Below are 54767 nucleotides of genomic sequence, written 5' to 3'. Positions count from 1 at the left end.
GCGGGCTGAGCGAGCCCATGACCACCGCCGCCCCGCCGCGCTGGCGGCGGATCAGTTCGGCGATGGCGTAGACCTGCTCGGTGGAGAAGGCGACGATGGCGCTGCGCCGCGGCAGCCGGGTCAGCTTCTTCGATCCGGCGTAGCTGAGCGTCGACAGCCGGTCGCGGGCCACGATCTCCGCGTCCGGCACGAGGGCGCGGACCAGCGGCGCCATGGTCCCGGCCCCGAGGAACATCGTCTCCGCCCGGCCGCGCGCGTGCAGCAGGCGCTGGGTGAAGACGTGGCCCCGCTCCGGGTCGGCCACCAGCTGGATCTCGTCGACGGCGACGAACTCCACCGACCGCTCCAGCGGCATGGCCTCGACGGTGCACACGAAATAGTGCGGCCGCGGCGGGACGATCTTCTCCTCGCCGGTGATCAGGGCGACCGCCGCCGCCCCGCGCTGGCGCACGACCCGGTCATAGATCTCGCGCGCCAGCAGCCGCAGCGGCAGGCCGATCATGCCCGAGGCGTGGCCGAGCATCCGCTCGACCGCGAGGTGGGTCTTGCCGGTGTTGGTGGGCCCCAGGATCGCGGCGACCCGCGACGGGGCCTGTCCTGCGCCTCGGTCACTCATGCCGGTGAAAGGTGGCGTGTCCCGCCCGGTTCCTCAAGCGCCGCCGGACGCGGAGGGCCGCCGTAAACGCCGACAGGCCCCGCGGCGGAACAGGGGCGAAACGAATCAGGACCGAATCGCTGACTCGGCCCGATTCGGGGTTTGTTCCCTACAAGGTATTGTAGCTTAAGGCGGATTAACCACAACCGCTCAACGCCGTCCGCTGGCCGCGCCATCGTCGTCGCGGTCGAGCGCGGGGCGTTGGGCCGGGGAACCCCCGGCGGCCCCCGCCGGTCCCGTCCGCGGAAATTGCCGCAGACGCTTTCCCCGCGCCGCGCAAGCCGCTAGGTCAGCCGCTGCGTGGCCCCGTAGCTCAGCTGCATAGAGCAAGGCTTTCCTAAAGCCGAGGTCGGAGGTTGGAGTCCTCCCGGGGTCGCCAGCGCCTTGTGGAACCTCCCGGGGCTGGCTCAAGAGCTGTCAGATGCAGCCTGATCTGAGAGCTCGGGGTGGCCGCGGCCGAGCCGGCGTCGCACGGGGAGGGTCGTGGCGCCGAGCCGATCGCGCCGACCGCTCACGCTTCGGGAACCTCTGTCGCCCTGGCCTCCAACGCCGCGATCGCCGCTTCGAGCAAGATGTCTCGCCCGGCCCGCACGGCGGCGAGGATCGAGATCGCGTCCACGTCCGGGCGCACTCCAACACCCTCGAGGCGACGGCCGTCGGGGGCCACGAACTCGGACACTGCCAGGCTCAACGTCCCGCCGTCCGGAAGGGAGAACAGCCGCGAAGTCATGACGGACCCGGCGGTGGTCTTCCCCACGAGAATCGCCCGCCGGTGGTGCTGAAGGGCCGCCGCGAACACCTCGGCGGAGCTCGCCGACTCCGGCCCGACCAGCACCGCCAGCGGCTGGCGGTAGGATGCGCCCCATCGGGTCGTTCGCCGCACCGAGCGGCGTCCATGCTTCAGATCTGTCCCGATCAGCGAGCTGGCCGGGAGCAGCTCGCCCAACATCCACCTGGTCGATCGCTCGGTCCCGCCGGCGTTGTGACGCAGGTCGATGATCGCCCCGCGCGGCGCGTTGTGGAGCTGTTCCCTGAACCACTCGACGTTCTCACGGTTGAACTCGTCGAACCGGATAACGCGATAGCCGGCCGGCACGTCAAAGGCCTCGCGAGGCGCATCCGCCTTCATCGGCGAGAACTCAAACCGGTAGGTGCGGGCGGCCCCGTCGGCGCCCGTGGTTTCGAGTTCGGCGCGTCCGCCGCGGTCCGTCGGCGAAATCTTCAGCCGCTCGACGCGCAAGCCAGGCTCCACCCCGGCCAGATCGGCGCCGGAGCCGCGGCGAACGTCAAAGACATAGTCGGCCTCGTCGGGACGCGAGAGCCACCCGATGGAGAGGCCGAGGCCCGCCTGCAGGTTGGCCGCTGATGTCGCAGCAGGGACGGGTGGTCTCGGTCCCTGTGTCGACGCCCCCTCGGACGCGCCGGGCGGACTTGCGAAGTTGTGGGACTCGCCCAGGCTGTCGAGCATTGGCGTCAGAATGCTGAAATACAGATCGAACGAGGTCGTATTGGCGCCAACCTGTGATCTGTATTTACTGATAATGGCTTCAATCTCTTGCGTCCGACTCTCATAGCCATAGTACTTTGAGCGGATCTTGTTCTCGACAGCGGCAAAAGTTGACTCCGGCGTCGGTGGCGTGACCGCGGGGGCGCAGGACGGCCCGGTGAGCTGGAGGCCGGCGGCGACGATCAGCGCCGGGAGCAGGTGGCGCGTGATGGAGATCAACCTGCTGCGGCTGGAGCGGGAAGCGGACCCGGAGGGGCCGTGGGGGCGAGCTGCTCCGGAGCGCGGCGGCCGGGCCGCCCGCGGCTCCTTCAGCGATCCTCCGTCATGCTGCAACAACACGCGCCCCCCCGAGCATGGCCGATAGTGGGAAGCCACGCCGGGCGTGCAGTCAAGGAGCTGCGCAGGGAGCGGGCGCGGCCGGATCGGCGCCCGCCGCACGATCATCAGCGCCTGTCGCGGCGCTCGTGCGTTGAGCCGGCGCCCGACACGCCCGCTCAGACCGTGCGCGGCTCCAGGGCGCAGAAGACGGCGTGCGTGGCGCCGGCGGCCTGGGCGCCGAGGGCCCGTTCCGGCCGCAGGTTGAGCAGCAGGATCTGGGCGCAGGCGGCGCGCGCGGCGGCGATCAGGTCGACCGCCGCCTGCCAGTCCCGGGCGCCCTGGTGGGCGACGCCGGCGAAGTCGATGGCGAGGCAGCTCAGCCGCGCCCCGCGCAGGCCCAGCGCCGTGTCCACGTCCGGGGCGATGTGCAGGATCAGTCCGCGCGACGCCAGGGCGAAGCGGTCCGCCATGTCGTTGACCGCCTCCGGGCGGACGTGTTCCGGCCCGCCCACCACCTCCACCAGCAGGCTGTCGGGGCGGAGGCTGTGCTGCGCCTCGGCGCAGAGCAGGGCGTAGGCGTTGCGGCCCTCCGTCAGGGAGCGCCAGAAGGCCGGCAGCACGCCGGAGTCGCCCGGGCCCAGCCGGAGCAGGTCCAGCCCGTGCTGCAGGGTGAGGGCGTCGATCCGCGTCAGATCCTCCAGTCCGAGGGTCTTGCGCTCGAACGGCGACCGGTCGCCGGTGCGGCGGATCGACCGGCGCAGGCGCCGGCTCACCGGCGTGGAGCTCGACAGCTCGAACACCGGCTGCGACGCTAGGGTGATGCTGAGATCCGCCCCGTGGGTGGCCGTGGAGAAGGTCACGCTTTCGTAGGCCGTTCCGAAAGCCTGTCGCGGCGGGGCGGAGCCGAGGCCGCGCGGCCCCGTCCCGTCGTACCCCGTTCCGGTCCCCTGCTGTTCCGCCATCTTGTCCCCCGCGGGCCAGATCCGGAGCGCAGGATGAACGATGTTCCTTTATCGTGAGATTGACGGAGGCGGTTAAGGGGGTTGGTTACCTCAGTAATCATCTGAGGTCAGCATGCATTCATAACTGTGATGAAGAAGCGAGGCTGCACAGCTTGTGCATCTGTGTCGAATCCGCTGGTAAGCAGTTTGAGTTAATGGCGGCGAATAGTATTGGTCAGTTTTGCTGCTCGTCTGAACAAATCAGAGGGGCGGCCGCCCTGTTCGTCAGAGCGACAGTATAATCTGCGATTTGGGAGGCGAGTCGGCCGATGCGGGGCGGATTGAACCTTCGCTCCGGCCTGACGGGGCTCAGGACTGTCCCGGTCCGTCGCCATGGCGGCCGACGCTCTCGAACTCCGCCTCCGAGGCGGCGCGCACGAATTGTTCGGCCACCAGCCAGCCCTTCAGCGGCCGCAGCACGCCGAGGCAGCCGATCACCAGCAGCGGCATGGTCACCACCATGTGCACCCAGACCGGCGGGTGGACGGTGAATTCGAACCACATGAACAGGCCCATGCCGACCAGTCCCACCAGGCTCATGCCGAAGAAGGCCGGGCCGTCCGCCGGGTCGGCGAAGCCGTACGACAGGCCGCAGGCGGGGCAGCCCTCCCGCAACGACAGATAGCCCTTGAAAAGCGGACCGCGCCCGCAGCGCGGGCACCGCGCGCGCAGACCCGTCGACAGGGGGCTGAGGCGCGGGGAAACGGGGTCTGTCATGGCGGCTCCGGAGGTGGCTGGGGTGGATGTCGTTCGCCGGGCGGCCCGACGCAACCCGCCGCGGTGTCGCGGGAACAGCCACCCGCGCGCCGCCGTTCCCATCCGGACATGACCGAGACGCTCAGCCCGGCCCTTCCCGAAGACATCGAGACCCTCGTCGAGGCGGTGCTCGGCCCCGCCTGCGACCGCGGCGTGACGCTGGCGACGGCGGAGAGCTGCACCGGCGGCCTCGTGGCTTCCGTGCTCACCGACGTCGAGGGCCGTTCGCACGCCTTCGAGCGGGGCTATGTGGTCTACACCGACGAGGCCAAGGCCGCAGAGCTGGGCGTGCCGCCGCGGCTGATCGCGCAGAACGGGGCGGTGTCGGAGCCGGTGGCCCGCGCCATGGCCGAAGGCGCCCTGCGCGCCTCCGGCGCCGGCGTCGCCGTGGCGATCACCGGCTTCGCGGGGCGCGGCGGCCCGGACGACGAACCGGGGCTCGTGCATTTCGCCATGGCCGCCGCGGGCGCGCCGACCGTTCACGAGGAGCACCATTTCGGGGACGTGGGCCGCGGCCAGGTGCGGCTGGAGTGCCTGCGCGTGGCGCTGCGCCTGCTGCGCCGGGGCGTCGCCTGATGCGTCCCGCCGTCCTCCTCGCGGTCGTCGCCGCCGCCGTGCTGGTCTCCGTCGCCGTCTGGTACGCGACCGGCGGCCATTTCGTCTTCTTCTTCCTGCCCCTGCTGTTCGCCCTGCCCCTGTTCCGCAGGCGGCGGCCCCCACCGCCGCCGCTGCGCGGCCCCGATCGGAGATAGACGATGGAAGGCTTTCCCTGGCTGCTGGTGCTCGTCGGCGGCCCGCTGATCCTGGGCGTGCTGTTCGCCTGGGCCAAGATCCGCAACAGCGGCGTCAATCGCCGCAACGACCCGGACACCCCGTCGGACGATCCGTCGAAGGGCATGCCCGGCCACGACTGACGGCGCCGCGGTCATCAACCGTTAACTGCGTTGAAAGGGCTCGCGCGCGAGGGTGCGCGCGTATGTCCGGGGCCCGTTCGACCAAGCGCATCCTGAAGTCGACCGTGGCCGCCGCCGCGGCCGGCGCGGTCGCGTTCGCCCCGCTGGCCCCGCTGGCCCAGGAGGGCGGGGCGGCGCTGGACCCCGTCACCATCCGCGTCGGCGCCAACGGAGCCTTCACCCGCGTCGAATTCGCCGGCGTGGTCGGTTCGCGGGCGCAGGTGCGGCGGGAAGGGCGCGACGTGGTGGTGCGCATCGGCGCCACCGCCGCCCCCGACGTCTCCCGGCTGCGCGTCGATCCCCCGCCGGGCGTCGAGAAGGTCGAGACCCGCGCGGTGCGCGGCGCCACCGAACTGGTGCTGACCCTCGCCGAGGGCGCGGGCGTCCGCAACGGCGTGGCCGACGGCGCGGTCTGGCTCAACCTGTACGCGGAAGCCCCCGCCGCCCCGGCCGCGCCGGCCGGCGCCCCCTCCACCGTGCCGGTGGTCTCGCGGGCCGCGGCGGACCGGGTGACGCTGGAGTTCCGCTGGGATCAGCCGGTCGGCGCCGCCGTCTTCCGCCGCGGCGAGGCGGTGTGGGTGGTGTTCGACACGCCGGCCCGGCTCGACCTCGCGGGCGCGGCCGCCCTCGGTCCCGCCGCTTCGGCCCACTGGACGGCCGGCGCGGACCATGTCGCCCTGCGGATCGCCGCGCCCGCCGCCCTGCCGGTCTCCGCCGAGGCCGAGGGGGCGGTGTGGCGGGTGACGGTCGGCGGGCCGCCGACCGCCGCCGGCGGGATCACGGTCGAGCGCGACGACAGCGGCCAGCCCGCGCTGGTGGCGCGCATGGCCGGCGCCACCCGGGCGGTGTGGCTCACCGACCCGCTCGCCGGCGACCGCTTCGCCGCCGTCACCGCCCGCGCCCCGGGCAAGGGCTTCGGCGACCTTCGCCGCACCGTCGACCTCGCCCTGCTGCCGACCGCCCACGGCCTGGCGGTCGAGACCCCGGTCGCCGACCTCGCCATCCGGGCCGAGGGCGACCTCGTCACCCTGCAGCGGCCCGGCGGCGTCCTGCTTTCGCCGCCCTCGGCGGCGCTGGAGCCGGCGGAGACCGGGCCCGGCGCGCCGGCGAAGGCCCGCCACGCGGGTCTGATCCTCGCCGAGTGGGGCGACGCCGGACACGCCGGCTTCCCCGCCCGCTACCGCGAGCTGCAGGACGCCGCCGGGGCCGAGGCCGTAGCCGCCGGGGACGATCCGCGCGCGCCCATCGAGGCGCGGCTGGCCCTGGCCCGCTTCCTCGCCGGCTCCGGCCTCGGCTACGAGGCCGTCGGCGTCCTCAACGCCATCGTCGCCCAGGCCCCCGGCATGGCCGGCGAGCCCGAACTGCGCGGCCTGCGCGGCGCGGCGCGGGCCTCCATCGGCCGCTTCGAGGAGGCCCAGGCCGACTTCGCCTCGGCGGTGGTCGCCGGCGACCCGGCCGTCGCCGTCTGGCGCGGCTACATCGCCTCGCGCCAGGGCGACTGGGCCGGCGCCCGCCAGGCCTTCGCCGCCGGCGCCGCGGCCGTCGACGAGTTTCCGCCCCTGTGGCGGGCCCGGTTCGGGGCGGCCCATGCGGAGGCGGCGCTGCAGACCGGCGACCTTCCGGCCGCCCGGGCCCTGCTCGCCTACGCCTTCAGCCAGGACGTCCCCGCCGCCGACCAGCTCGCCGCCCGCCTGGTGCAGGCGCAGCTGTTCGAGCGCGAGGGCATCGCCGACCGCGCCCTCGCCGTCTACGCCGCCGTCGGCCGCGCGCCCCTCGACAAGGTCGCGGTCCCGGCCCGCCTCGGCGTGGTGCGGCTGTCGCTCGCCAAGGGGACCATGAAGGCCGACGCCGCGGCCAGGGAGCTGGAGGCCTTGCGCTGGCGCTGGCGCGGCGACGCGGTGGAGCTGGCGGTGATCCGCGAGCTCGGCCGCCTCTACCTGTCCCAGGGTCTGTACCGGGAGGCGCTCACCGCGCTGAAGGGCGCCGGCTCGCGCCTCGCCCGCCTGCCCGCCGCGGCCGAGCTCCAGACCGACCTGTCGGCGGCCTTCCGCATGCTGTTTCTCGAGGGCGGGGCCGACGGCATGCAGCCTGTCCAGGCGCTGGGCCTGTTCTACGACTTCCGCGACCTGACCCCGATCGGCGCCGACGGCGACGAGATGGTCCGCCGCCTCGCCCGCCGGCTGGTGGACGTCGACCTCCTCGACCAGGCCGCCGAACTGCTCAAGCACCAGGTCGACGAGCGGCTGGAGGGCGTGGCCAAGGCGCAGGTCGCCACCGACCTCGCCCGCATCTATCTGATGGACCGCCAGCCCGAGGCGGCCCTGCAGGCGATCTGGACCTCGCGCACCACCCTGCTGCCGACGGCGCTGAACGCCGAGCGGCGGGCGCTCGAGGCCCGCGCCCTCGCCAGCCTCGGCCGCTACGACCACGCGCTCGAGGTGCTGGGCGCCGACGCCTCGCCCGACGCCCGCGACGTGCGCGCGGAGATTTCGTGGAAGCAGGAGAAGTGGGCCGAGGCCGCGGCGCTGTACGAGGCCCGCCTCGGCGACCGCTACAAGGATCCGGCCGCCCTGTCGGCCGACGAGGAGGCCCGGCTGATCCGCGCCGGCGTCGGTTACTCGCTCGCCCGGGACGCGGCGGGCCTCGCCCGCCTCTCCGGCCGTTACCGCGGCTACGTCGAGGGCGCGCGCTCGAAGACCGCCCTCTCCATCGCGTTGGCCGGCCTCGACGGGACGCAGACCTCGGCGGCGGACTTCGCCGCCCTGACCGCCTCCGCCGACACCTTCGCCGGCTGGGTGGCGGAAATGAAGGACGAGCTCAGACGCAAGACGGGCGGAGATCGCCCCGCGACCCCCGCCCGTCCGCAACCAGCGGCGGCGCAGCCTGCCCGGCCGGCCGCCTGATCCGCCTTACTTGTTGACGGCGTCCTTCAGCGGCTTGGAGACGCGGAAGCGCACGGCCTTGGAGGCGGCGATCTTGATGGTCTGGCCGGTGGCCGGGTTGCGGCCCTCGCGGGCGGCGCGCTCGGCGGTGTCGAACACGCCGAGGTTCGAGATGCGCACGTCCTGGCCCGAGGTCAGCGACTTGTGGATGTTCTTCACGACGGCGTCGAGAACGCGGCCGGCGTCGGCTTGGCTGACGCCCGCGTCCTTGGCGACGGCGGCGATGAGTTCGGCTTGAGTGGTCATTGTGGGTCGTTTCCCGATTGAAGCTCGCCCCCCGATTCCGGGGCGATGACCGGGGGATCAACGCCGCTTTTTCGCCCCGTGGCAAGCGGCTTTGCCGCTGAAAGCCTTGCAGACTGGGGATTTACCCTGTTCCCGCCCCCCGCTGGAAGCTCTCCACCAGGCTTCCGGCGACCAGTCTCCAGCCGTCCACGAGGACGAAGAAGATCAGCTTGAAGGGCAGGGAGACGACCACCGGCGGCAGCATCATCATGCCCATCGACATCAGCACGCTGGCCACCACCAGATCGATCACAAGAAACGGAACGAAAAGGAGAAATCCGATCTCGAAGGCGCGCTTCAGTTCACTGATCATGAAGGCGGGCGTGACCACCCGCAGGGGCAGGTCGGCGGCGCTCTGCGGGGCCTCGATCTGCGACAGCCGGGTGAACAGGGCGAGGTCGTCCTGGTCGACCTGGCCGAGCATGAAGGTCTTCACCGGTTCGGAGGCCGCATCGAAGGCCTGCGGCAGCTCCATCTGCTGGTCCATCAGCGGCCGGATGCCCGAATCATAGGCGTCCTGCCAGGTCGGGGCCATGACGATGGCGCTCAGGAACAGGGCCAGGGAGACCAGCACCGCGTTCGGCGGCGACTGCTGCATCCCCAGGGCGGTGCGCAGCAGCGACAGCACCACCACGATGCGCACGAAGCTGGTCGTCATGATCACGATCGATGGCGCCAGCGACAGCACCGTCATCAGCCCGACCAGCTGGACCACCCGCTGGGTCAGGCCCGAGCCGGTGCCGAGGTCGATGTTGATCGCCGACCCCGCCTGCGCCGCCTCCTGGGCCAGGGCTCCCAGCGGCCAGACCAGGCAGAAGGCTGTGGCCAGCAGCGACAGCAAGGCCGCCCGCTTGAGTTCGGCGCGGGTCGGGACGACGAACAGCCGGGGCCCGCTCACTGGCCGTCTCCGCGGGGCTCGAGCAGCTCCCGGCCCTCGCCGAGCAGCAGCAGCCGCTCCTCGGAGTCGACCCGCACCAGCACCAGCCGCCGCGCCGGGTCCAGCACCAGCGTCTCGACCACCTGCATGCGCCGCTCGCCGCGCTCGGCGTTCAGCCGCGCCATCAGCTGCGGGGCGTAGCGCCGCGCCGCCCAGGCCGCCAGGCCGATGATGCCGAGGGTGAAGGCCAGGCCGAACAGCGCCCGGAGCAGGTCGAGGAAATTCATGCGGCGAGGCCCCGCCGGCGCTTGTTCCGGCGCGCGCAGATTTCAACCGACATGGTTAACGCCGCGTTGAAATAACCCGTCGTTAACCATGGAGGCGGCAGTTTCTGCCCATCGAACCGTGGGCGATCCGCGCCCGGAGACGACCTCGTGGGCTTCGCCGACCTGCCGCTGCTGAGCCAGATCAAGGGCCGCCTGAATTGGCTCGACGAGCGCCAGCGCCTGATCGCCCAGAACGTCGCCAACTCCGACACCCCCGGCTACGTCGGCCGGGATCTGGAGCTGCCGACCGACTTCGCCGCGGCGATGCGCCGGGGCGGCGGCCTGCCGATGATGCGCACCAGCGCCATGCACATCGCCCCGCCCGGCCAGCCCGCCCGCTTCGCGACCACCGCCGCTCCCGACTCCGAGACCACCCTCGACGGCAACGCCGTGGTGGTCGAGGAGCAGATGCTGAAGATGGCCGAGAGCCGCATGGCCTACGACGCGGCCATCGGCTTCTACCAGAAGTCCATGCAGATGCTGCGCATGGCCGCCCGGCCGCCCGGCCGCTGACCGAACGGAGTAGCCGATGCCCGATCCCGTCCCGCCGCGGAACAGCGCCATGGCCGTCGCGGCCAGCGCCCTCAAGGCCCAGCAGTCGCGCATGCGCGTGATCGCCGAGAACATCGCCAACGCCCAGTCGACGGCCCAGGTCGCCGGCGGCGAGCCCTACCGGCGCCAGATCCCGGTCTTCCAGGCGCGCGAGATCGACGGCGTCACCGGCGTCGCCCTCGCCGAGGTGCGGCCCGACCAGGGCGACTTCCGCTCGGAGTACGACCCGTCGCACCCGGCGGCCAACGCCGAGGGCTATGTGCTGCGCCCCAACGTCGACACCCTGATCGAGGCGATGGACATGCGCGAGGCGCAGCGGGCCTACGAGGCCAATCTCAACGTCATCGAGACGGCGCGGACCATGGAGGCCCGCACCCTCGACCTGATCAAGAAGTGAGGGCTGAGCGATGAACCCCTTGCTGGCCGCCAAGGCCTATGCGGCGGTGCAGGGCGGGGCCCTGCCGACCGCCCCCGCCGCGCCCGCGGCGGGAGCCGGCTTCGCCGAACTCCTGACCAACGTCATGGGCGAGATGACCCAGGCCTCGCGCGCCGCCGAGACCCAGATGGCCTCCGCCGTCCAGGGCCAGGGCAGCCTGATCGACGTGGTCACCGCCGTCTCCTCGGCCGAGGCCTCGCTGGAGACGGTGATGGCGGTCCGCGACCAGGTGATCTCCGCCTATCAGGAGATCATGCGGATGCCGATCTGACGCGGCGTCCGGATTACAGCGATTTCATGGGGGCCGGCGCATCCGGCGTCGGGGATCCGGGCCTCTGAGCGGGACAACCGTCCGGAGCTCCCATGACCCGCCTGTCCTTCGTCGCCTGCGCCGCCGCCCTCGTCGCCGCCTGCCTGCCCGTCGCGGCGCACGCCCAGTCCGCCCCCCCGCCGGTCACCCTCGTCCGCGCCGGCGACCTGTTCGATTCCGAAGCCGGGCGCATGGTGGGGCCGCGCGACATCCTGATCCGCGGCCGCCGGGTGGCCGAGGTGGGGCAGGGGCTCGCCGTCCCCGAAGGCGCCGCCGTCCTCGACCTGTCCCGCTGCGCGGTGATCCCCGGCCTGATCGACGGCCACACCCACCTCCTGCTCGAGGAAGGCTTCTCGGAGAACCTCTCCATCGTCGCCGCCCGCGACCAGGCCATCCAGGGCGACGTGGTGCGCAGCCTCGCCGGCGCCCGGCGCGCCCGCGAATACCTCGAGGCCGGCTTCACCAGCGTGCGCGACCTCGGCAACTCGGGGCGCTTCCTCGACCTGATGCTCGAGCAGGGCGTCCGGGGCGGTTCGGTCCCGGGGCCGCGCATCTACGGCTCGGGTCCGGGGCTCGCGCCGGCCGGCGGGCAGCTGCAGCCCCAGCCGCACGATCCGCACCACCTCGTCGACGCCGAATACCGCATCGTCACCGGCGTCGAGGACGGCCGCGCGGCAGTCCGCGAGGCCATCGCCCGCGGCGCCGAGGTGATCAAGATCTACGCCGAGGCCACGCCCCAGCGGACCCGTCTTTCGCCCGAGGAGATGGCGGCCATCGTCGCCGAGGCCAGGCGCCATCGCATCCCCGTCGCCGCCCACGCCACCGGCGACGAGGCTGTCCGCGAGGCGGTCGAGGCCGGCGTCACCTCGATCGAGCACGCCTACCAGGTCTCGGACGCGACGCTGCGTCTGATGGCGGAGAAGGGGGTCTGGCTGGTGCCCACCGACGTCTCGCTGGAGCGGGCGCTGGAGATCACCGCCGGCTGGCCGCAGCGGCCGCCGCGCGAGGAGGTCGAACGACACCTTGAGGAGAGCCGCGACCGCATCCGTCGCGCCCGCCGTCTCGGCGTCCGCATCGCCGCCGGTTCCGACGCCTACGGGCCGTACGAGCGGGGCAGGGGGGCTTCGGCGCTCGGGGTGCTCGACGCCTATGTGGAGTCCGGCATGACACCGGCCGAGGTGCTCCGGAGCGCCACCTGGGAGGCCGGGCGGATGCTCGGGGACGACGGGCTCGGCGTGGTGCGCCCGCAGGCCTGGGCCGATCTGGTCGCCGTCGAGGGCGACCCGACCGCCGCGCTGACCCCGCTGCGCACGCCCCGGCTGGTCATGAAGGCCGGCCGGGTGGAGGCGGGTTCGGCGACGGGCTGCGGCGGCTAGGCCGGCTCAGCCCTCCAGCGACACCACCGGCTGGAGCGCCGGCGCCTTGCGGGCGCGCCGGCCCTTCAGCCAGTCGCGGATGCGGTTCTGGAGCGGCTGGTCCACGGCGACGTGGAACAGCCAGGCGAAGGCGAAGGCGGCCAGCACGCCGCCGGCCCAGATCGCCCACTGGGCCGCCACCGGCAGGGCCAGCCGGGCGATCGCCACATTGCCCACGCCGAACCAGGCGATGCGGACGACCTCGTTGGTGATGAACATCGAGAAGCTGACCTGCGCCGCCTTCTCGACCCACTTCGACGGCCGCGGGGTGGGGGTCGCCCCCGCCGCGAGGATGATCACCGAGATGCAGGCCAGCGACGCCAGGGCGTGCTTGTCGAAGAACTGCAGGCCGGCCAGCAGCACCGCCGCGCCGATCCCCGACCAGCCGGCCAGCCGCGGATGGATCCAGGTCTTCTGCGCGAACCACGCCAGCGCCATGCCGAGGAAGAACAGGGGCAGGGCGCGGAAGAAGCCGAAGCCCATGGGCATCTGGTAGACCGGATAGCCGAGCAGCGCCCAGGTGAGTTCATTGGCCAGCAGGTAACCTCCGACGCCCAGGCCCAGCGTCGCCCACGGCCCCAGCTTCATCAGCCCGCGCAGCAGCCACGGGAACGCCAGGTAGCAGCCGATCAGGGCCGAGATCGACCAGCTTGGCGCGTTCCAGCCGTAGCCGCCGGGGACGCCGTACGCCTGGGTCAGGGTCAGCTGGGCCGGCAGCTGGTCCCAGCGGAACCATTCCGGCGCGCGGGGCGCGAAGCCCAGCATCCCGCCCCCGACCACCAGCGCCACCAGCGCCAGCCCCATCATCAGGTGCGCCGGGACGACGCGCAGGTAGCGCTTGAGGAAGAAGTCGCCCGCCGACATCCGGCCGCCGGCCACCGAGGCGCCGTACACCCGCATCAGCACATAGCCGCTGTCGATCAGGAAGAAGTTGGTCAGCAGGAAGCCGCTGCGCTCGAACGCCGGATGCAGGCTCTCGGCGAGGGCGATCGGCCCGGCGCCCTGGAAGTGATGCAGGATGATCAGCCCGGCCACAATGAAACGCAGCGCGTCCAGCCAGCCGCCGCGCACGATGGGCGGTGTCTCATTCCGGGTCGAAATCGCGGTCCAGGCCATCCGAAAAGCCTCCTCGGAGGCGAATTCCGCAAGGACCGGGCCGCGTTTCCGGAGTCAGGTCAGGCCCGGCCCATATTGCCCGCGGGCGAGTCGGCGCTGCCGCCGCTGCCGGGCTCTCCGATCGGGCCGCTCGTGGGCTCGCCCAGCTCGGCGCCGGCGCTCTTCAGCGCGTTGATCCGCTCCTGGTCGACGCCGTCGACCCGCTTCAGGTCGCCCCATTCGTGGAACGGACGGGCCTCGATCAGGGCCTCGGCGATCTGCGGCTCCACGCCGTCCAGTCGGCACAGGCTCTCGCGGTCCGCGGTGTTCAGGTAGACCGTCTCACGGTCGTCGCCGGCGTTCGCCATCGTCGTCTCCTTTTCTGACACGGGTTCAGAACAGGAGGCGGCCCGGCTCGTTCCCGGGCGACCTTGCGCCACGCGACGGAGATCAGCCCCGGACCAGTCGCAGGAACTCCTCGCGGGTGCGCGGGTCGTCGCGGATCACGCCCATCAGACAACTGGTCGACAGACTCGCGCCCGCCGTATTGACCCCCCGCAGCGTCATGCAGCTGTGCTCGGCCTCGATCACCACGCCCACGCCCTGCGGGCGCAACACCTCGTGGATGGCGGTGGCGATCTCGGAGGTCATCTTCTCCTGGATCTGCAGCCGTCGGGCGAAGCCGTGCACCACCCGCGCCAGCTTGGAGATGCCGACCACCCGGTCGGTGGGCAGGTAGCCGACGTGGGCGCGGCCGACCACCGGCAGCATGTGGTGTTCGCAGAAGCTGACGAAGCGGATGTCCTTCAGCACCACCAGCTCGTCGTAGCCGCCGACCTCCTCGAAGGTGCGCTCGAGATATTCCCGCGGATCGCTGGCGTAGCCGGCGAACAGCTCGCGGTAGCTGCGCGCCACCCGCGCGGGCGTATCGAGCACGCCCTCCCGGTCGGGATCGTCCCCGGCCCAGCGGATCAGGGTGCGGACGGCGGCCTCGGCTTCGGCCTGGGAGACGGGGGCATCGGTCATGCCCGCCTTAGACCGCGTCGGACGCGGAAGTTCCAGCCCCGGCGCCTCACTCCGTTCCGAGGCTGAGCCGGCTGATCAGCACCGCCGCGCGCTGCGACTGGCGGATCAGGCTGTCGAGGTCGACCCATTCCCCCTCGGCGTGGGCCCCGCCGCCGGCGACGCCGAGGCCGGCCAGGGTCGCCACGTCCGCCGCCACGAAGCCGCTGTCCGCCGCGCCCCGGCGGGCCGGATCGTACTCGGCCATTTCCGGCAGGCCGAGGTCGCGGTTCACGGCGTTCAGCCGCGCCAGCAGGGCGCGGCTTCCTTCGCTCGGGGCCATCGGGGGATAGCCGTCCTCGGCAAACACCAGTTCGGCGTCCGTGCGGGGCAGATGCTCGGCGACGATCGCGGCCATCCGGGCGCGCACCCGCGCGTCCTGCTCGGGCGTCAGGGTGCGCAGGTCGCCCCGGGCGACCGCGGTCTCCGCGACGATATTGGTCTTGCCCGAGGCCGTGACGCGGAAGCCGGCCCCGTCGATCGCCGCCGGCGTTCCGCCGGCCATCACCCCGACGTTGTAGGTCAGGTTCGGCTCCGGCAGCTCGCGCCGGAAGGCGTCGAGGATGCGCGCCATCTCGTAGATCGCGCCGTAGCCGAGCGCGTCGTTGAACACCCCGCTGGAGTGGCCGGTGCGGCCGCTGGTCGTCAGCGTCCAGCTGGACGAGCTGCGCCGGGCCACGGTGCCGAAGTCCTGGCCGTCCTCCACCGCCAGGTTCTCGAACTCCAGCGCAAAGTCCGCCGCGCGCCCCGCCTCGATCAGGTCGCGCCGGGCGATCGCCAGCGGCGATCCCGGCCGTTCCTCGTCGCCGGTCAGGACGACGGTGACGTTGGCGTCGCCGAGGGTCCCCGCCGCCTGCATCGCCCGCAGGGCCGCGATGATCACCACCACGCCGCCCTTGTCGTCGCCGATGCCGGGTCCGACAGCGCGCGCGCCGTCACGGACGAAGGTCTGGAACGGGCTGTCCGGCTCGAACACCGTGTCGAGGTGGCCGATCAGCAGCACGTTGCGGCCCGGTCCCGGATGCGAGGCGACCAGGTGCCCGGCGCGTCCGGTCTCCCCCATGTCGACCCACCGCACCTCGAAGCCGAGCGGCTCCAGCTCGGCGCGGACCATGTCCCCGACCGCCCGCACGCCCTCGAGATTGAGGGTGCCGCTGTTCCGGTTCACCAGCCGCTCCAGCAGCCCGACGTGCCGCTCGTGCTCGGCCTCCACCGTCTGCATCATCGTGCGCTCCGCATCGGTGGGCCCGGCGAGGACCGGCCCCGCGAGGCAGAGGGACAGGACGGCGGCGAGGATCAGGCGCATTGGAGGCTCCGCGGGGGTCGGGCCAGCGTCCCGCATCGACCGGCCCGGGTAAAGGGGCAGCGGGGCCGCCGTTCCTAACGCCCCGTTAACCACGCCCCCGGCATTTTCTGCCCGGTCATCCCGGGAGTGCGAGTTTCGATGAACGGCGCGGAAGTTCTGGACGTGGGGCGCGACGCCCTGTGGCTGACCATCCAGCTGTGCCTGCCCGTGCTGCTGGTCGGCCTGGTCGTCGGGGTGGTCATCGGCCTGTTCCAGGCGCTGACCCAGATCCAGGAGCAGACCCTGATCTTCGCCCCGAAGATCATCGCCATCTTCGTCTCCCTGCTGCTGTTCCTGCCGCTGATGGGCGCCCTGCTGGGCGGCTTCATGCAGTCCATCGCCGCCCGCATCGCCGGCATGTGAGCCGGTGGAGCCCTATGCGACAGCCGACCAGGTCTGGCAGGGCGCGCTGATCTTCGCCCGCATCGGCGCCGTGCTGCTGATGCTGCCCGGCATCGGCGAGAGCTACGTCCCGCCGCGCATCCGCCTGTCGCTGGCCCTGGTCATCAGCCTCGCCCTCTGGCCGGTGGTCGCCGGCGCCCTCCCGGCCCTGCCGGCCTCGCTCGGGGGCATGGTCGGCTGGATCATCCGGGAGGTGCTGGTCGGCCTCGGCATCGGCGCCATCCTGCGCGCCTTCACCACCGCCCTGTCGACCGCCGGAGAGGTGGTGTCGCTGCAGACCGCCCTCAGCTTCGCCCAGACCGCCAATCCGCTGCAGGCCCAGCCCGGCACGACCATCTCGGCCTTCCTGATGCTGCTGGGCACGACCCTGGTGTTCGCCACCAACACCCATCACCTGTTCGTCGCCGGCCTCGTCGGCTCCTACGACCTGATCGCCCCGGCCCGGCCGCTGATCACCGGCGACTTCGTTTCGCTCGCCGTCCGCACCGTCAACGACGCCTTCCTGCTCGGCGTCCAGCTCGCGGCGCCGGTGCTGGTCTTCGGTCTGATCTTCAACCTCGCCGCCGGCCTGGTCGGGCGGGTGATGCCGCAGTTCCAGGTCTTCTTCGCCGCCGCGCCGCTCAGCATCATCCTCGGCCTGTCGATCTTCGCCCTCGGCCTCGGCGTGCTGGGCACGGTGTTCATCGACCGCTACCGCGCCGTGGCCGACGTCTTCGTGGGAGGGGCCGGTGGCTGAAGGCGCCGATCCCGAGTCGAAGACAGAAGAGGCAACCCCGCGAAAACTCGCGGAGGCGCGCAAGAAGGGCGACGTCGCCAAGTCGCCGGACGTCGCCTCCGCGCTCAGCCTGCTCGGGGCGGCGGCGGTGATCCTGATGGCCGGCGGCGTCTTCGCCACCTCCATGGCCGAGCAGCTGCTGCCCTTCATCGCCGCGCCGCACACCCTGATGGGCGGCCTCGACGCGGGGGCCGGGGTCGAGATCGGCGGACGCGCCCTGTGGGCGGCGGCTCCCTTCCTCGGGGCGCTGATGCTGGCCACCATCCTCGGCGGGGCCGGCGGCAACCTGGCCCAGTCCGGCCTGATCTTCACCGGCGAGAAGCTCAAGCCCGAGTGGTCGCGGGTGAACCCCCTGGCCGGCTTCAAGCGCATCTTCGGCCCCGACGGCCTGGTGCAGTTCGTGAAGACCTTTCTGAAGCTGCTCGCGGTCGGGGTGATCTGCTGGCTGGTCCTGCGCCCGCACGTGCGCGAGCTCGAGAACCTCGCCGCCATGCACCCGGCGGCCATCCTGCCGCTGGCCCGGGACCTCGCCGTGGCCCTGCTGGGCGCCGCCCTCGTCTTCCTCGCCTTCACCGCCGGCGCCGACTACCTGTGGCAGCGCTACCGCTTCGCCGAGCGCATGAAGATGACCAAGGAGGAGGTCAAGGAGGACTACAAGCAGTCCGAGGGCGATCCCCACGTCAAGGCGCGCCTCAAGCAGATCCGGGCCCAGCGCAGCCGCCAGCGGATGATGCAGAACGTCCCCAAGGCGACGGTCGTGGTCACCAACCCGACCCACTATTCCGTCGCCCTGCGCTACGAGCCCGACCAGGGCGACGCCGCCCCCGTCTGCGTCGCCAAGGGCGTCGACGCCCTCGCCCTGCGCATCCGCGAGGTCGCCCGCGAACACGAGGTGCCGGTGGTCGAGAACGTCCCCCTGGCCCGCGCCCTCTACGCCGCGGTCGACGTCGACGAGACCATCCCGCGCGAGCATTTCGAGGCCGCCGCGCGGGTCATCGGCTTCGTCATGCAGGCCCGCCGCCGGCGCTGACCGCCCCGAACGGCCCCCGGAACACCACCCACGCCCCCGCCATGATCAGGGCGAAGCCAACGGCGTGGTTCAGGGTCAGCTTCTCCCGCAGCACGGTGACCGAGAACACCGCGAAGACCAGCAGGGTGATCACCTCCTGCATCGTCTTCAGCTCGGCCGCCGAATAGACCTGATGCCCCCACCGGTTCGCCGGCACCGCGAGGCAGTACTCGACCAGGGCGATGCCCCAGCTGACCAGCACGACGATCCACAGCGGCTTGGAGCCGAACTTCAGGTGCCCGTACCAGGCGAAGGTCATGAACACGTTGGAGGCGACCAGCAGGGCCACCGGCGTCAGGTAGGGGTTCAAGCACACGCTCCGCGGTCACGACTTAACGCCGCGTTTACCACAGAGGCGGCAGTTTCTGCCTAGCGGGCCTTGATCGAGTACCCGCGTGTATCGGGGCGGGGACGCGTGGGCGGCTTCACGGCGGCGTTGCAGAGATTCGGGATCGGTCGTCTGACCGTGGTGCTCGGCGTCGCCGCCGGCGTCGCGGCGGTGCTGGTGGCCCTGATGCTGCGCATCGGCCAGGCCCCTGACGCCCTCCTGTACTCCAACCTCGACCTGCGCGAGGCCTCCGAGGTCACCGCCGCCCTCGACTCCGCCGGCATCAAGTACAGCTCGAAGGGCGACGGCTCGACCATCTTCGTCAGCCGCGACGAGGTGGGAGAGGCCCGCATGCTGGTCGCCGGCAAGGGGCTCGTGACCTCCGGCTCGGTCGGCTACGAGATCTTCGACAACCAGTCGGTGCTCGGCCAGACCGAGTTCCAGCAGAACCTCAACGCCAAGCGGGCGCTGGAGGGCGAGCTGGCCCGCACCATCCTGGCCATGCGCGGCATCTCCTCCGCCCGGGTGATGATCGCCCTGCCCGAGCGCCAGCTGTTCCAGGCCCAGGCTGCCGAGCCCACCGCCGCCGTCGTCGTCGGCGTCGCCGGCGGTCAGCTCAGCGGCGCCCAGGTGCAGGCGATCCGCAACGTCGTCGCCTCCTCGGTGCCGAACCTGAAGCCGGAGCGGGTCACCCTCACCGACACCTCCAACCGCACCCTCGCGGCGGGCTCGGACGACGCCGGCTTCTCCGCCGCCTCGGCCGAGGAGGCCCGCGGCCAGACCGAGGCCCAGCTGCAGGCCCGCATCAAGGACATCGTCGAGGGCGTGGTCGGCGTCGGCGCCGCCCGCGTCCAGGTCACGGCCGAGATCGACCACAGCCGCTCCACCACCCAGGAGCAGCGCTTCGACCCCGACGGCCAGGTGGTGCGCTCGATGTCGACCAACGGCTCCGAGAGCCAGGACACCACCGGCGCGGCCGACGGCGGCGCCACCGCGGCCAACAACATCCCCGGCGGCGAGGCCCCCAACGCCACCCCGATCGGCTCGCGCGACACCCAGTCGACCGAGACCACCAACTACGAGATCTCCAACACCACCACGACCACGGTGAAGGAAGCCGGCGAGATCAAGAAGCTGGCCGTCTCGGTGGCCGTCGACGGCCGCTGGACCCCGCCGGCCAACGGCGAGGGCGAGCCGACCTGGGCCCCGCGCTCGGAGGAGGAGATCGCCCAGATCCGCGCCCTCGTGGCGGCCGCGGTCGGCATCGACGAGGAGCGCGGCGACCGGATCGAGGTCCAGAACGTCCGCTTCAGCCGCGACGCCCTGCCGGACGGCGGCGTCGAGGCGGGTTCCTCGCTGTTCAACTTCACCAAGAACGACCTGATGCGCGGGGTCGAGCTGCTGGTCCTGCTGGTCACTGGCGTGCTGCTGATCTTCTTCGTGCTGCGTCCGCTGCTGAAGACCGCCGCCGGCGGCGGCGCCGCGCCCCAACTGGCCGCCCCCGGCGGCCCCGCCGTCACCTCGCTGCAGACCACCATCGTCGGCGGCGCCGGCGGCGCGCCGGCCCAGCTGACCGGCCCCTCGGAGATGGAGCAGCGGCTCGACATCGCCCGCATCGAGGGCCAGGTGAAGGCCTCCTCGGTCAAGAAGGTCGCCGACTTCGTCGAGCGGCACCCGGAGGAATCGACCTCGATCCTCCGCAACTGGGTGCATGAAGGCGGATGACGGCCCGCCTCGTGAGCAAGAAGCCGACCATCGACGACGTCAGGAAGCTGACGGGGCCGGAGAAGGCCGCCGTCATCCTGCTGTCGCTCGGCGAGGACCACACCCGCCTGTGGCAGGGTCTCGACGAGGACGAGATCAAGGAAATCTCGCAGGCCATGGCCTCGCTCGGCACCGTCTCGGCCAACGTGGTCGAGGAGCTGATGGTCGAGTTCGTCTCGGGCATGAGCGGCTCGGGCGCGGTCATGGGCAGCTACGAGCAGACCCAGCGCCTGCTCGCGGCCTTCATGCCGCCCGACCGCGTCGACGCCCTGATGGAGGAGATCCGCGGTCCCGCCGGCCGCACCATGTGGGACAAGCTCGGCAACGTGAACGAGGCCGTGCTCGCCAACTATCTGAAGAACGAATACCCGCAGACGGTCGCGGTGGTGCTGTCCAAGATCAAGCCGGACCACGCCGCCCGGGTGCTGACCGCCCTGCCGGAGGACTTCGCCCTCGAATGCGTCCAGCGCATGCTGCGCATGGAGCCGGTGCAGCGCGACATCCTCGACAAGATCGAGCAGACCCTGCGCACCGAGTTCATGTCCAACCTGGCCCGCACCTCCAAGCGCGACAGCCACGAGCTGATGGCCGACATCTTCAACAGCTTCGACCGCCAGACCGAGGCCCGCTTCATCGGCGCGCTCGAGGAGCGCAACCGCGAGGCCGCCGAGCGCATCCGCGCCCTGATGTTCGTGTTCGAGGACCTCAGCAAGCTCGACCCCGGCGGCATCCAGACCCTGCTCCGGGCCGTCGAGAAGGACCAGCTGGCCCTCGCCCTCAAGGGCGCCTCCGAGGCGCTGCGCGAGCTGTTCTTCTCCAACATGTCGGAGCGCGCCGCCAAGATCATGCGCGAGGACATGGAGGGCATGGGGCCGGTGCGCCTCAAGGACGTCGACCAGGCGCAGATGGCCATGGTCCAGGTCGCCAAGGACCTCGCCGCCAAGGGCGAGATCATGCTGGTCGGCCAGAGCGGCGACGACGAGCTGATCTACTGACATGACCGCGCGCCCCTTCATCTTCGACACCGAGTTCGACGCCGACGGCGCGGTGGTCCAGCCGTCCGCCTGGCAGCCGCCGAAGCGCGCCTTCGCCCCGGCCGAGGTCGAGGCGCTGGTGGCGCAGGCGCGGCTGGAGGCCCGCGAGGCCGCCCTCGCCGAGACCGCCAGCCTCCAGGCCCAGGCCCTCTCCGTCATCGCCCGGTCGATCGACCACGCCGCCCCGGCCCTGGCCCAGATCGCCCGCACCCACCGCGAGCAGTCCGCCGATCTGGCGCTCGCCGCGGCGCGGGTCGTCGCCGCCGCCGCCCTCGACCGCTTCCCGGCCGGTCCGCTGCAGGCGGCGCTGGAGGCGCTGGGCCACGAGATCGACGCCTCGCCGCGGCTGGTCATCCGCGCCGCGGACCTCGACGAGGAGACCCGCCGCCGGATCGAGTCCCTCTGCGCCGACGCCGGCTTCACCGGCCTGGTCGCCTTCCGCGACGAGCCCGGCCTGGCCCCGGCCGCCTTCCGGCTCGAATGGGCCGACGGCCGCGCCGAGTTCGACGCGGACGCCGCCATGAGCCGCATGGCGGAAGCCCTGCATTCCGCCCTCGCCGCCGAGGCGGGGCACGCTGAAACCCTCACCGAAGGGAGGCCGTAATGGCGTCCGACACCATCGCGCTCGAGGAATTCCCCGAGTCCACCGCCCTGGCCCCGCACGAGGAGCACGGCGAGAAGACGGCGCACGACCTCGCGCCGGTGTTCGACGTCCCGGTCAACATCTCGGCCGTTCTCGGCAAGGCGCACATGTCCGTGGCCCAGCTGCTCAAGCTGAACCGCGGCTCGGTGCTGGAGCTGGACCGCAAGGTCGGCGAGGCCATCGACATCTTCGTCAACAACCGTCTCGTCGCCCGCGGCGAGGTCGTGGTCGTCGAGGACCGGCTGGGCGTGACCATGACGGAAATCATCAAGACCGAGGACTCGGGCGCCTGAAGCGGCGACCGGCTGTGAGAGATTAGGGGAGAAGACCGATGCGGCTTCTGGTGGTTGGCAGGCTCAGCGGACAGCTGGCGACGGCGGTGAAGATGGCCATGGCGCACGGCGCCAAGGTCCAGCACGTCGAGCGCGGCGACCAGGCGACCGAACAGCTGCGGCGGGGGCAGGGGGCCGACCTGCTGATGGTCGACTACCGCGTCGACATCGCCGCCCTGATCGCGGCCAACGAGGCCGAGCGCATCCATGTGCCGGTGGTGGCCTGCGGCGTCGACGCCGACGCCACGGACGCGGCCAACGCCATCCGCGCCGGGGCCAAGGAGTTCATCCCCCTGCCGCCCGAGGCCGATCTGATCGCCGCCGTCCTCTCGGCCGTGGCCGACGACGAGCGGCCGATGATCTCGGCCGACCCGGCCATGCGCGCCGTGATCGGCCTCGCCGACCAGGTCGCGCGCTCGGAAGCCTCGATCCTGATCACCGGCGAAAGCGGCGTCGGCAAGGAGGTCATGGCCCGCTACCTCCACGCCGGGTCGAAGCGCGCGGACAAGCCGTTCATCAGCGTCAACTGCGCCGCCATCCCCGACAACCTGCTGGAATCCGAGCTGTTCGGCCACGAGAAGGGCGCCTTCACCGGCGCGCTGGCCCGCCGCATCGGCAAGTTCGAGGAGGCCCACGGCGGCACCCTGCTGCTGGACGAAATCTCCGAGATGGACGTCCGCCTGCAGGCCAAGCTGCTGCGCGCCATCCAGGAGCGGGTCATCGACCGCGTCGGCGGGACGAAGCCGGTGCCGGTCGACATCCGCATCATCGCCACCTCCAACCGGGATCTGGCCAAGTCGGTCGCGGAGGGCTCCTTCCGCGAGGACCTGCTCTACCGGCTGAACGTCGTGAACCTGCGCCTGCCCGCCCTGCGCGAGCGCCCCGGCGACATCGCCGTGCTGGCCGATCACTTCGTCAGGAAGTACGCCGCCGCCAACGGCGTTCCGGTCCGCCCGATCTCCGTCGACGCCCGCCGCGCCCTGCTGACCCACCGCTGGAACGGCAACGTCCGCGAGCTGGAGAACGCCATGCACCGGGCGGTCCTGCTGGCGACCGGGCCCGAGATCGACGTTGACGCCATCCGCCTGCCCGACGGCCAGCCGCTCAACGCCGGCGGTCCCGGCGCCGCCTCCGACGTCGGCGTGGCCGCCCGCGCCGCCTCCACCGCCGACGCCGTCTCGCGCGCCTTCGTCGGCCAGACGGTGGCGCAGATGGAGAAGACGCTCATTCTCGACACCCTGTCGCACTGCCTCGGCAACCGCACCCACGCGGCGAACATCCTCGGCATCTCGATCCGCACCCTGCGCAACAAGCTCAACGAATACGCCGACGAGGGCGTCGCCATCCCCGCCCCGCAGAGCGGCGTCGCCGCTTCCGGCTACGCCGCCTGACATGTCGCTCCCGACGGACCGCAGAAGCGTCCTGACCGGCCTCGCCGCCCTCGTCGCCCCCGCCTGTTCGCGACAGTCCGCGACGGGGCCGGCGGAACAGCCGGCGCGCCCGGCCGCCGCCATGGCGCCCATCGACCTCGCCCCGCTCGAGGCGCGCAACGGCGGCCGCCTCGGCTTCGCCGCCCTCGACGTCGCCTCCGGCCGCAGCGTCGGCTGGCGGGCGCAGGAGCGGTTCGTCTACTGCTCGACCTTCAAGATGTACCTCGCCGCCGCCACCCTCGAACGGGTCCAGCGCGGCGAGGAGAGCCTCGCGCGCGAGGTCCCGGTCGTCGCCGCGGACATGGTCAGCCACGCGCCGGTCACCGAGCCGGCCGTCGGCTCCACCCTGTCCATCGAGACCCTGTGCAAGGCGGTGGTCGAGGTCAGCGACAACCCCGCGGCCAACATCCTCATCCGCGAATACGGCGGCCTCGACGCCTGGCGCGACTGGTACCGGTCGATCGGCGACGACAGCACCACGGTCGATCGCCTCGAACCCGAGATGAACCGGCTGGACGGCGACAAGGACACCATCCTGCCGGCGCAGTCCGTCGCCAACATGCGGCGGCTGTTCGTCAGCGCCGACACCCCGCTCGCCGCCGACAGCCGCACGCGCCTGATGCGCTGGATGATCGACTCGCCCACCGGAGCCGCCCGGATCCGGGCGGGGGTCCCGGCGGGCTGGACGGTGGCGCACAAGACCGGGACGGGCGGGTACGGCCCGACCAACGACATCGGACTGGTCTTTCCGCCCTCGGGCGAGCCGGTGGTGATCGCCTCCTACTATCATGCCACGCCGTCGTCTTCCGCGGCGGCCAACGACGCCGTGATCGCCGGGGCGGTCCGCCTCGCCCTGAAGGCGCTCGGCCATGACTGACGCGCCGCTGATGAAGGACGGCATGGCCCGTCCCACCGCCGGCGACATGCGCGGCTGGCTGCTGCGCGGCGAGGTGCTGATGGCGCTCGGCGTGATCGGCATCATCATGCTGCTGATCGTGCCGGTGCCCGGCATGCTGCTGGACCTGCTGCTGGCCATCTCCATCGTCGGCTCGGTGCTGATCCTGATGACGGCCCTGCTGATGAAGCGGCCGCTCGACTTCGCCATCTTCCCGACGGTGCTGCTGGTCGCGACCCTCTACCGCCTCGGCCTCAACCTCGCCTCGACGCGCCTGATCCTCAGCCACGGGCACGAGGGCCACGACTCGGCCGGCCAGGTGATCCAGGCCTTCGGCAGCCTGATGATGGGCGGCAGCTTCATCATCGGCATCATCATCTTCGCCATCCTGCTGGTGGTGAATTTCGTGGTCATCACCAAGGGTTCCACCCGGATCGCCGAGGTCAGCGCCCGCTTCACCCTCGACTCCATGCCGGGCAAGCAGATGGCGATCGACGCCGACCTGTCGGCGGGTCTGATCGACGAGGACACGGCCAAGCTGCGCCGCAAGGAGCTGGAGCAGGAATCGACCTTCTTCGGGGCCATGGACGGCGCCTCGAAGTTCGTGCGCGGCGACGCCGTCGCCGGCCTGATCATCACCTTCATCAACGCCCTCGGCGGCATCCTCATCGGCGTGCTGCAGCACGGCCTGCCGGCCGGCGAGGCGGCCAACACCTACGTCCTGCTCACGGTCGGCGACGGCCTCGTCACCCAGGTGCCGGCCCTGATCGTCTCCATCGCCGCCGGCTTCCTGGTGTCGAAGGCGGGGGTCGAGGGCTCGGCCGACAAGGCCCTGGTCAGCCAGCTCGCCACCAATCCTGTCAGCCTCGGCGTGGTCTCCGGCGCCGCCGGCCTGATCGGCCTGATCCCCGGCATGCCGCTGCTGCCCTTCGCCGCCCTCGCCATCGGCGCCGGCTTCATGGCCTGGCGGCTGGGCCGGGCCCGGCTCAAGCCGAAGCCCGTCGATCCCGAGGCCGTCGTGGCCGGGCCGAAGGAGGACGTCGAGGAGCCGATCGGCACCGCCCTGTCCATCGACGAGGTCAAGATCGAGCTGGGCTACTCGCTGCTGTCCCTGATCAACGACCTCGAGGGCCGCCGCCTGACCGACCAGGTCCGCGCCCTGCGCCGCTCCCTGGCCCAGGAGTACGGCTTCGTCATGCCGTCCGTGCGCATTCTCGACAACATGCGCCTCGGCACCCAGGGCTACGCCATCCGCATCAAGGAGATGGAGGCCGGCCAGGGCGAGGTCCGTCTCGGCTGCCTGATGGCCATGGATCCCGCCGGCCGCCAGGTCGAGCTGCCCGGCGAGCACACCCGCGAGCCCGCCTTCGGCCTGCCCGCCACCTGGATCGACGAGAGCCTGCGCGAGGAGGCCACCTTCCGCGGCTACACCATCGTCGATCCCTCGACGGTGCTGACCACCCACCTGACCGAGATCCTCAAGGAGAACATGGCCGACCTGCTCTCCTACGCCGAGGTGCAGAAGCTGCTGAAGGAGCTGGGGCCGGAAGAGAAGAAGCTGGTCGACGAGCTCATCCCGGCGGTGGTCACCGTCACCACCCTGCAGCGCGTCCTCCAGTCCCTGCTGCGCGAGAAGGTCTCGATCCGCGACCTGCCGGCCATCCTCGAGGGCCTCGCCGAGGCCGCGCCGCACACCTCCTCGGTCACCACCCTCGTCGAGCACGTCCGCGCCCGCCTCGCCCGGCAGCTGTGCTGGCAGCACAAGGGCGAGGACGGCGCCCTGCCGATCGTCACCCTGTCGCCGGAGTGGGAGCAGGCCTTCGCCGAGAGCCTCGTCGGCCAGGGCGAGGAGCGCCAGCTGGCCATGGCCCCGTCGAAGCTGCAGGACTTCATCCGCGCCGTCCGCGACGTGTTCGAGCGCGCCGCCATGGCCGGCGAGACGGCGGTGCTGCTGACCGGCCCGCAGATCCGCCCCTACGTCCGCTCGATCATCGAGCGCTTCCGAGGCCAGACCGTGGTGATGAGCCAGAACGAGGTCCACCCCCGCGCCCGGCTGCGCACCATCGGCTCGGTCTGAGTCATTCCTCGCCGGCGGGGGAGGGGGAAGCCCGCTACGGCGCTTCCGTCCAGCCGCCCGCCGAGGCCGCCCGCGCCGCCTCGTTGGCCGGCCGCGCCACCAGTCCCGACTGGGTGATCCAGATCTCGTAGCGCGCCCCGTCGGCCATCGGCATGTAGGCCGCCCCGCCGTACAGGGTGTCGACCGCGTCCACGTACCGGCGATGACGCCGCGCCAGCTCCCAGGCGTCCAGCCGCCACGGCAGCCAGTCCGGCCCGGCGTCCCCGCCCGCCAGCGGATGCACGCTGCGCTCGGCCTCGATCTCCTGCTGCACCGACCGGTACCGCCCCGACAGCCGGTCCAGCCGGTATTGCGCGTCCAGCCCCAGCACATTGGCCCACGGCTTCCACTTCAGCACCTGGGCCTCGATCCGCCACTCGTCGCCGTGCAACGGATACAGGCTGGTCGCCGCCGGCGCGCGCTCCCCCCGCGCCGGCTGGATCAGCGTCGCCTCGTAGTACTGCGGCCCGAGCTGCCGGGTCTCCAGCGTCGCCACCGGCCGTTCGTAGGTCAGCCGGGCGTAGGTCTGCACGTCCAGGGCCAGCAGGGCCGCGATCGTCGCGGCCGCGGTCAGCAGGGCCCCCGTCCCGCCCCCCGCCAGCCCGGCGACGAACCGGCCGCGGAACAGGGCGGCGAGGCCCCGGAACAGCAGCGTCAGCCCGAGAAGCGCGACCACCGCCGGCGCAATCCACCACCACCAGACCATCAGCCCGCCCCTTTTCGCCCTGAACGCCGCAGACTGTACCCATTTGTGGGGAGGCGGCGAGGGTTTCTCTCCTCACGCGACTGGACAGGGCCATTCCCCCCGCTAATGCTCCCGGCCGATGATTTCGGCCTCGCGCGACACCCTCCGGGCCTTCGGCCGGTTCCTCAGCTCGCCGACCCTGGGTCGCCGGATCGCCGCGCTGCTGGCCCTCGCCATTGTCCTGCTGCTGGCCATCAACCTGGCCGTCTTCGTGATGATCCGGCGCACCGCCGAGTTCAACGACACGGTCGAACAGGCCCAGCAGGTGCGTTTCCTGTCGCGCCAGCTTCTGACCCGCCTCGTCGACGCCGAGACCGGCCAGCGCGGCTTCATGCTCACCGGTCGGCCGACCTACCTGACCGTCCATGACGAGGCGCGGCGCGAGCTGCCGGAGCTGTTCGCCGAGCTCACCGCCCTGACCGCCGGCGATCCCGACCTGCAGCCGCGCGTGGAGCGGGTGCGCGAGCTGTCCGACGAACGACTGGCCCTGATGGACCGCACCATCGGCTTCGCCCGCACCGGGCGCATCGGCGAGGCCGTGGCCGACGTCCGCAGCGGCCGCGGCAAGGCCATGATGGACGCCATGCGGGTCGAGATCGAGGCCATCGACGAGATCCAGGTCACCCGGCTCCAGTTCCGCACCCGGCAGTCGGAGTGGTCCGGGGCGGTCACCGTCCTCGCCAACGCCATCGGGGCGTTGCTGATCCTCGTTCTGGCCGGGGTCAGCGCCTGGCTGATCCGCCGCTACGTCCTCGAGATCCAGCAGGCCCGCGACGCCATCGCCGCCCTCAACGCCAGTCTCGAGACCAAGGTCCGCGACCGCACCGCCGACCTCACCCGGGCCAACGAGGAGATCCAGCGCTTCGCCTATATCGTCAGCCACGACCTGCGCGCGCCGCTGGTCAATGTGATGGGCTACACCTCCGAGCTGGAGCAGGCCAACAAGGTGCTGGCCCGCCAGATCGACACGATCGAGCACCGGGCGCCGAAGAGCCTGGATCCGGACGCGGTGGTCGCCGTGCGCGAGGACGTGCCGGAGGCGATCGGCTTCATCCGCGCCTCGACCGAGAAGATGGACCGGCTGATCAACGCTATCCTGCGCCTGTCGCGGGAGGGGCGGCGGGCCCTCGTCGTCGAAAGCCTCGACATGACCAGCATGGTCGAGGCGATCGCCGCCAGCGTCCGCCACCAGACCGCGTCCGCCGCCGCCGAGGTCCTTGTCGAGCCCCTGCCGTGGCTGGAGAGCGACCGCCTGTCGGTCGAGCAGATCTTCGGCAACCTCGTCGACAACGCCCTCAAATACCTCGATCCGGCCCGGCCGGGGCGCATCGTGGTCTCCGGACGGGAGGAGCCCGACGGCCGCGTCGTCTACCGCGTGGAGGACAACGGCCGCGGCATCTCCGAACGGGACCACGAGCGGATCTTCGAACTGTTCCGCCGCTCCGGCCGCCAGGACCGCCCCGGCGAGGGTCTCGGCCTGGCCTTCGTGCGCAACAGCGTTCGCCGTCTCGGCGGCGAGATCAGCGTCGAATCCGAGCTCGGCCGGGGCTCGACATTCATCCTGAAATTCCCCAAACGCCTGAGCCTCGCCGACGCCGGAGACTTCACATGAGCGCTTCCGTCAAGATCGTGATGATCGAGGACGACCTCGGCCACGCCAAGCTGATCGAGAAGAATATCCGCCGGGCCAACATCGCCAACGAGATCGCGCACTTCTCGGAGGGCGGCGCCGCGATCGACTTCCTGTTCAGCGAGGAGGTCCGCCAGAACGGGCCGTTGCTCATCCTGCTGGACCTGAATCTGCCCGACATGTCCGGCACGGACATCCTCGCCCGGGTCAAGGGCGACGAACGCCTGCACCGCGCGCCGGTCGTGGTCCTGACCACCACCGACGACAAGCTGGAGATCCAGCGCTGCTACGACCTCGGCTGCAACGTCTACATCACCAAGCCGGTCGATTATGAAAGCTTTGCGGGAGCCATTCGCCAGCTTGGGCTTTTCCTCTCGGTGATGCAGGCGCCGGAGATCGAGTGAAGGCTGCGGGGGAGGTCATTCGCCTGCTCTACATCGACGATGACCGCGGCCTGTCGCGGCTGGTCGAGAAGGAGCTGGGGCGTCACGGCTATGTCGTCACCTGCGCGCCCGACGGCGACGCGGGGCTCGATCTTCTGGGCGCGGCGGCCGGGCGCTTCGACGTCGTCGCCCTTGACCACTACATGCCCGGCCGCGAAGGCCTCGACGTGCTGCCCGACATCATCGCCCTGCCGGACCCCCCGCCGGTGGTCTACGTCACCGGCGCCCAGGAGGGCCGCATCGCCGTCGCCGCCCTGCGCGCCGGTGCCGCCGACTATGTGATCAAGGACGTCTCCGAGGACTTCACCGCCCTTCTCCGCAACGCGCTCGAGCACGCCCTGCAGGCGCGCCGGCTGAAGCGGGAGCACGAGGAGGCGCAGGAGCAGGTCCGGCTCGCCCGCGACCGGGCCGAGGCCATGCTGCGCGAGGTCAACCACCGCGTCGGCAACTCGCTCCAGCTGGTCTCCAGCTTCATGTCCCTGCAGCTGCGCCACCTCACCGACGAGGGCGCCCGCGCCGCGCTCCGCGAGTCCCAGGCCCGCATCGAGGCCGTCGCCCACGTCCACCGGCGGCTCTACACCTCCGGCGACATGGCCTCGGTGGCCATGGACGAATACCTCGAGGGTCTGATCGACGAGCTGTCCAAGTCGCTCGGGCCGGACGCCGGATCGCCGCGGGTGGTGCTGAAGGCCCGGCCGATGCGGGTGTCCACGGACCAGGCGGTCTCGCTCGGCGTGGTCGTCACCGAGCTGGTCACCAACGCCGCCAAATACGCCTACGCGCCGGGGGCGGGCGGCGAGATCCGCGTCATCCTCGAGCCGGACGGCGACCGGCGCGCGCTGCTGACGGTGGAGGACGACGGTCCCGGCATGGGCGACGGCAAGCCCAAGGGCACCGGTCTCGGCGGCAAGATCGTCTCGGCCATGGCCGCGGGCCTGCGCTCCTCCGTGGAGCTGGACCCGGACCACAAGGGCGTGCGCGCCCGTCTGGCCTTCGATCTCTGATGCGGCCGGCCCTGCAGTTCGGCCGGCGCGACGCGGGTCTGGACTATCCGGACCGCGCCACCGCCTTCGGCCTGGTGTTTCACGACGCCCGCCTCGCCTGCGTCCGCGTCGACCGCGGCGCGGGCAGCTACTACGACCTGCCCGGCGGCGCGATCGACGGCGACGAGACCGAGGAGCAGGCGCTCGTGCGCGAGTTCCTCGAGGAGACCGGCATGACGGTCGAGCCGGTCGAGCGCATCGCCGCCGCCGGGCAGTATTTCCGCAAGTCGGACGGGACGCCCCACAACAACGTCGGCGGCTTCTGGATCGCCCGCCGACTGTCGCTCGATCCCGCCGCCAAGATCGAGGACGACCACGAACTGGTCTGGCTCCACCCGCACGCGGCCCTCGCCGAACTGCGCCACGACGCCCACGCCTGGGCGGTCGCCGCCTGGCTGCGTCATCACGCCTGAGTCAGGCGCGGAACGGCCGCCGGGGCGACCCGTTGAGGTTCCGACGCGCCGCCACCCTGGGGGCGCCGCACAAGGAGGGTCTCATGGCCGATCATGACCGCGTCGAAGGTTCCGCCAAGAACATGGGCGGCAAGGTGAAGGAAGCCGCCGGCGACCTCACCGGCGACCAGAAGCTGAAGACCGAGGGCAAGGCCGACCAGGTGGAAGGCAAGGTCCAGAACGCCGTCGGCGGCGTGAAGGACTCGCTTCGCGACGACAAGCGCCACTAGTCCCGGCTCCCGCCGGCGAACGCGCCGCCCCTTCCGGGGGCGGCGTTTTCTGTGCGGTCAGTCCTCGCCGCCCAGCCGGATGCGCAGGCCCTCGTCGCGTTCCTCCTGGTCGTTGACGGTGCATTCCTCGCGGAAGGCGACTCCGCCGCCGTCCGTCACCCGGGGCCGGGTCGTGCAGGTCCGCTCGCGCAGCTGCGGGCCTGCGGGGACGCTCCGCCCTCGCCGGGCGCACTCCAGTCCGTAGCCGTCGTCCCCCGCCTCCTGCCGGCAGCTGTCGGCGGCGGCCTCCGGAGCCAGCCCCGCCGGCAGGGCGGCGCCCAGATGCGCCGCCAGCACGCTGCGCACCCGTGACTGGCAAGCCTCCAGACTCTCGTCGGCGCCGCGGATCATCGGATTGCACTGGGCGCGCTCGTAACCATAGGGGTCCGTGCGGGCGCTGTCGGGAATCGGCGGCGGGGCCGGCGCGGCGGGCGCCTCGGCCGCGGGGGGCGGGGGCTCCGACCAGACCACCTGTCCGGTGGCGGCGGGCGCGGTCTGCGGCAGCAGCAGCAGGGCGATGACGGCGGCGAGCATCGAGGTCCTCCTCTTCGTGACCCGACGGCCTATTTGGCCAGCGCCCGCATCGCCTTGTCCAGCCCTTCCAGGGTGAGCGGGTACATCCGTTCGTCGACCAGTTCGCGGATCATCCCCACCGACGGCGAATAGCTCCAGTACCGCTCGGGCGCAGGGTTCAGCCACGCCACCCGGTCCCACTGCTGCGTCGCCCGCTTCAGCCAGACGGCGCCCGCCTCCTCGTTCCAGTGCTCCACCGAGCCGCCCGGCATGGTGACCTCGTACGGACTCATCGTGGCGTCGCCGACGAAGATCGCCCGCCAGTCGGCGGCGTACCGGTGCAGCACCTCCCACGTCGGGATCTTCTCGGTGTGCCGGCGCCGGTTGTCCTTCCACACGCCCTCGTAGAGGCAGTTGTGGAAGTAGAAGAATTCCAGATGCTTGAACTCGGTCTTCGCGGCCGAGAACAGCTCCTCGCACATCTTCACATGGGCATCCATCGATCCGCCGATGTCGAGGAACAGCAGCACCTTGATGGTGTTGCGCCGCTCGGGCCGCATGTGGATGTCCAGCCAGCCCTGCCGCGCCGTCCCGTCGATGGTGGCGTCCATGTCCAGTTCGTCCGGCGCGCCCTGCCGGGCGAACCGGCGCAGGCGGCGCAGGGCGACCTTGATGTTGCGCGTGCCCAGCTCGACGCTGTCGTCGAGGTTCCGGTACTCGCGTTTCTCCCACACCTTGACCGCGCGCCCGTGCCGGCCCGGACCGCCGATGCGCACCCCCTCGGGATTGTAGCCGCCGTGGCCGAAGGGGCTGGTCCCGCCGGTGCCGATCCACTTGTTGCCGCCCTCGTGCCGGCCCTTCTGCTCCTCCAGCCGCTGCTTCAGCGTCTCCATCAGCATTTCGAACCCGCCCAGGGCCTCGATCTGCGCCTTCTCCTCGTCGGTGAGGAATTTCTCGGTCAACAGCCGCAGCCAGTCCTCGGGGATGTCGGTGGTCAGGTCCTCGCCCGCGCCGACGGTCTCGATCCCGGCGAACACCTTGCCGAACACCTGGTCGAACCGGTCGTAGTGCTTCTCGTCCTTGATCAGCACCGCCCGCGACAGGTGGTAGAAATCCTCCACCCGACCGCCGGCCACGCCGCGATCCATGGCCTCCATCAGATGGAGCCATTCCTTCATGGAGACAGGCACTTTCGCGTCGCGCAGGGCGGTGAAGAAGGGGAGGAGCATCAGTCGAAGACGTCCGCGGGTGTGGGCGGGAAGGGGAGTGTGCGGGCCAAAAGCGGGGCTTCAGTGGCGGCGATCTTCCACAGTTCGCCGTGATCGATCTTCCGGTATTCGTGCGCGATCAGGTGCCGAAGGTTTGCGATCCTTCTCCACTCGATCTGTGGGTGCAGCGCCCACGTTCCTCGACCGATCCGGTTGGTCGCTTCCCCGAGCATCAGGAAACGAACGGCGAGCGCATCGGGCTTGAAGCGATCAGCCAGGAAGTCCTCGCGGACCTGGCCCTCGACCAGGTCCGCGATCTCCCTGAGGATGCGATGCATCTCGAAGAGAAATGCGGCGTCCCTGGGGTCAGACAACAAGAGCGTCGCGCTCCGCTGTGTACCGGATGTAGGGGTTCGTCAGCGCCTGCTCCGTGACCACCTGGACATCGAGCCCCAGCTTCTCGCTCAGCCCGGCTTCGACATCCGGTCGCCCCCAGCTCCCGGGCAAGGGCCGCGTGACCTCCACCAGCAGATCCACGTCGCTGTCCGGCCCCGCCTCGTCGCGGGCATAGCTGCCGAACAGGCGGACGTTGACGATGCCCTGCGCCTCCAGCCAGGGCTTCAGTTCGCGCAGCTTGGCCAGCAGTTCGTCGCGGGTCATGCCCTCAACATAGCGCGTCGGCCCGTCAACCGGAACGCTCCAGCAGCCCGATCAGCTGGTCCGCATCCTGCGGCGCGGCGCTCTTGATGTCGTTGTCGAAATAGACGAAGACGTCGCGCGCCTTCCGCCACCGGCGGATCGCCTGCGCCCAGTCCGTCAGCGCCCCCTCGCCGTAGCGGCCGTGATACCGGCCGCCGGGGCCGTGTCCCCTGAGGTAGATGAAGTCCGCCGTCGCCTCCCACGGCGCCGGGGCGTGGTGGTGATCGGAGATGCACAGGGCCACGTTCCGCTTGCGCAACATCGCCAGCACCTCGTCGGCGTACCAGCCGGGATGGCGGAACTCGACGCTGTACCGGTGTCCCCCCGGCAGGGCGTCGAGGAAGCTCTCCAGCCGTTCGTCGTTGCGGTGCAGGTTGGGCGGCAGCTGGAACAGGATCGGCCCGATCTTCGGCCCCAGGCCGGCGATCCGCCCGAACATGTAGGCCAGCGGCTCGGCCGGATCCTTCAGCTTCTTGTTGTGGGTGATGAAGCGGGAGGCCTTCCAGGCGAACACGAAGTCGTCCGGCGTCTGCGCCCGCCACCCCGCCACCGCGCGGTCCGTCGGCATGCGGTAGAAGCTGGCGTTGATCTCCAGCGTGCGGAACCGCCGCGAGATGTATTCCAGCCGCCCCGCCGCCCTGACCTCTTCGGGATAGAACGGCCCGTTCCAGTCCTTGTAGGCCCAGCCCGAGGTGCCGATCCGAACGTCGCCCATGCCGGCCGAACCGACGGCGGCCGCAACGGTTCCGCTAGCCGCGGCGCAGGATGAACTCGTCGTCCAGCCAGCGCCCGACCGGGTACTGGTACTCCCCGGCCTTTTCGAAGCCGTAGGCGGCGTACAGCTTCTGGGCCTTCAGATTGCCGCTCCACACGCCGATCCACAGCGGCCCGTCGGTGTGCGCCTCCATCCACGCCAGCGCCGTCTCCAGCAGCCGCGTGCCGAGGCCGAGGCCCTGCGCCGCCTTCGACACATAGAGGCGCCGCAGCTCGGCGTGGCTCGCCCGCGCCTCGGGATGGGGGAGGGTGTTCGGCCCGGCGTTGGCGAAGGCCAGCAGCCGCCCGTCCTGCTCGGCCACCCACCACGCCGCCCCGGGCTCCTTCAGCTTCGTGCGGATCGTCTCCGGGCTGAAGCTGGCGTCGAGGAAGGTTGTCAGGTCGTCGGCCGGGTAGGGGATGCCGAATCCCGCCACGAAGGTGTCGATGAAGGTCTGCCGTCCCAGCTCGCCCAGGGCCGGGGCGTCGGCGTCGACGGCAGGGCGGATCACGGCTTCGTTCATCCCCGGCGCCTAGCCCGGCGCGCCCGCCGCGGCAAGCCCGGCGCCGACGAGGTTGTCACCCCGCCCGATGGCGGCTACCACCTGCAGGGGGGCGTGTCGCTCGGCGAACGCCCGGGTCAGGCTTTGGGGAGGACAAGGGTCGGAACGCATGGGACTTCCCGACCTGTCGCGCATGTCAGCCCCCGCCCGCGAGCCCTCGGCAGAAACCGGCGCCCCGCCTGCGCCGCTCCCGCGCGCCGCCGCCCTCGTGGCGGTGCGGCCGGGGGCCATCATCCTCGCCCGCCACGGCGAGCCCGCCCTGTCGCGCAAATGCCTGCTCACCGCCGACCAGTACCGCGACTGGTGGGCCCGCTACGAGGTCGGCGGCCTGCGCGCCGGCCAGACCCCGCCGCCCGAGCTGGTCGCCACCGCCGAGGGGGCCGGCGCCATCTACGCCTCCACCCGCCAGCGCGCCCAGGAGACCGCCGCCGCCGTCGCCGCCGGCCGCGAGGTCATGTCCGACGCCCTGTTCATCGAGGCGCCCCTGCCGCCGCCCCGCTTCCCCGCCTGGTTCAGGCTGCCGCCCAAATACTGGGGCGCGGTGGCCCGCTTCTGGTGGCACGCCTTCAACCATCACGAGGGCCAGGAGACCCGCGCCGAGGCCGAGAGGCGGGCGGAGCAGGCGGCCCAGGCCCTGATCGAGCGCGCCGAGTCCGGCCAGGACGTGCTGGTCCTCGCCCACGGCTATTTCAACCACATGGTCGGCCGCCGCCTGAAGGCCGACGGCTGGAAGCTCGTCCACAACCAGGGCTTCAAATACTGGTCCCAGCGCCGCTACGAGAAACGCTGATCCGCCGCGCCCCTTGAGGCGCACGGCGCCCGCCTCTAGGGTCCCGCCGATGACCGACGCCGCCGCCATTCCCGCCGACCTCAGCTTCGAGGACGCCCTCCAGCGCCTCGAGCAGATCGTCCAGAAGCTCGAGTCCGGCCAGGCGCCGCTCGAGGAGTCGATCGCCCTCTACGAGGAGGGCGCGCGCCTCAAGGCCCACTGCGAGGCCCGCCTGAAGGCCGCCCAGCTGCGCGTCGAGAAGATCGTCGTCGGCGCCGACGGCCAGGCCCGCGGCGTCGAACCCGCCGCGTTCGAGTGATGTCGGGTCCGCCGTCCGAACGGATCTCGTTCGACGACTTCCTCCGGGTCGACATCCGCGTCGGCGAGGTCGTCCGGGCCGAGCCGTTTCCGGAGGCGCGCAAGCCCGCCTACCGCCTGACCATCGACTTCGGCCCGGACATCGGGGTGAAGAAGTCCTCGGCCCAGATCACCGAACACTACACCCTCGAGGAGCTGCACGGCCGCAAGGTCGCCGCCGTGGTCAACTTCCCGCCGCGCCAGATCGGCCCCTTCATGTCGGAGGTCCTGACCCTCGGCTTCCCCGACGCCGACGGCAAGGTGGTCCTCGTCGGCGTCGACCGCGACGTCCCGCCCGGCGGGAGGCTGTTCTGACCGTCCCCCCCTCCAGGATCCAGGCCGCCAACTCGCCGGAGCAGGGCGTCATCGACCGGGTGGCCGAGGTCGCCGACCTCGTCACCGTCGCCCTCGACGAGCTGCTGCCGCGCGCCGACGGCCCCGAGTCGCGCCTGACCGAGGCCATGCGCTACGCCGCCCTCGGCCCCGGCAAGCGGCTGCGCCCCTTCTTCGCGCTGGAGGCCGCGCGCCTGTTCGACATCGAGGAGCGGGCGGTGCTGCGCGCCGCCTGCGCCCTCGAGTGCGTCCACGCCTACAGCCTCGTCCACGACGACCTGCCGGCCATGGACGACGACGACATGCGCCGCGGCCGGCCGACCCTGCACCGCGCCTATGACGAGGCCACCGCCATCCTCGCCGGCGACGCCCTGCAGACCGCCGCCTTCGACATCGTCCTGCACCCCGACACCCACGAGGACCCGGCCGTGCGCTGCGAGCTGGCCGCCCGCCTGTCGATGGCGTCCGGCGCCCGGGGCATGGCCGGCGGCCAGATGATCGACCTGCTGGGGGTCCGCGACGACCTCGGCGGCGTCGCCCGCATGCAGCGGCTCAAGACCGGCGCCCTGTTCACCTACGCCTTCGAGATTCCGCTGATCGTCGCCCGCGCCCGCGAGCCCGAGCGCCAGGCCCTGACCAGCTTCGCCCACGACATCGGCCTGGCCTACCAGATCGTCGACGACCTGCTCGATGTGGAGGGCGACGAGGACCTGCTCGGCAAGGCCGCCCGCAAGGACCAGGCCCAGGGCAAGACCAACTTCGTCACCCTGCTCGGCGTCGAGGCGGCGCGCTCCCGCGTCGACCACCTCGCCGCCCAGGCCCGCGCCCACCTCGACCTGTTCGGCCCCGACGCCGACATCCTCAAGGCCAGCGTCGACTACGTGCTGCAGCGCCGGACCTGAGGCGAGGGGATGAACGGCCGGACCGCCCGCCCGGCGACATCGTGGACACTCGCCTGTTTGTCCGGGCCGACGTAGACTGGCGGCTTCGGATATGGCTCCCCCCGCCGCTCGCCGGGGAGCCGATCACGAACTGCTCAGGAATCTCTCACTGGCATTCGCCGTGCGAGGCGTTCATGGGATAGCCTCATCGTTTCGCCCGCCCCGGGCGCTGTTCACGTTGCCCCGATGCCCGACACCCCGCTCCTCGACCAGGTCAAGCTGCCCGCCGACATGCGCGGTTTCGACATCGCCCGGCTGAAGCAGCTGGCCGACGAGGTGCGGGCCGAGACCATCGACGCCGTCTCCACCACCGGCGGCCACCTCGGCGCCGGCCTCGGCGTGGTCGAGCTGACGGTGGCCCTGCACCACGTCTTCGAGACGCCGAAGGACATCCTGATCTGGGACGTCGGCCACCAGTGCTATCCGCACAAGATTCTGACCGGCCGGCGCGACCGCATCCGCACCCTGCGCCAGGGCGGCGGCCTGTCCGGCTTCACCAAGCGCTCGGAGAGCGAATACGACCCCTTCGGCGCCGCCCACGCCTCGACCTCGATCTCGGCCGCCCTCGGCTTCGCCGCCGCCCGCGACCAGAAGGGCGGAGACAACAGGGTCGTGGCCGTCATCGGCGACGGCTCCATGTCCGCCGGCATGGCCTATGAGGCGATGAACAACGCCGTCGAGGCGACGCGCGGCCAGCTGATGGTGGTGCTCAACGACAACGACATGTCGATCGCCCCGCCCGTGGGCGGCATGAGCGCCTATCTCGCCGGCCTGGTTTCCGGCGGGACCTACCGGGGCATGCGCAAGCTCGGCAAGAAGTTCGCCGAACACCTGCCGCGCCCGTTCAAGGACGCCGCCCGCAAGGCCGAGGAATACGCCCGCGGCATGGTCACCGGCGGCACCTTCTTCGAGGAGCTCGGCTTCTACTACGTCGGCCCGATCGACGGGCACGACATGGACAACCTGGTGCCCATCCTGAAGAACGCCGCGGCCATCACCGACCGTCCGGTGCTGGTCCACGTCGTCACCCAGAAGGGCAAGGGCTACGCCCCGGCCGAGAGCAGCGCCGACAAGCTGCACGCGGTGGTCAAGTTCGACGTCGTCTCCGGCAAGCAGTCGAAGCCGGCCTCCAACGCCCCCAGCTACACCAAGGTGTTCGGGACCGAGCTGATCAAGCACGCCGCCGCCGACCCCTCGATCGTCGCCATCACCGCGGCCATGCCCTCGGGCACCGGCCTCGACCTGTTCGGCCAGGCCTATCCGGACCGCACCTACGACGTCGGCATCGCCGAACAGCACGCCGTCACCTTCGCCGCCGGCCTCGCCGCCGACGGCATGAAGCCGGTCTGCGCCATCTATTCGACCTTCCTCCAGCGCGGCTACGACCAGGTGGTCCACGACGTCGCCATCCAGTCGCTGCCGGTGCGCTTCGCCATGGACCGGGCCGGTCTCGTCGGCGCCGACGGGTCCACCCACGCCGGCTCGTTCGACATCGGCTACATGGGCGCCCTGCCGGGCATGGTGCTGATGGCCGCCTCGGACGAGGCCGAGCTGGCGGCGATGATCTCCACCTCCCTGGCCATCGACGACCGCCCCTCGGCCTTCCGCTACCCGCGCGGCGACGGCGTCGGCGTCGAGATCCCGGAGCTCGCCGCCCCGCTCGAGATCGGCAAGGGCCGCATCGTCCGCGAGGGCACGACGGTCGCCATCCTGTCGCTCGGCACGCGCCTGCAGGAGTCGCTCAAGGCGGCCGAGGCCCTCGCCGCCCGCGGCGTCTCGGCCACCGTCGCCGACGCCCGCTTCGCCAAGCCGCTGGACGCGGATCTGATCCTGCGGCTCGCGCGCGAGCACGAGGCCCTGATCACGGTGGAGGAGGGGGCCATGGGCGGCTTCGGCGCCTTCGTGCTGCAGCTGCTGGCGGAGAAGGGGGCGCTCGACGCCGGGCTGAAGATCCGCACCCTGCACCTGCCCGACGTCTTCCAGGACCAGGACGCGCCCTTCGCCCAGTACGAGGCGGCGGGTCTGAACGCCTCCCACATCGCCGCCGCGGCCCTGCAGGCCCTCGGCGTCGAGGCGACCCGCGCCGTCCGCGCCTGAAGGCAACCCCCCGGGGGCGTCCGCCGTTCTGTTCCCGGTCGGGGGGCGGAATGGAGTTCGACCGTGACCCCACGCCCGATGATCCCGGCCGCCGCCCTCGCCGCCCTCGCCCTCGCCGGCGCGGGCGCCGCCGCGGCCCAGGACGCCTCGCCCGACCGGTCGCCGCCGGCGGAGGGCCGCGCCGCCGCTGAGGTCCCGGCGCCGGTGATCCGCGCCGCCGACGAGGCTCTCACCTGCCGCCAGATCGCCGACGAGGCGGCCGCGCTCAGCGCCGACATGGGCGGCACGCCGTCCGGCGGCGGCCTCGGCGCCATCGCGAAAGCCGGCGCGGCCATGCTCATCCCCGGCGCCGGCCTGCTGTTCGCCGGGGCCGACGCCCTGACCCGCGAGGAGCGCGAACGCCGCCAGGCCGAGGCCCTCGCCGTCCAGAACCGCTGGTTCTACCTCAACGGCCTCTACGCCGGCCGCCGCTGCCTGCACGGCGGCTGACCTCCCCCGCGGGGGAGGAACTGCAGCGGCGGCTCCCATTCCTCCCCCGCAGGGGGAGGGGGACCGCCGAAGGCGGTGGAGGGGGCGGGTCCGCCGCCGAGGTGTCAGCAGTTCATCCGCTACGCTCGCACATGCGAGGGCCAACCTGCTGTTCCTCCGCCGCAATCCGGAACCACCAGCGTCATTTGCCCGCCGGGGCAAAAGCCTCCCTTACACTTCCGCCCATCCCGTCGATGGGGAGGGCGTCGGATCCACGACCTCGACGACGGCGGGCTGTGGTCGAGCGATGAAGCCGGGGCGAAGGGCAGTCCCGGGGTCCTCGTGGACGTCGGGTGGATGGCGTCCCTTGCTCGCCGCGCGCTACTGGAATGCGGGCTGCTGACGTCCCCTGAAGAGCGCCGTCATGTCCGCCCCGCGTCGGGCCCGGCAACGGTCCCGGCGGAGATCCGGCAAGGCTCGAATGTCAGGGCCGCCAGCCGGAGAGCGCGCGTCCAACGGCTGCGCGGGGCGTCTGTCTCGTCGAAACGGTAATCATCCCACAGACCGGGCGAGGCCCGGCGCCCCGCACCCTTCCCGCCACCGCTTCCCCCCGGAAGCGGCGCCGACTCGCGCCTTCTCCCGCCCGGCCGAACCCGCTATGCCCCCCGCATGACCCTGCCCCACCCGCTCCCCGGCCTCGGCGCGATCGCCGGCGACTACGACATCCTGCTCTGCGACGTCTGGGGCGTGATCCACAACGGCCGCGAGAGCTGGCCGGCCGCCTGCGAGGCGCTGGCCCGCTTCAACCGCGACCACGGCCACGTGGTGCTGATCTCCAACTCGCCGCGCCCCTCTTCGGACGTGGTCGCCCAGCTCGACCGGCTGAAGGTGCCGCGCGACAGCTGGCGGGCCTTCGTCACCTCCGGCGACGCCACCCGCGCCGAACTGGCCCGCCGCGCCCCCGGCCCGGCCTGGGTGATCGGCCCCGAGCGCGACTGGCCGCTCTACGAGGGTCTCGGCCTGACCAGCGCCCACGGCGCGGCCGACGCCGCCTTCATCTCCGTCACCGGTCCGGTCGACGACGAGACCGAGACCCCCGAGGACTACCGCGAGCGCCTCGCCGCCGGCGCCGCCCGCGACCTCGAGCTGATCTGCGCCAATCCCGACCGGGTGGTCCAGCGCGGCGACAGGCTGATCTACTGCGGCGGGGCCCTGGCCGACCTCTACGCCGAACTCGGCGGCCGGGTGGTCATGGCCGGCAAGCCCTTCGGCCCCATCTACGACCTCGCCCTCGACGAGGCCGCGCGTCTGCTGGGCCGTCCGGCCGACCGCTCGCGCGTCCTGTGCATCGGCGACGGCGTGGTCACCGACGTGCGCGGCGCCAACGCCCAGGGCCTCGACTGCCTGTTCGTCGCCCAGGGCATCCACGGCGACGCCGCCCGCGGCCCCGACGGCCGGCTGGATCCGGAACGGGCCGGCGAGCTGCTGAAGGCCGAAACCTGCTACGCCCGCTACGCCACGCTCGATCTGGCGTGGTGAGGCGCCGCAATTCAGGCTAAGCCCCGTCCATGGTCGAACTGGTCCAGCAACATCCCTCGGGCGGCTACATCCTCGAGGAGCTTCGTCCCGGCATGGCCGCCGAGAAGGTCATCCAGGCGACCGAGGAGCGCATCCGCCGCTTCGCCGAGGCCTCCGACGACTTCAATCCGGTGCACCTCGACGAGGGGTTCGCGGCGAAGACCGCCTATCGCGGCCGCATCGCCCACGGCCTGCTGTCGGCCTCCTTCGGCTCCGCCGTGGTCGGCACCATCCTGCCCGGCGCCGGTTCGATCTACGTCTCCCAGACGCTGAAATTCCACCTGCCGGTGCGCGTCGACGACACGGTGCTGATCCGCATCACCGTCATCGAGGTGGAGCAGGAGCAGGCGCGGGTGCGGCTCAACTGCGAGGGCTTTGTCGACGGCAAGCTGATCATGGACGGCATCGCGGTCGTCCGCGTGCCCCGTCGCCGCAAGCCCTCCGCCCGCTGAGGCGGCCGTGATCCCGGTCGTCCGCGGCTGGCGCAGCCTGCCCCCCGGGCTGAGAGGGGCGGCGGTCGCCCTCGGCGCCTTCGACGGCGTGCACCGCGGCCACCAGGCGGTCATCGCCGAGGCCGCCGAGGCGGCCCGCGCCCTGGCGGCGCCGCTGGCCGTGGTCAGCTTCGACCCGCACCCCCGCCGCTGGTTCCAGCCCGCCGCCGCCCCCTTCCGGCTGATGACGCCCGGCCAGATGGCCCGCGCGCTCGCCCCCCTCGGCGTCGACCGGCTCCACCTGCTGCCGTTCGACGCGGACATGGCCGCCATGTCCGACGAGGCCTTCGCCCGCCAGGTGCTGGCCGACGGCCTCGGCGTCCGCCATGCCGCGGTCGGCTTCGACTTCACCTTCGGCAAGGGCCGCACCGGGTCGCCCGAGGCGCTGCGCCGCTACGGCGCGGACCTCGGCTTCACCGTTTCCGTCGCCGACCGGGTCGACGACGCCGGCGGCCTCAAGCTGTCCTCCTCGGCGGTGCGCGAGGCCCTGCACGCCGGCGACATGGCCCGCGCCGCCGCCATCCTCGGCCGCCCCTTCGCCATCGAGGGCGAGGTCATCCACGGCGACAAGCGCGGCCGCACCATCGGCGTGCCCACGGCGAACGTGCCCCTCGGCGACTACATGCGTCCGGCCTTCGGCATCTATGCGGTCCGCGTCCGCCTGCCCGACGGCCGCCGCCTCGACGGCGTCGCCAGCCTCGGCGTCCGGCCGATGTTCCGCACCGACGAACCCCTGCTCGAGGTCTGGCTGTTCGACTTCGCCGGCGACCTCTACGGCCAGACCATCGAGACCGAGCTGGTCGCCTTCCTCCGCCCGGAGCTCAGCTTCGACGACCTCGACGCCCTCAAGGCGCAGATCGACCGGGACGCCGCCGATGCCCGCGCCGTGCTCAGCTGATCGCCGCCATCAGCGTCTCGCTGAGCGGCGGCCGCCCCGGAACGAGGAAGTCGGAGATGCGCCACATCGGCCCCTCCTTGACCAGCTTCAGCGTCTGCCGGTGCGTCTCGCCGCTGTTGACGAAGACCACGTCGGCCTCCGCCTCGGTCGCCGAGCTCTCGCGCACCGTCACCGACTCCAGCCGGAACCCCTCCCCGTCCTGGCAGTCGCAGATCGGGTCCCAGTTCAGCGTGGGAACGTCGTCCCCCGCCCGCCGGAAGTCCTCGCCGATCATGGCGTTGAGCATCCGCCCGTAGATCGGCTCCTGCCCCGGCTTCGGCGGCTCGCCCATGGCCCCGGCGGCGTGGGCCGCATAGACGGCGCGGACGAACTCCTCCGGTCCGACCCGCGCCGCCTCGTAGATGGCGTCCCGGCCCGGCGGCAGGGCGGCCGGCGCGTCGGCGGTCTCGCCGACCTCGGTCTCCGGCGACGAGCAGGCCGCCAGGGCGGCGCAGGCGACGGCGATCAGGGCGTAACGGCGCATGAAAGGATCCTCCCGCCGCCGACTATCCGGCTCCGCCCGACGGCTGACAAGCCGGCGCTTTCCGGTGGCGCGCCCCGTCCCGCCTCTGCTAGACCGGCGGCGCCATGGACGTCCGCCTGTTTCGCCCGATTTCGATTAGCCGCCCGGCGTAGCGCCGCAGGGCTTGCAGCCCCGCGCTCGCCGGGATCTCCAGCGCCGACCGGCGCTCCAGGCGGAACGAACCCAGACGACGAAACGAGACTTCATGGCTGACGCCGGCGAAAATTCCTCCACTGGCCGCGACTACCGCGACACCGTCTTCCTGCCGGAGACGCCCTTCCCCATGCGCGGCGGCCTGCCCCAGAAGGAGCCGCTGATCCTCGAGCAGTGGGGCGACCTGTATGCGACCCTGCGCAAGCAGCGCCAGGCCGAGGGCGCGCCCCTCTACGTGCTCCACGACGGCCCGCCCTACGCCAACGGCGACATCCACATCGGCCACGCCCTCAACAAGACGCTGAAGGACTTCGTGGTCCGCAGCCGCTTCCTGCTCGGCTACGACGTCGACTTCGTGCCCGGCTGGGACTGCCACGGCCTGCCCATCGAGTGGAAGATCGAGGAGCAGTTCCGGGCGAAGGGCCGCCGCAAGGACGAGGTCTCCAAGGCCGAGTTCCGCCAGGCCTGCCGCGAGTACGCCGCCGGCTGGATCGACGTGCAGCGCGAGCAGTTCAAGCGGCTGGGCGTCACCGGCGACTGGGCCGGCCGCTACGCCACCATGGACTTCCCGACCGAGGCGGCGATCGTCGCCGAGTTCCACAAGTTCAAGAACTCGGGCCAGCTGTACCGCGGCTCCAAACCGGTGATGTGGTCGCCGGTCGAACGCACCGCCCTGGCCGACGCCGAGATCGAGTACCACGACCACGTCAGCCCGACGATCTGGGTGAAGTTCCCGGTGACCGGCGCCACCGACGACCACCCCGACGACCTGCTGTCGTTCCGCACCGCGACCCCGTCGGTGGTGATCTGGACCACCACGCCGTGGACCATCCCCGCCAACCGCGCCATCAGCTACGGCCCCGACATCGCCTACGGCCTCTACGAGGTCGCGGCCATGGAGGAAGGGCTGGAGTTCGAGCCGTGGGCCAGGCCGGGCGACCGGCTGATCCTCGCCGACAAGCTGGCGGAGGAGGTGTTCAGGGCCGCGAAGATCGCCCGCTGGACCCGCATCGACGACCTGAATCCCTCGGGACTGGAGTGCGCCCACCCGCTGGCGCCGCTGTCTCCGGGCTACGGCTTCTCCGTGCCGCTGCTGGCCGGCGATCACGTCACCGACGACGCCGGCACCGGCTTCGTGCACACCGCGCCCGGCCACGGCGCGGACGACTTCGAGGTGTGGAAGGCCCACGGCCATCACGAGGTGCCCGACACCGTCGACCCCGACGGCGCCTACTATCCGCACGTGCCCCTGTTCGCCGGCCTCAAGGTGCTGGAGACCGAAGGCAAGAAGACCGGCAAGTTCGGCTCCGCCAACCCGGCCGTGATCGAGAAGCTGATCGAGGCCGGCGCCCTGCTGGCCCGCGGCCGGCTGGAGCATTCCTATCCGCACTCCTGGCGCTCGCGCGCCCCGGTCATCTTCCGCAACACGCCGCAGTGGTTCATCCGCATGGACAAGCCGCTGGAGGACGACGGCACGCTGCGCGAGCGGGCGCTGGCCGCCATCGACGCCACCGCCTTCCACCCGGCCGCCGGCAAGAACCGCATCCGCTCCATGGTCGAGGGCCGGCCGGACTGGCTGATCAGCCGCCAGCGCGCCTGGGGCACCCCGCTGGCCATGTTCGTGGACAAGGAGACCGGCCAGCCGCTGCACGACCCCGAGGTCGACGCCCGCATCGTCGCGGCCATCGCCGAGGGCGGCGCCGACGCCTGGTTCACCCGCCCGGACAGCGACTTCCTCGGCGCGCACGACCCGGATCGCTACGAGAAGGTCGAGGACATCCTCGACGTCTGGTTCGACTCGGGCTGCACCCACGCCTTCACCCTGGAAGGCCGCGCCGACACGCGCTGGCCCGCCGACCTCTACCTCGAGGGCTCGGACCAGCACCGCGGCTGGTTCCAGTCCAACCTGCTGGAAGGCTGCGGCACGCGCGGCCGCGCCCCCTACGAGGCGGTCCTGACCCACGGCTTCACCCTCGACGAGAACGGGGAGAAGATGTCGAAGTCGAAGGGCAACACCGTCGATCCCGCGACGGTGATCAAGGAGTCCGGCGCCGACATCCTCCGCCTGTGGGTGGCCCTGGTCGACTACGCCGAGGACCAGCGGATCGGCAAACAGATCCTGCAGACCACGGTCGACGCCTACCGCAAGCTGCGCAACACCGTGCGCTACCTGCTCGGCGCCCTGGCCGGCTTCGACGAGGCCGAGCGCCTGCCGTACGACCGCATGCCGCCGCTGGAGAAGTTCATCCTGCACCGGCTGTGGGAGCTCGACGCCGGGGTGCGGCAGGCCTACCGCGAGTACCGCTTCCAGGACGTCGTCCGGCCCGTGCTGGAGTTCTGCTCCAACGACCTGTCGGCCCTCTACTTCGACGTCCGCAAGGACAGCCTCTATTGCGACCGGCCCGACGCCGACCGCCGCCGCGCCGCCCGCACGGTGATGGACGAGGTCTTCCTGCGCCTGACCGCCTGGCTGGCGCCGCTGGTTCCCTTCACCATGGAGGAGGCCTGGACCACCCGCTTCCCCGACGCGGGAACCAACTGCGCCCGGGTCATCCCGGACACGCCCGGCGAATGGCGCAACCCGGCCGAGGCGGACCGCTGGGCCGGGGTGCAGACGGTGCTGGAGATCGTCAACGAGGCGCTCGAGTCGGCCCGGCGCGACAAGCGCATCGGCGGCGCGCTCGACGCCTGGCCCGTGGTCACCGGCCCGGCCGGCGCCTTCGCCCCCTTCGAGGGTCTCGACCCCGCCGAGGTGTTCCGCACCTCGGGCGCGGAACTGGTCGAGGGCGGCGACGCCGTCACGGTCGACGTCCGCCTCGCCGATCACCCGAAGTGCGCCCGCTCGTGGCGGCGGGTGCCGGACGTCGGCTCGGATCCGGACTATCCGGACCTCAGCGCCCGCGACGCCGACGCCGTCCGCTGGTGGGACGCCGCCCGCGCCGCGGGCTGAGGGTCGTCAGCCGATCTCGGCGGCTTGCTCGCGCAGCCGCCGGGCCTGGGCCTCCAGCTCGTCGGCCTGCTGCGGCAGCCGGCGGGACAGGTCCAGCAACTCGGCGTCGGTCGGAACGCGGTCGCCCCGCGCCCGCGCCCGCGCGATCTGCTCGGCCCGGTAGGCCGGATCGCGCAGCCGCTCGCCCTCGGTCCGCATCGTCCGGGCGCCTTCCATCATCTCCCCGGCCCCGCGGGCCATCTCGACCCGCGCCTCGGCCATGGCCCGCGCCGCCGCCCGGTGCGCCGCCGCGGCGTGCACCTCGGCCTCCGCCCGGGCCCGTTCGCCGGCGGCGGCCGCCGCCTGCCCGTGCGCCCGCGCTTCGGCCGCATGGGCCAGCGCCGCCTCCCGCGCCGCTGCGGCGTGAGCCCGCGCTTCCGCCGCGTGGGCGCGGGCCTGTTCGGCGGCGGCCCGGATTTCGGCGCGCTCCGCCGCGCCGATCCCCTCCGACCCGTGCGACGGCTGCGGCGGGGCCGGCGGCGCGGGCGCCCGGGCGACCGGCGGAGCGGGCGGCGCCGGGGGCGCGAGCGGGGCCAACGCCGGCAGGGCCGGCGGCGCGGGGGGCGCGGCCGGAGCCTGCGGCGGCTCGGGCGCCCGGGGCGTCAGCTCCACGGCGGCGATCGGGGTCGCGACGGCGACGAGGCCGGCCACGGTCAGGGCCGCGGCGAGCGGCCGGGCGGGCGATGCGGGATGCGTCTTCATGATGCAGGCGATCCTTCTGGCGAGGGTGGGAGCCGGCCCGGCCATGGCCAGGGCGGCGGGATGGCCCGCGCCAGCCGCCAGGCTGACGAGGGTGCGGGCGTAGTCGGCGGGCGGCACCTCGACCAGGGCGGCGGCGTCCGCCGCCTCCTCGGTCCGGGCGACCAGGTCGGCGTGGAGCTTCCAGACCAGCGGGTTGAACCAGAACAGCGCCAGCGCCAGCCGCGACAGCAGCAGGAACAGCCAGTCCCCGTGGCGGATGTGGGCCAGTTCATGGGCCAGGACGGCGCGGGCGGCTTCGGGCCGCCGCAGGCACTCCGGTCCGACCAGGACCACGCCGGGCGGCAGGCCCCAGCTGAGCGGCGCCGACGCCGGATCTGCAACCAGCAGGCGGGGCGGCCGGGGGCCGCCGAGGCGGGCAAGGACGGACGTCCACGCCGGGGCGACGACGACGTCCGCGGCGCGGGTCCAGCGGTGCAGCGTCCAGACGCCCAGCGCAAGGCGACCGATCACCAGCAGGGCTCCGGCGGCCCAGAGCCATCCGGCCAGGGTCGTCAGGGACGGCGGCGACACCGTCGCCTCGACGGCGACGCCCCGGACCGGGCCGAGCTCGCCGGTCCAGACCGGCGTCGGGCTCGTCGCCGGCGGCTCCGCCGGCAGAAGCTCCAGCGGCAGGCCGGGACCTGCGGCCATCATCACGGGCAAGGCCAGCAGCAGGCAGACGCCGGCGCGGAGGATGGCGACGCGGCGCCTCGGCGGGCCCCACCGTCCCGCCCCCGCCGCGACCAGCGCGAGTCCGGCGACGAGGCCGGAGCGGACGAGAAGATCGGCGATCGCGACGAGGGCGCCGCTCACCGGTCGCGCTCCCTCGCTTCATCGATGGCGCGGGTCAGCGCCTCGACCTCGTCCGGACGCAGCGTCCGCGTCAGACCGAGCAGGGCTGTCGCCGCGGTGACGGCGGATCCGGCGAAGAAGGTGTCGACGATCCGGCGCAGCGCCCCGGTCGCGAGCGCCTCCGGCTGCGGCGACGGGCGGTAGACGATGCCGCCGGGCTGCCGGCGCCGCTCGACCAGCCCCTTGGCCTCCAGCCGGGCGAGGAGCGTGCGGACCGCGGAGTCGCTGAGGGGATCGGCCAGGCCGGCGCGCACCGCCGCCGTGCCGCCCTCGCCCAGTCGGCAAAGGGTTTCGAAAACGTCGCGTTCCCGCCTCGGCAGTCCCTCGATCATCCCTCGCCTCCGGATCGCTACATGCGTAGCGCTACGTTTGTAGCGGAAGAAGGCGGGATTGGGGCGGCGAGGTGAAATCGCCGCAAGGATCGGGAAACCCGCCGCTCGTCACCCGCCGCCGGTGCCGCCTGGACCTGTGGTCCCGACCCGGCCCCGATGGCTGGCGTCTGTCCCCGTCCGGCCTGCCCTGGCCGCCCGGACGAACCCCACCGTCGCCCGGCCCTGCGACGCCTTCGAGGCGGGCCATCCGCCGGACGCCGCCCGACTTGATTGAGGTCGGGGGAACGGGCGGCGTTGTAGGAGGCGAGGCTCGCGCAACGCCGCTGTCGTGATCGGCTGTTAGGCCTCCGCCGCTGCTCCGGAGGAACCATGCTCGCCCTGCTGACCTCGCTCGCGCTGGCGGCCGCGTTCGACGATCCCGGCTGCCGCCCCGCGGCCGCGGACGTGCAGGCCGCCGGCGGCGACGCCTGCGCCCGGGCCTGGATGGACCGGACGCTGCGGCTCAACGACCTGCAGGCCGTCGGCACCCACAACAGCTACAAGCTGGCCATTCCCGCGGACGAGATGGCGGCCATGGTCGCCGCGGCGGGCGACGGGGCGCTGGGCCTCGACTACGCCCACCGGCCGCTGGCCGAACAGCTGGACGCCGGCGCCCGCCAGCTGGAGCTGGACGTGCTGCACGACCCGGAGGGCGGCCGCTTCGCACGGCCGCTGACGGCCCTGGGCGGCGGCGCCCCGGCCAGCCCGGCCTTCGCCGCCGCCATGGCCCGGCCGGGCTTCAAGACCCTGCACATGCCGGACGTCGACTTCCGCAGTTCGTGCCTGACCTTCGTCGCCTGCCTGGGCGAGATCCGCGACTGGTCGACGGCGCATCCGGACCATGCGCCGATCCTGATCATGCTCAACGCCAAGACCGGCCGGCCCTCGATGCCGGGCGGAACCGCCCTGCTGGACTTCGACGCCGCCGCCTGGGACGCCCTGGACGCCGAAATCCGCTCGGTGTTCGGGCCGGACCGGCTGATCACGCCGGACACGGTGCGGAGCGGGCGCGCGACCCTGCGCGAGGCGGTGCTGGCGGGCGGCTGGCCCACCCTCGCCGAGGCGCGCGGCAAGGTCTTCTTCGCCCTCGACGAGGGGGCCGACAAGGTCGCGGCCTACGCCGCCGGGCGGCCGTCGCTGGAGGGGCGGGCCATGTTCGTCAATGCCGACGAGGCCTCCCCCGCCGCCGCCTATCTGACCCTCAACGATCCCGTGGCCCAGCAGGACCGCATCCGCGCCGCGGTGGCGGCCGGCTTCATGGTGCGCACCCGCGCCGACGCGGACACCCGCGAGGCGCGCAGCGGCGAGACGACCCGGCGCAGCGCCGCCTTCGCCAGCGGGGCGCAGTACGTCTCGACCGACTACCTGTGGGCCGACCCGCGCTTCCCGGCCTACCAGACGCGGCTGACCGGCGGGGCGGCGGCGGCGTGCAATCCGGTGCGCGGCGCGGCGCGCTGCGATGACCTCGCGATCGAGGGGGTCGAGGGCGCGCCGGTGCGGGGCTACCTCGCCCCGGCGGACCGGCCGGACCTGACCGTGGTGCTGGCGCCCCCGCCCGAGCCCGGCTCGCCGCGCGACCGCGCCAACGCCGACCTGTTCCGCGAGACCCGGGCGCTGGAGGGCTCGCCGCGCTGGGACCTGGCCGCCCACGACGTCCGGGGTCACATGTACGATCACTTCGCCGAGGCCCTCGGCATGCGGCTCACCGAGGAGGAGGCCCCGCTCCTGACGGCCCTGCTCAACCGGGCGGGGAACGACCGCGCGGTGGTCGGCGAGGCCAAGACCCGCTGGGCGACCCGGCGGCCGTATCTCGGCGCCGATCTGCCGATCTGCGAGCCGAAGTCGGACCATCTGGCCGGCAATCCCGACTATCCGTCAGGCCACGCCGCGCACGGCATGCACGTGGCCATGATCCTGGCCGAGCTGGCGCCCTGGCGGGCCGACGCCCTGTACGCCCGGGGGCGGGAGTTCGCCGAGAGCCGCTACATCTGCGGCTCGCACAGCTACAGCGCCGCCGAGGCCGGGATCCTGTCCGGGGCGGTGATCTACGGGGCCGAGCAGGCCTCGGAGACCTTCCGGCGCGACATGGAAATGGCGCGGGCGGAGATGCGGGCGGCGCAGGCGCGGCGCGCCGCGGCGGCGAACGCGACGCCACGGTGAAGATTGGATGAATTCCGCTGTCACACGCTGAGGGGCGGCCGATGACCGTCGTTGATGCCTGCGGGGGCGAAGGCCGGCGACCACGCCGGCGGCCGCCGACGTCAACATCGACCCAGCGGGGATACCAATGACCAGATCGAGCAACGGACGCGGCCCCGGCCGCCGGGCCAACCTGTCGTGGCTGATGGGCGGATGCGCCCTCGCCGCCCTCGGCGCCGGCGGCGCCGCCGCCCAGGAAGCCCCCGCGGCCGAAGAGCCGACCGACCAGCTGGACGAGATCATCGTCACCGGCAGCTATCAGCGCAGCCTCGAGCGCGCCGTGGACATCAAGCGCGACAACGTCGGCTTCTCGGACTCCATCGTCGCCACCGACGTCGCCAACTTCCCCGAGCAGAACCTGGCCGAGGCGCTGCAGCGCATCCCCGGCGTGACCATCGAGCGCAACCGCGGCCTGGGCGGCCGCGTCAGCGTGCGCGGCCTGCCGAGCGAGTTCACCTTCGTCACCATCAACGACCTGGCGACCGCCTCGGGCAGCGGCGGGCGTGAGGTCGAGCTCGACATCTTCGCCTCGGAGATCATCCAGCAGGTCACGGTGCAGAAGTCGCCGCGCGCTTCCGACGAGGAAGGCGGCATCGCCGGCGCCGTCAACATCTCGACCGCGCGTCCGTTCGACTACCGCGGCCATGAACTGGTCGCCTCGGTCGAAGGCGCCTACAATTCGATCTCCGAGGAGATCGATCCCAAGGTCTCCTTCCTCGCCAGCAACACCTGGGGCGACTGGGGTCTGCTGGGGTCGTTCTCGACCGCGCGCCGGACCAACCGGACGGATTCCAACTCGGGCATCAACTTCCGGCCGGCCTTCCGCTTCCTCGAGGCGGGCAGCGGGCGCGGGACCCAGGCGCAGGCCGTTCTGGCGCGCGACGCCGGCGTGATCATCACCGACCGCATGGATCGCGACCAGACCAGCCGCGTCATCTTCCAGGACAAGGTCGGCGACCGCGCCTATCTGAACACCCAGGACCAGTGGGGCGGCACCCTGTCGCTGCAGTACCGCCCGTCCTCGACCTTCAACCTGGCGTTCGACGCCATGCTCGGCGGCTATGACGCGACCGAGGACGAATACGACGCCGCGGCCTATTCCGCCTCGAGCCGCAGCACCTTCGAGACCATCCACGAATACGACGACACCACCCTGGCCGACTACGGCATGGTCGTGCTGCGCGACGTCTCCTACACCGCCACCCAGCACGAGTTCCTGAGCAAGGAGCGGATCAACGAGACCGAGTACGCCCAGTTCGGCGCCGAGATGGACTGGCGCGGCGACGACTGGGCCCTGCACGCCCTCGCCGGCTACTCGGGCGCCGAGAAGACGCTGGACTACGCCAACCTCAAGCACGTCGCCTATGCGCCGTCGCGGACCCGCTGGACCGACACCGGCGGCGAGACGATCCCCAGCGCCAACCCGGCGACGATCGACATGTACAATGCGCCCTCGCGCTACCTGTTCGAGGCGTACGAGACCACCTTCGAAAGCATCACCGACGACAAGTATGCGGCCCAGGTCGACTTCACCCGCGACTTCGACCTGGAGGCCTTCCCGGCCCTGACCAGCATCCAGATCGGCGCCCGCTATACCGACCGGTCGAAGGAGCGCCAGTACGGCGAGAAGAAGATCCAGGGGCCTTCGAACGGCAGCACCATCTGGGTCAACACGCGCACGCTGGCCGACAGCGAACTGACCCCGATCGGCGATCTGGTGCCCGGCGGCGCCTACAGCGCCCGCGACCTGACTTGGAGCCAGGTCTCCAACGAGTACGCGCGCCGGACCTTCCGCTACGACGGCTTCTTCACCCCCTTCGACCCCGGCCAGTACTATGAGGTCTCCGAGGAGGTGCTCAGCCTCTACGCGATGGCGGATCTGAACTTCGACGTCGGCCCCGTCCCGGTCGCGGTCAACGGCGGCGCCCGCTGGGTCGACACCTCGATCACCTCCTCGGGCTACCATCAGATCCAGAACCCGAACGGCTCCACCGGCTACACGCCGGCGCCGGTGTCCAGCGACGGCGGCTACGACAAGATCCTGCCCAGCCTGAACTTCACCGCCGATCTGACCGACAGCCTGGTCTTCCGGGGCGCGGCTTCGGAGACCCTGATGCGGCCGGCCCTGACGGACCTGGCCTACAAGCGGACCGCCAACTGGAACTCCTTCCGCTTCACGGACGGCAATCCGAACCTCGAGCCGACCTACGCCAGGCAGTGGGAGCTCGGCCTGGAGCGGTACCTGGGCGGCGGCGGCCTGCTGGCGGTCTCGTACTTCTGGAAGGAGATCGAGGGCGTCGTCCGCAGCGAGCTCACCGGCACCGTGCCGAACGTGACCAAGTACAACGCCAACGGCACCATCGACGGCGTCTACGACTTCGACGTCTACCAGCCCGTCAACGCCGAGGGCTCGTACGAGGTCAGCGGCCTCGAGCTGGTGGCCATCGTGCCGCTGGACCTGATCTACGCCCCGCTGGAGGGCTTCGGGATCAACGCCAACTACACGATCCTCGACAGCTCGCTGACCGGGGAGTCCGACCTCGACGTCCCGACCCCGCCGGTCGGCCTGGCCGAGTCCACCTACAACGTCACCCTGTTCTACGAGAACGACCGCTTCCAGGCGCGCGCGTCCTACAACTTCAAGGACAAGTACGTCGAAGGCATCGGCTACGAGATGTACCCGATCTGGCGCGACGGCTACGGCCAGACCGACGTCTCGGTCAGCTACAACGTCAACGATGCGATCCAGCTGACCCTGGAAGGCATCAACGTCACCGACGAGGCGACCACCGGCTACACGATGGATCCCTCCTTCCCGACCATGTACGAGCTGTCGGGACGGCGCGTGACCTTCGGCCTGCGGGCGAGCTTCTGATCCCCGCACGGCCGCCCTGCCCGGACGCCCCCTCCTCGCGAGGGGGCGTCTTCGCCTGCCCGTCGCGCCGGAAAGGGCCTCATGTCGCCTGAAGCCGTCGTCGCCGACCTGCGCCGCGAGCTGATCGTCTGGCTGACCCGCAAGGGCGGCGCGGCCGCGGATGTGGAGGACGTGGTGCAGGACGCCTTCCTGAGGTTTCACCGCGCCGGCCACCGGCTGGAGTCGCCCGACGCCCGGCCGCTGCTGTTCGTCATCGCCCGCAACCTGCAGCACGACCGCTGGAAGGCCGAAACCCGCGAAACCCGGCGGCGGTCGGACGACGACGTGCATGCGCTCGACGCCGGGCCCCGCGCCATCGCCAGCGAGGCCAGTCCCGCCGATGATCGCCTCATCCAGCGCCAGAACCTCGCCGCCGCGGCGGCGGTGATCCGCGCCCTGCCCCCGCGCTGCCGCGACGCCTTCCTGCTGCACCGGTTCGAGGCCCTGACCTATCGCCAGATCGCGGCGCGGCTGGGGGTCTCGGTCAGCATGGTCGAGAAGTACGTCGCGGAAGCGCTCCGCCAACTGAAAAAATCCCGGGAGGGCTGAGGTGTCGGCCGGCTGGATCGTTGTGACTTGTGAAGGGAATCGCGGCGACCGTCCGGGTACGCCTTCGGTGAGGAGACCCGCCCGCTCATGATCGACCGCCTGACGGCCCTGTTCGACCGACGGCCCCGGACTGCCGAGGACTGGCTGGCGCGCATGAGCCGGCCGGATGTCGACGCGCGCGACCAGGACGGGTTCCTGGCGTGGCTGGAGGCGGATCCTGATCACCTCGCCCGGTACGAGGCGGCCAGGGCGGACAGCCTCGCGCTCGAGCCGCTGCGGGCGATGTTCGCGGCCGACCTGGCCCGGCTCGGCCAGCGGCCCGCCCGGACCGGCGCCGGGCTCGCGCGGCCGCGGAACCGGGCGCTGGCGGCCGGGGGGCTGGCGGCCGCCGCCCTCACCGTCGCCGTGACCCTGGCGTGGCCGATGTTGCGGTCCCCCGGCGAGCTCTACCGGAGCTCGCCGACGCAGATTCGCGACGTGGTGCTCGCGGACGGGTCGAGGGTGACGCTGGACGCCGACTCGGCGATCCGGGTCGACCTGTCGGACGACGTCCGGCGCGTCGGG

The 54767-nt window shown here is 71.9% G+C and carries 59 protein-coding genes and 1 tRNA gene (2 of these 60 only partly in view); 38 read left to right on the top strand and 22 right to left on the bottom strand.

The features are described from left to right. Window positions 1–616, bottom strand: partial view of a helicase-related protein gene (locus tag H2038_RS06630; RefSeq protein WP_292110672.1) — the 5' portion only. The gene continues 1871 nt to the left of window position 1, outside the view; the window shows 616 of its 2487 coding nt (coding positions 1–616); it begins with the start codon at window positions 614–616; its stop codon lies off the left edge, out of view. Window positions 617–957: 341 nt separating this feature from the next. Between H2038_RS06630 and H2038_RS06625 the strand changes: the two genes are divergently transcribed. Beyond that, window positions 958–1034, top strand: a tRNA-Arg gene (locus H2038_RS06625). A gap of 132 nt (window positions 1035–1166) precedes the next feature. On the opposite strand, the gene H2038_RS06620 is transcribed toward H2038_RS06625, so the two are convergent. The 3 genes from H2038_RS06620 to H2038_RS06610 all read right to left on the bottom strand — a co-directional run bounded on the left by H2038_RS06620 (window position 1167) and on the right by H2038_RS06610 (window position 4198). Next, window positions 1167–2381, bottom strand: coding sequence for a S41 family peptidase (locus H2038_RS06620; RefSeq protein ID WP_292110669.1), 1215 nt, complete (start codon window positions 2379–2381; stop codon window positions 1167–1169). A gap of 275 nt (window positions 2382–2656) precedes the next feature. Further along, window positions 2657–3340, bottom strand: a complete 684-nt coding sequence (locus tag H2038_RS06615; RefSeq protein ID WP_292110667.1) for a hypothetical protein — start codon at window positions 3338–3340, stop codon at window positions 2657–2659. 450 nt (window positions 3341–3790) lie between these two features. Continuing rightward, the gene (locus H2038_RS06610; RefSeq protein WP_292110664.1) at window positions 3791–4198 is read right to left on the bottom strand and encodes a DUF983 domain-containing protein; all 408 of its coding nucleotides are present in this window, start codon (window positions 4196–4198) and stop codon (window positions 3791–3793) included. Window positions 4199–4306: 108 nt separating this feature from the next. Here H2038_RS06610 and H2038_RS06605 point away from each other — a divergent pair, with 108 nt between their 5' ends. The 4 genes from H2038_RS06605 (at window position 4307) to H2038_RS06590 (ending at window position 8093) form a co-directional block, all read left to right on the top strand. Further along, complete coding sequence (locus H2038_RS06605; protein ID WP_292110660.1) at window positions 4307–4813, top strand: CinA family protein; 507 nt, start codon at window positions 4307–4309, stop codon at window positions 4811–4813. Next, window positions 4813–4989 carry a hypothetical protein gene (locus H2038_RS06600; protein ID WP_292110658.1) on the top strand — a complete coding sequence of 59 codons (177 nt, stop codon included), beginning with the start codon at window positions 4813–4815 and terminating at the stop codon, window positions 4987–4989. The genes H2038_RS06605 and H2038_RS06600 overlap by 1 nt, the downstream gene beginning before the upstream one ends. 3 nt (window positions 4990–4992) lie before the next feature. Continuing rightward, window positions 4993–5151 carry a hypothetical protein gene (locus H2038_RS06595; RefSeq protein WP_292110656.1) on the top strand — a complete coding sequence of 53 codons (159 nt, stop codon included), beginning with the start codon at window positions 4993–4995 and terminating at the stop codon, window positions 5149–5151. A 62-nt stretch (window positions 5152–5213) separates the two neighbouring features. Next, window positions 5214–8093, top strand: coding sequence for a hypothetical protein (locus H2038_RS06590; RefSeq protein ID WP_292110653.1), 2880 nt, complete (start codon window positions 5214–5216; stop codon window positions 8091–8093). Between the two features lie 6 nt (window positions 8094–8099). On the opposite strand, the gene H2038_RS06585 is transcribed toward H2038_RS06590, so the two are convergent. The 3 genes from H2038_RS06585 to H2038_RS06575 form a co-directional block, all read right to left on the bottom strand. Next, a complete protein-coding gene (locus tag H2038_RS06585; protein ID WP_092309111.1) occupies window positions 8100–8378 on the bottom strand; it encodes an HU family DNA-binding protein in 279 nt (92 codons plus the stop codon). A 121-nt stretch (window positions 8379–8499) separates the two neighbouring features. After that, on the bottom strand, window positions 8500–9315 hold the full coding sequence (gene fliP, locus H2038_RS06580) for a flagellar type III secretion system pore protein FliP (protein ID WP_292110643.1): 816 nt from the start codon (window positions 9313–9315) through the stop codon (window positions 8500–8502). After that, entirely contained in the window at window positions 9312–9581 is a 270-nt protein-coding gene (locus tag H2038_RS06575; RefSeq protein WP_292110640.1) for a flagellar biosynthetic protein FliO, read from the bottom strand. Before H2038_RS06575 ends, fliP begins: the two co-directional genes overlap by 4 nt. A gap of 147 nt (window positions 9582–9728) precedes the next feature. On the opposite strand from H2038_RS06575, the gene flgB reads away from it, so the two are divergent. The 4 genes from flgB (at window position 9729) to H2038_RS06555 (ending at window position 12294) form a co-directional block, all read left to right on the top strand. Beyond that, window positions 9729–10133: a flagellar basal body rod protein FlgB gene (flgB, locus tag H2038_RS06570; RefSeq protein ID WP_292110637.1), complete on the top strand. Its 405-nt coding sequence runs from the start codon at window positions 9729–9731 to the stop codon at window positions 10131–10133. Between the two features lie 49 nt (window positions 10134–10182). Then, the gene (gene flgC, locus H2038_RS06565; protein ID WP_292110749.1) at window positions 10183–10569 is read left to right on the top strand and encodes a flagellar basal body rod protein FlgC; all 387 of its coding nucleotides are present in this window, start codon (window positions 10183–10185) and stop codon (window positions 10567–10569) included. Between the two features lie 10 nt (window positions 10570–10579). Continuing rightward, the gene (gene fliE, locus H2038_RS06560) at window positions 10580–10879 is read left to right on the top strand and encodes a flagellar hook-basal body complex protein FliE (RefSeq protein WP_292110634.1); all 300 of its coding nucleotides are present in this window, start codon (window positions 10580–10582) and stop codon (window positions 10877–10879) included. Between the two features lie 92 nt (window positions 10880–10971). Beyond that, entirely contained in the window at window positions 10972–12294 is a 1323-nt protein-coding gene (locus H2038_RS06555; RefSeq protein ID WP_292110630.1) for an amidohydrolase family protein, read from the top strand. A 6-nt stretch (window positions 12295–12300) separates the two neighbouring features. Here the strand turns inward: H2038_RS06555 and H2038_RS06550 are convergent, their stop codons facing one another. The 4 genes from H2038_RS06550 to H2038_RS06535 form a co-directional block, all read right to left on the bottom strand. After that, window positions 12301–13449 carry an acyltransferase gene (locus H2038_RS06550; RefSeq protein WP_292110627.1) on the bottom strand — a complete coding sequence of 383 codons (1149 nt, stop codon included), beginning with the start codon at window positions 13447–13449 and terminating at the stop codon, window positions 12301–12303. Between the two features lie 59 nt (window positions 13450–13508). Further along, entirely contained in the window at window positions 13509–13796 is a 288-nt protein-coding gene (locus H2038_RS06545; protein ID WP_292110624.1) for a helix-hairpin-helix domain-containing protein, read from the bottom strand. An 82-nt stretch (window positions 13797–13878) separates the two neighbouring features. Continuing rightward, complete coding sequence (folE, locus tag H2038_RS06540) at window positions 13879–14454, bottom strand: GTP cyclohydrolase I FolE (RefSeq protein WP_292110621.1); 576 nt, start codon at window positions 14452–14454, stop codon at window positions 13879–13881. 46 nt (window positions 14455–14500) lie between these two features. Next, a complete protein-coding gene (locus H2038_RS06535) occupies window positions 14501–15796 on the bottom strand; it encodes a M20/M25/M40 family metallo-hydrolase (RefSeq protein ID WP_292110618.1) in 1296 nt (431 codons plus the stop codon). 138 nt (window positions 15797–15934) lie between these two features. Between H2038_RS06535 and fliQ the strand changes: the two genes are divergently transcribed. The 3 genes from fliQ to flhB are packed head-to-tail and all read left to right on the top strand — an operon-like array spanning window position 15935 to window position 18042. Then, entirely contained in the window at window positions 15935–16198 is a 264-nt protein-coding gene (gene fliQ, locus H2038_RS06530; RefSeq protein ID WP_292110615.1) for a flagellar biosynthesis protein FliQ, read from the top strand. A 4-nt stretch (window positions 16199–16202) separates the two neighbouring features. Continuing rightward, window positions 16203–16973 (top strand): flagellar biosynthetic protein FliR, encoded by a 771-nt coding sequence (gene fliR / locus H2038_RS06525; protein ID WP_292110612.1) that lies wholly within the window; start codon window positions 16203–16205, stop codon window positions 16971–16973. Further along, window positions 16966–18042, top strand: a complete 1077-nt coding sequence (flhB, locus tag H2038_RS06520) for a flagellar biosynthesis protein FlhB (protein WP_292110609.1) — start codon at window positions 16966–16968, stop codon at window positions 18040–18042. Before fliR ends, flhB begins: the two co-directional genes overlap by 8 nt. On the opposite strand, the gene H2038_RS06515 is transcribed toward flhB, so the two are convergent. Beyond that, window positions 18017–18397 carry a DMT family protein gene (locus tag H2038_RS06515; RefSeq protein WP_292110606.1) on the bottom strand — a complete coding sequence of 127 codons (381 nt, stop codon included), beginning with the start codon at window positions 18395–18397 and terminating at the stop codon, window positions 18017–18019. The genes flhB and H2038_RS06515 overlap by 26 nt on opposite strands. 99 nt (window positions 18398–18496) lie before the next feature. On the opposite strand from H2038_RS06515, the gene fliF reads away from it, so the two are divergent. From fliF to flhA, 7 genes are read left to right on the top strand one after another with little or no spacing between them, the layout of a single operon-like run. Further along, a complete protein-coding gene (gene fliF, locus H2038_RS06510; RefSeq protein WP_292110603.1) occupies window positions 18497–20134 on the top strand; it encodes a flagellar basal-body MS-ring/collar protein FliF in 1638 nt (545 codons plus the stop codon). Further along, complete coding sequence (gene fliG / locus H2038_RS06505; RefSeq protein WP_292110600.1) at window positions 20131–21168, top strand: flagellar motor switch protein FliG; 1038 nt, start codon at window positions 20131–20133, stop codon at window positions 21166–21168. The genes fliF and fliG overlap by 4 nt, the downstream gene beginning before the upstream one ends. A 1-nt stretch (window position 21169) precedes the next feature. Next, complete coding sequence (locus H2038_RS06500) at window positions 21170–21811, top strand: flagellar assembly protein FlbE (RefSeq protein ID WP_292110598.1); 642 nt, start codon at window positions 21170–21172, stop codon at window positions 21809–21811. Then, the gene (fliN, locus tag H2038_RS06495; RefSeq protein ID WP_292110595.1) at window positions 21811–22143 is read left to right on the top strand and encodes a flagellar motor switch protein FliN; all 333 of its coding nucleotides are present in this window, start codon (window positions 21811–21813) and stop codon (window positions 22141–22143) included. Before H2038_RS06500 ends, fliN begins: the two co-directional genes overlap by 1 nt. A 38-nt stretch (window positions 22144–22181) precedes the next feature. Beyond that, on the top strand, window positions 22182–23573 hold the full coding sequence (locus H2038_RS06490) for a sigma-54 dependent transcriptional regulator (protein ID WP_292110592.1): 1392 nt from the start codon (window positions 22182–22184) through the stop codon (window positions 23571–23573). A 1-nt stretch (window position 23574) separates the two neighbouring features. Then, window positions 23575–24489 carry a class A beta-lactamase gene (gene bla / locus H2038_RS06485; RefSeq protein ID WP_292110589.1) on the top strand — a complete coding sequence of 305 codons (915 nt, stop codon included), beginning with the start codon at window positions 23575–23577 and terminating at the stop codon, window positions 24487–24489. Window positions 24490–24499: 10 nt separating this feature from the next. Beyond that, window positions 24500–26584: a flagellar biosynthesis protein FlhA gene (gene flhA / locus H2038_RS06480; protein ID WP_292110746.1), complete on the top strand. Its 2085-nt coding sequence runs from the start codon at window positions 24500–24502 to the stop codon at window positions 26582–26584. 34 nt (window positions 26585–26618) lie between these two features. Here the strand turns inward: flhA and H2038_RS06475 are convergent, their stop codons facing one another. Further along, on the bottom strand, window positions 26619–27329 hold the full coding sequence (locus tag H2038_RS06475) for a hypothetical protein (RefSeq protein WP_292110586.1): 711 nt from the start codon (window positions 27327–27329) through the stop codon (window positions 26619–26621). A 118-nt stretch (window positions 27330–27447) separates the two neighbouring features. On the opposite strand from H2038_RS06475, the gene H2038_RS06470 reads away from it, so the two are divergent. The 5 genes from H2038_RS06470 (at window position 27448) to H2038_RS06450 (ending at window position 31166) form a co-directional block, all read left to right on the top strand. Next, entirely contained in the window at window positions 27448–28980 is a 1533-nt protein-coding gene (locus H2038_RS06470; protein ID WP_292110583.1) for a sensor histidine kinase, read from the top strand. After that, entirely contained in the window at window positions 28977–29402 is a 426-nt protein-coding gene (locus H2038_RS06465) for a response regulator (protein ID WP_292110580.1), read from the top strand. Before H2038_RS06470 ends, H2038_RS06465 begins: the two co-directional genes overlap by 4 nt. Beyond that, the gene (locus H2038_RS06460) at window positions 29399–30445 is read left to right on the top strand and encodes a histidine kinase dimerization/phosphoacceptor domain -containing protein (RefSeq protein WP_292110577.1); all 1047 of its coding nucleotides are present in this window, start codon (window positions 29399–29401) and stop codon (window positions 30443–30445) included. The genes H2038_RS06465 and H2038_RS06460 overlap by 4 nt, the downstream gene beginning before the upstream one ends. Next, complete coding sequence (locus tag H2038_RS06455) at window positions 30445–30897, top strand: NUDIX domain-containing protein (RefSeq protein ID WP_292110574.1); 453 nt, start codon at window positions 30445–30447, stop codon at window positions 30895–30897. The genes H2038_RS06460 and H2038_RS06455 overlap by 1 nt, the downstream gene beginning before the upstream one ends. 83 nt (window positions 30898–30980) lie before the next feature. Further along, window positions 30981–31166: a CsbD family protein gene (locus tag H2038_RS06450; protein WP_292110571.1), complete on the top strand. Its 186-nt coding sequence runs from the start codon at window positions 30981–30983 to the stop codon at window positions 31164–31166. 57 nt (window positions 31167–31223) lie between these two features. Here the strand turns inward: H2038_RS06450 and H2038_RS06445 are convergent, their stop codons facing one another. The 6 genes from H2038_RS06445 to H2038_RS06420 are packed head-to-tail and all read right to left on the bottom strand — an operon-like array spanning window position 31224 to window position 34902. After that, window positions 31224–31739: a hypothetical protein gene (locus H2038_RS06445; RefSeq protein ID WP_292110569.1), complete on the bottom strand. Its 516-nt coding sequence runs from the start codon at window positions 31737–31739 to the stop codon at window positions 31224–31226. A gap of 29 nt (window positions 31740–31768) precedes the next feature. Then, on the bottom strand, window positions 31769–32947 hold the full coding sequence (locus tag H2038_RS06440) for a VWA domain-containing protein (protein ID WP_292110566.1): 1179 nt from the start codon (window positions 32945–32947) through the stop codon (window positions 31769–31771). After that, window positions 32947–33264: a HepT-like ribonuclease domain-containing protein gene (locus tag H2038_RS06435; protein WP_292110563.1), complete on the bottom strand. Its 318-nt coding sequence runs from the start codon at window positions 33262–33264 to the stop codon at window positions 32947–32949. The genes H2038_RS06440 and H2038_RS06435 overlap by 1 nt, the downstream gene beginning before the upstream one ends. A gap of 28 nt (window positions 33265–33292) precedes the next feature. Beyond that, window positions 33293–33586 carry a nucleotidyltransferase domain-containing protein gene (locus H2038_RS06430; RefSeq protein ID WP_292110561.1) on the bottom strand — a complete coding sequence of 98 codons (294 nt, stop codon included), beginning with the start codon at window positions 33584–33586 and terminating at the stop codon, window positions 33293–33295. Window positions 33587–33611: 25 nt separating this feature from the next. Then, on the bottom strand, window positions 33612–34340 hold the full coding sequence (locus H2038_RS06425; RefSeq protein ID WP_292110560.1) for a DUF72 domain-containing protein: 729 nt from the start codon (window positions 34338–34340) through the stop codon (window positions 33612–33614). Between the two features lie 34 nt (window positions 34341–34374). Further along, window positions 34375–34902 carry a GNAT family N-acetyltransferase gene (locus H2038_RS06420; protein WP_292110558.1) on the bottom strand — a complete coding sequence of 176 codons (528 nt, stop codon included), beginning with the start codon at window positions 34900–34902 and terminating at the stop codon, window positions 34375–34377. A gap of 148 nt (window positions 34903–35050) precedes the next feature. On the opposite strand from H2038_RS06420, the gene H2038_RS06415 reads away from it, so the two are divergent. The 9 genes from H2038_RS06415 to H2038_RS06375 all read left to right on the top strand — a co-directional run bounded on the left by H2038_RS06415 (window position 35051) and on the right by H2038_RS06375 (window position 42873). Continuing rightward, complete coding sequence (locus tag H2038_RS06415; protein ID WP_292110556.1) at window positions 35051–35731, top strand: histidine phosphatase family protein; 681 nt, start codon at window positions 35051–35053, stop codon at window positions 35729–35731. Window positions 35732–35780: 49 nt separating this feature from the next. Then, window positions 35781–36029, top strand: coding sequence for an exodeoxyribonuclease VII small subunit (locus tag H2038_RS06410; protein WP_292110553.1), 249 nt, complete (start codon window positions 35781–35783; stop codon window positions 36027–36029). Beyond that, on the top strand, window positions 36029–36382 hold the full coding sequence (locus tag H2038_RS06405) for a tRNA-binding protein (RefSeq protein ID WP_292110550.1): 354 nt from the start codon (window positions 36029–36031) through the stop codon (window positions 36380–36382). The genes H2038_RS06410 and H2038_RS06405 overlap by 1 nt, the downstream gene beginning before the upstream one ends. 50 nt (window positions 36383–36432) lie before the next feature. Then, window positions 36433–37302 (top strand): polyprenyl synthetase family protein, encoded by an 870-nt coding sequence (locus tag H2038_RS06400; protein ID WP_292110743.1) that lies wholly within the window; start codon window positions 36433–36435, stop codon window positions 37300–37302. Window positions 37303–37527: 225 nt separating this feature from the next. Beyond that, the gene (gene dxs / locus H2038_RS06395; RefSeq protein ID WP_292110547.1) at window positions 37528–39438 is read left to right on the top strand and encodes a 1-deoxy-D-xylulose-5-phosphate synthase; all 1911 of its coding nucleotides are present in this window, start codon (window positions 37528–37530) and stop codon (window positions 39436–39438) included. A 63-nt stretch (window positions 39439–39501) separates the two neighbouring features. Further along, window positions 39502–39927: a hypothetical protein gene (locus H2038_RS06390; protein ID WP_292110545.1), complete on the top strand. Its 426-nt coding sequence runs from the start codon at window positions 39502–39504 to the stop codon at window positions 39925–39927. 648 nt (window positions 39928–40575) lie between these two features. Continuing rightward, the gene (locus H2038_RS06385) at window positions 40576–41445 is read left to right on the top strand and encodes a TIGR01459 family HAD-type hydrolase (RefSeq protein WP_292110542.1); all 870 of its coding nucleotides are present in this window, start codon (window positions 40576–40578) and stop codon (window positions 41443–41445) included. A gap of 29 nt (window positions 41446–41474) precedes the next feature. Then, the gene (locus H2038_RS06380) at window positions 41475–41936 is read left to right on the top strand and encodes a MaoC family dehydratase (RefSeq protein ID WP_292110537.1); all 462 of its coding nucleotides are present in this window, start codon (window positions 41475–41477) and stop codon (window positions 41934–41936) included. Between the two features lie 7 nt (window positions 41937–41943). Further along, window positions 41944–42873: a bifunctional riboflavin kinase/FAD synthetase gene (locus tag H2038_RS06375; protein WP_292110535.1), complete on the top strand. Its 930-nt coding sequence runs from the start codon at window positions 41944–41946 to the stop codon at window positions 42871–42873. On the opposite strand, the gene H2038_RS06370 is transcribed toward H2038_RS06375, so the two are convergent. Next, window positions 42866–43396: a DUF3828 domain-containing protein gene (locus H2038_RS06370; RefSeq protein WP_292110532.1), complete on the bottom strand. Its 531-nt coding sequence runs from the start codon at window positions 43394–43396 to the stop codon at window positions 42866–42868. The two genes, H2038_RS06375 and H2038_RS06370, sit on opposite strands and share 8 nt — an antisense overlap. Before the next feature lie 244 nt (window positions 43397–43640). Here H2038_RS06370 and ileS point away from each other — a divergent pair, with 244 nt between their 5' ends. Continuing rightward, the gene (gene ileS, locus H2038_RS06365) at window positions 43641–46538 is read left to right on the top strand and encodes an isoleucine--tRNA ligase (RefSeq protein WP_292110530.1); all 2898 of its coding nucleotides are present in this window, start codon (window positions 43641–43643) and stop codon (window positions 46536–46538) included. A gap of 6 nt (window positions 46539–46544) precedes the next feature. Here ileS and H2038_RS06360 read toward each other — a convergent pair whose 3' ends face one another. Both H2038_RS06360 and H2038_RS06355 read right to left on the bottom strand, forming a co-directional pair. Further along, entirely contained in the window at window positions 46545–48131 is a 1587-nt protein-coding gene (locus H2038_RS06360) for a M56 family metallopeptidase (protein ID WP_292110528.1), read from the bottom strand. Then, entirely contained in the window at window positions 48128–48502 is a 375-nt protein-coding gene (locus H2038_RS06355; RefSeq protein WP_292110526.1) for a BlaI/MecI/CopY family transcriptional regulator, read from the bottom strand. The genes H2038_RS06360 and H2038_RS06355 overlap by 4 nt, the downstream gene beginning before the upstream one ends. 369 nt (window positions 48503–48871) lie before the next feature. On the opposite strand from H2038_RS06355, the gene H2038_RS06350 reads away from it, so the two are divergent. The 4 genes from H2038_RS06350 to H2038_RS06335 form a co-directional block, all read left to right on the top strand. After that, window positions 48872–50701: a Ca2+-dependent phosphoinositide-specific phospholipase C gene (locus H2038_RS06350; protein ID WP_292110525.1), complete on the top strand. Its 1830-nt coding sequence runs from the start codon at window positions 48872–48874 to the stop codon at window positions 50699–50701. Window positions 50702–50828: 127 nt separating this feature from the next. Further along, window positions 50829–53615: a TonB-dependent receptor gene (locus tag H2038_RS06345; protein WP_292110522.1), complete on the top strand. Its 2787-nt coding sequence runs from the start codon at window positions 50829–50831 to the stop codon at window positions 53613–53615. An 81-nt stretch (window positions 53616–53696) separates the two neighbouring features. Continuing rightward, the gene (locus tag H2038_RS06340; RefSeq protein WP_292110520.1) at window positions 53697–54203 is read left to right on the top strand and encodes an RNA polymerase sigma factor; all 507 of its coding nucleotides are present in this window, start codon (window positions 53697–53699) and stop codon (window positions 54201–54203) included. An 87-nt stretch (window positions 54204–54290) separates the two neighbouring features. Next, a protein-coding gene (locus H2038_RS06335) for a FecR domain-containing protein (RefSeq protein ID WP_292110518.1) crosses the window boundary here: on the top strand, window positions 54291–54767 show its beginning. The gene runs 525 nt beyond the window's last position; the window shows 477 of its 1002 coding nt (coding positions 1–477); its start codon is at window positions 54291–54293; its stop codon lies off the right edge, out of view.

This window comes from Brevundimonas sp. (genome assembly GCF_013912005.1).
In the GTDB taxonomy this organism is placed as follows: Bacteria; Pseudomonadota; Alphaproteobacteria; order Caulobacterales; family Caulobacteraceae; genus Brevundimonas.
The sequence above is the reverse complement of the archived record's forward strand: the minus strand, read 5'-3'. Positions and strand labels throughout refer to the sequence as shown.

Coding starts and splice junctions, on each gene's coding strand:
- H2038_RS06610 (WP_292110664.1), bottom strand. CDS start 4,198: ATGACAGACCCCGTTTCCCCGCGCCTCAGCCCCCTGTCGACGGGTCTG.
- H2038_RS06605 (WP_292110660.1), top strand. CDS start 4,307: ATGACCGAGACGCTCAGCCCGGCCCTTCCCGAAGACATCGAGACCCTC.
- H2038_RS06600 (WP_292110658.1), top strand. CDS start 4,813: ATGCGTCCCGCCGTCCTCCTCGCGGTCGTCGCCGCCGCCGTGCTGGTC.
- H2038_RS06595 (WP_292110656.1), top strand. CDS start 4,993: ATGGAAGGCTTTCCCTGGCTGCTGGTGCTCGTCGGCGGCCCGCTGATC.
- H2038_RS06590 (WP_292110653.1), top strand. CDS start 5,214: ATGTCCGGGGCCCGTTCGACCAAGCGCATCCTGAAGTCGACCGTGGCC.
- H2038_RS06585 (WP_092309111.1), bottom strand. CDS start 8,378: ATGACCACTCAAGCCGAACTCATCGCCGCCGTCGCCAAGGACGCGGGC.
- H2038_RS06575 (WP_292110640.1), bottom strand. CDS start 9,581: ATGAATTTCCTCGACCTGCTCCGGGCGCTGTTCGGCCTGGCCTTCACC.
- flgC (WP_292110749.1), top strand. CDS start 10,183: ATGGCCGTCGCGGCCAGCGCCCTCAAGGCCCAGCAGTCGCGCATGCGC.
- fliE (WP_292110634.1), top strand. CDS start 10,580: ATGAACCCCTTGCTGGCCGCCAAGGCCTATGCGGCGGTGCAGGGCGGG.
- H2038_RS06555 (WP_292110630.1), top strand. CDS start 10,972: ATGACCCGCCTGTCCTTCGTCGCCTGCGCCGCCGCCCTCGTCGCCGCC.
- H2038_RS06550 (WP_292110627.1), bottom strand. CDS start 13,449: ATGGCCTGGACCGCGATTTCGACCCGGAATGAGACACCGCCCATCGTG.
- H2038_RS06545 (WP_292110624.1), bottom strand. CDS start 13,796: ATGGCGAACGCCGGCGACGACCGTGAGACGGTCTACCTGAACACCGCG.
- folE (WP_292110621.1), bottom strand. CDS start 14,454: ATGACCGATGCCCCCGTCTCCCAGGCCGAAGCCGAGGCCGCCGTCCGC.
- H2038_RS06535 (WP_292110618.1), bottom strand. CDS start 15,796: ATGCGCCTGATCCTCGCCGCCGTCCTGTCCCTCTGCCTCGCGGGGCCG.
- fliQ (WP_292110615.1), top strand. CDS start 15,935: ATGAACGGCGCGGAAGTTCTGGACGTGGGGCGCGACGCCCTGTGGCTG.
- fliG (WP_292110600.1), top strand. CDS start 20,131: ATGACGGCCCGCCTCGTGAGCAAGAAGCCGACCATCGACGACGTCAGG.
- H2038_RS06500 (WP_292110598.1), top strand. CDS start 21,170: ATGACCGCGCGCCCCTTCATCTTCGACACCGAGTTCGACGCCGACGGC.
- fliN (WP_292110595.1), top strand. CDS start 21,811: ATGGCGTCCGACACCATCGCGCTCGAGGAATTCCCCGAGTCCACCGCC.
- H2038_RS06490 (WP_292110592.1), top strand. CDS start 22,182: ATGCGGCTTCTGGTGGTTGGCAGGCTCAGCGGACAGCTGGCGACGGCG.
- bla (WP_292110589.1), top strand. CDS start 23,575: ATGTCGCTCCCGACGGACCGCAGAAGCGTCCTGACCGGCCTCGCCGCC.
- flhA (WP_292110746.1), top strand. CDS start 24,500: ATGAAGGACGGCATGGCCCGTCCCACCGCCGGCGACATGCGCGGCTGG.
- H2038_RS06475 (WP_292110586.1), bottom strand. CDS start 27,329: ATGGTCTGGTGGTGGTGGATTGCGCCGGCGGTGGTCGCGCTTCTCGGG.
- H2038_RS06470 (WP_292110583.1), top strand. CDS start 27,448: ATGATTTCGGCCTCGCGCGACACCCTCCGGGCCTTCGGCCGGTTCCTC.
- H2038_RS06465 (WP_292110580.1), top strand. CDS start 28,977: ATGAGCGCTTCCGTCAAGATCGTGATGATCGAGGACGACCTCGGCCAC.
- H2038_RS06455 (WP_292110574.1), top strand. CDS start 30,445: ATGCGGCCGGCCCTGCAGTTCGGCCGGCGCGACGCGGGTCTGGACTAT.
- H2038_RS06450 (WP_292110571.1), top strand. CDS start 30,981: ATGGCCGATCATGACCGCGTCGAAGGTTCCGCCAAGAACATGGGCGGC.
- H2038_RS06445 (WP_292110569.1), bottom strand. CDS start 31,739: ATGCTCGCCGCCGTCATCGCCCTGCTGCTGCTGCCGCAGACCGCGCCC.
- H2038_RS06440 (WP_292110566.1), bottom strand. CDS start 32,947: ATGCTCCTCCCCTTCTTCACCGCCCTGCGCGACGCGAAAGTGCCTGTC.
- H2038_RS06435 (WP_292110563.1), bottom strand. CDS start 33,264: ATGCATCGCATCCTCAGGGAGATCGCGGACCTGGTCGAGGGCCAGGTC.
- H2038_RS06430 (WP_292110561.1), bottom strand. CDS start 33,586: ATGACCCGCGACGAACTGCTGGCCAAGCTGCGCGAACTGAAGCCCTGG.
- H2038_RS06425 (WP_292110560.1), bottom strand. CDS start 34,340: ATGGGCGACGTTCGGATCGGCACCTCGGGCTGGGCCTACAAGGACTGG.
- H2038_RS06420 (WP_292110558.1), bottom strand. CDS start 34,902: ATGAACGAAGCCGTGATCCGCCCTGCCGTCGACGCCGACGCCCCGGCC.
- H2038_RS06415 (WP_292110556.1), top strand. CDS start 35,051: ATGGGACTTCCCGACCTGTCGCGCATGTCAGCCCCCGCCCGCGAGCCC.
- H2038_RS06410 (WP_292110553.1), top strand. CDS start 35,781: ATGACCGACGCCGCCGCCATTCCCGCCGACCTCAGCTTCGAGGACGCC.
- H2038_RS06405 (WP_292110550.1), top strand. CDS start 36,029: ATGTCGGGTCCGCCGTCCGAACGGATCTCGTTCGACGACTTCCTCCGG.
- dxs (WP_292110547.1), top strand. CDS start 37,528: ATGCCCGACACCCCGCTCCTCGACCAGGTCAAGCTGCCCGCCGACATG.
- H2038_RS06385 (WP_292110542.1), top strand. CDS start 40,576: ATGACCCTGCCCCACCCGCTCCCCGGCCTCGGCGCGATCGCCGGCGAC.
- H2038_RS06380 (WP_292110537.1), top strand. CDS start 41,475: ATGGTCGAACTGGTCCAGCAACATCCCTCGGGCGGCTACATCCTCGAG.
- H2038_RS06370 (WP_292110532.1), bottom strand. CDS start 43,396: ATGCGCCGTTACGCCCTGATCGCCGTCGCCTGCGCCGCCCTGGCGGCC.
- ileS (WP_292110530.1), top strand. CDS start 43,641: ATGGCTGACGCCGGCGAAAATTCCTCCACTGGCCGCGACTACCGCGAC.
- H2038_RS06355 (WP_292110526.1), bottom strand. CDS start 48,502: ATGATCGAGGGACTGCCGAGGCGGGAACGCGACGTTTTCGAAACCCTT.
- H2038_RS06350 (WP_292110525.1), top strand. CDS start 48,872: ATGCTCGCCCTGCTGACCTCGCTCGCGCTGGCGGCCGCGTTCGACGAT.
- H2038_RS06345 (WP_292110522.1), top strand. CDS start 50,829: ATGACCAGATCGAGCAACGGACGCGGCCCCGGCCGCCGGGCCAACCTG.
- H2038_RS06340 (WP_292110520.1), top strand. CDS start 53,697: ATGTCGCCTGAAGCCGTCGTCGCCGACCTGCGCCGCGAGCTGATCGTC.